Source organism: Pseudotabrizicola sp. L79 (assembly GCF_036553525.1).
Taxonomy (GTDB): Bacteria; Pseudomonadota; Alphaproteobacteria; order Rhodobacterales; family Rhodobacteraceae; genus Pseudotabrizicola.
Genome location: NZ_JAZHDA010000036.1, coordinates 1 through 53,338 on the forward strand (window position 1 = coordinate 1; position 53,338 = coordinate 53,338).

63 protein-coding genes and 1 riboswitch are annotated in these 53,338 nt (G+C 62.1%); of the genes, 37 read left to right on the forward strand and 26 right to left on the reverse strand.

Annotated features, from left to right (window positions below; translation table 11 throughout):
- The first annotated feature begins 133 nt into the window (after nt 1–133).
- Complete coding sequence (locus tag V3C85_RS00470; protein ID WP_331793059.1) at nt 134–1,120, forward strand: hypothetical protein; 987 nt, start codon at nt 134–136, stop codon at nt 1,118–1,120.
- 135 nt (nt 1,121–1,255) lie between these two features.
- On the opposite strand, the gene V3C85_RS00475 is transcribed toward V3C85_RS00470, so the two are convergent.
- The 4 genes from V3C85_RS00475 to V3C85_RS00490 form a co-directional block, all read right to left on the reverse strand.
- On the reverse strand, nt 1,256–2,011 hold the full coding sequence (locus V3C85_RS00475; protein ID WP_331793060.1) for a CbtA family protein: 756 nt from the start codon (nt 2,009–2,011) through the stop codon (nt 1,256–1,258).
- A gap of 18 nt (nt 2,012–2,029) precedes the next feature.
- Nucleotides 2,030–2,206 carry a CbtB domain-containing protein gene (locus V3C85_RS00480; RefSeq protein ID WP_126976236.1) on the reverse strand — a complete coding sequence of 59 codons (177 nt, stop codon included), beginning with the start codon at nt 2,204–2,206 and terminating at the stop codon, nt 2,030–2,032.
- Between the two features lie 35 nt (nt 2,207–2,241).
- Nucleotides 2,242–2,457: riboswitch (cobalamin riboswitch) on the reverse strand.
- 17 nt (nt 2,458–2,474) lie between these two features.
- Nucleotides 2,475–2,945, reverse strand: coding sequence for a Cu(I)-responsive transcriptional regulator (cueR, locus tag V3C85_RS00485; protein ID WP_136905958.1), 471 nt, complete (start codon nt 2,943–2,945; stop codon nt 2,475–2,477).
- Between the two features lie 12 nt (nt 2,946–2,957).
- Nucleotides 2,958–5,435, reverse strand: a complete 2,478-nt coding sequence (locus V3C85_RS00490) for a heavy metal translocating P-type ATPase (protein ID WP_331793067.1) — start codon at nt 5,433–5,435, stop codon at nt 2,958–2,960.
- A 170-nt stretch (nt 5,436–5,605) separates the two neighbouring features.
- Between V3C85_RS00490 and V3C85_RS00495 the strand changes: the two genes are divergently transcribed.
- The 3 genes from V3C85_RS00495 to V3C85_RS00505 all read left to right on the forward strand — a co-directional run bounded on the left by V3C85_RS00495 (nt 5,606) and on the right by V3C85_RS00505 (nt 8,426).
- Nucleotides 5,606–5,794 carry a heavy-metal-associated domain-containing protein gene (locus V3C85_RS00495; RefSeq protein ID WP_331793068.1) on the forward strand — a complete coding sequence of 63 codons (189 nt, stop codon included), beginning with the start codon at nt 5,606–5,608 and terminating at the stop codon, nt 5,792–5,794.
- A 29-nt stretch (nt 5,795–5,823) separates the two neighbouring features.
- The gene (gene copM, locus V3C85_RS00500) at nt 5,824–6,249 is read left to right on the forward strand and encodes a CopM family metallochaperone (protein WP_125327782.1); all 426 of its coding nucleotides are present in this window, start codon (nt 5,824–5,826) and stop codon (nt 6,247–6,249) included.
- Nucleotides 6,250–6,326: 77 nt separating this feature from the next.
- Nucleotides 6,327–8,426 (forward strand): copper-translocating P-type ATPase, encoded by a 2,100-nt coding sequence (locus V3C85_RS00505; protein WP_331793070.1) that lies wholly within the window; start codon nt 6,327–6,329, stop codon nt 8,424–8,426.
- Nucleotides 8,427–8,554: 128 nt separating this feature from the next.
- Here V3C85_RS00505 and V3C85_RS00510 read toward each other — a convergent pair whose 3' ends face one another.
- The 3 genes from V3C85_RS00510 to V3C85_RS00520 are packed head-to-tail and all read right to left on the reverse strand — an operon-like array spanning nt 8,555 to nt 10,474.
- Complete coding sequence (locus V3C85_RS00510; RefSeq protein WP_126976240.1) at nt 8,555–9,142, reverse strand: cobalamin biosynthesis protein CobQ; 588 nt, start codon at nt 9,140–9,142, stop codon at nt 8,555–8,557.
- A gap of 4 nt (nt 9,143–9,146) precedes the next feature.
- Nucleotides 9,147–9,914, reverse strand: coding sequence for a DsbA family protein (locus tag V3C85_RS00515; protein WP_331793071.1), 768 nt, complete (start codon nt 9,912–9,914; stop codon nt 9,147–9,149).
- Nucleotides 9,911–10,474 carry a L,D-transpeptidase gene (locus V3C85_RS00520; protein WP_331793072.1) on the reverse strand — a complete coding sequence of 188 codons (564 nt, stop codon included), beginning with the start codon at nt 10,472–10,474 and terminating at the stop codon, nt 9,911–9,913. The genes V3C85_RS00515 and V3C85_RS00520 overlap by 4 nt, the downstream gene beginning before the upstream one ends.
- A 523-nt stretch (nt 10,475–10,997) precedes the next feature.
- Here V3C85_RS00520 and V3C85_RS00525 point away from each other — a divergent pair.
- From V3C85_RS00525 to V3C85_RS00575, 11 genes are all read left to right on the forward strand, one after another.
- Entirely contained in the window at nt 10,998–11,558 is a 561-nt protein-coding gene (locus V3C85_RS00525; protein ID WP_331793172.1) for a L,D-transpeptidase, read from the forward strand.
- Nucleotides 11,559–11,562: 4 nt separating this feature from the next.
- Entirely contained in the window at nt 11,563–11,937 is a 375-nt protein-coding gene (locus V3C85_RS00530) for a hypothetical protein (RefSeq protein WP_331793073.1), read from the forward strand.
- Between the two features lie 131 nt (nt 11,938–12,068).
- Nucleotides 12,069–12,749: a cytochrome c gene (locus tag V3C85_RS00535; protein WP_331793074.1), complete on the forward strand. Its 681-nt coding sequence runs from the start codon at nt 12,069–12,071 to the stop codon at nt 12,747–12,749.
- A 2-nt stretch (nt 12,750–12,751) separates the two neighbouring features.
- Nucleotides 12,752–13,735 (forward strand): c-type cytochrome, encoded by a 984-nt coding sequence (locus V3C85_RS00540; protein WP_331793075.1) that lies wholly within the window; start codon nt 12,752–12,754, stop codon nt 13,733–13,735.
- Nucleotides 13,725–14,153, forward strand: a complete 429-nt coding sequence (locus tag V3C85_RS00545; protein WP_331793077.1) for a hypothetical protein — start codon at nt 13,725–13,727, stop codon at nt 14,151–14,153. The genes V3C85_RS00540 and V3C85_RS00545 overlap by 11 nt, the downstream gene beginning before the upstream one ends.
- On the forward strand, nt 14,143–14,634 hold the full coding sequence (locus tag V3C85_RS00550) for a hypothetical protein (RefSeq protein WP_331793079.1): 492 nt from the start codon (nt 14,143–14,145) through the stop codon (nt 14,632–14,634). Before V3C85_RS00545 ends, V3C85_RS00550 begins: the two co-directional genes overlap by 11 nt.
- A gap of 23 nt (nt 14,635–14,657) precedes the next feature.
- A complete protein-coding gene (locus tag V3C85_RS00555) occupies nt 14,658–15,374 on the forward strand; it encodes a hypothetical protein (RefSeq protein ID WP_331793081.1) in 717 nt (238 codons plus the stop codon).
- Nucleotides 15,361–17,316 (forward strand): penicillin-binding protein 2, encoded by a 1,956-nt coding sequence (gene mrdA / locus V3C85_RS00560; RefSeq protein ID WP_331793083.1) that lies wholly within the window; start codon nt 15,361–15,363, stop codon nt 17,314–17,316. Before V3C85_RS00555 ends, mrdA begins: the two co-directional genes overlap by 14 nt.
- Nucleotides 17,313–17,789, forward strand: coding sequence for a c-type cytochrome (locus V3C85_RS00565; protein WP_301456750.1), 477 nt, complete (start codon nt 17,313–17,315; stop codon nt 17,787–17,789). Before mrdA ends, V3C85_RS00565 begins: the two co-directional genes overlap by 4 nt.
- A 111-nt stretch (nt 17,790–17,900) precedes the next feature.
- Nucleotides 17,901–18,623, forward strand: coding sequence for a DsbA family protein (locus tag V3C85_RS00570; RefSeq protein ID WP_331793086.1), 723 nt, complete (start codon nt 17,901–17,903; stop codon nt 18,621–18,623).
- Nucleotides 18,624–18,715: 92 nt separating this feature from the next.
- Nucleotides 18,716–19,267 (forward strand): hypothetical protein, encoded by a 552-nt coding sequence (locus V3C85_RS00575; protein WP_331793087.1) that lies wholly within the window; start codon nt 18,716–18,718, stop codon nt 19,265–19,267.
- Nucleotides 19,268–19,306: 39 nt separating this feature from the next.
- Here V3C85_RS00575 and V3C85_RS00580 read toward each other — a convergent pair whose 3' ends face one another.
- Together V3C85_RS00580 and V3C85_RS00585 are read right to left on the reverse strand one after the other, a co-directional pair.
- On the reverse strand, nt 19,307–19,774 hold the full coding sequence (locus V3C85_RS00580) for a DUF411 domain-containing protein (RefSeq protein ID WP_331793088.1): 468 nt from the start codon (nt 19,772–19,774) through the stop codon (nt 19,307–19,309).
- Between the two features lie 94 nt (nt 19,775–19,868).
- A complete protein-coding gene (locus V3C85_RS00585; RefSeq protein WP_331793090.1) occupies nt 19,869–20,480 on the reverse strand; it encodes a hypothetical protein in 612 nt (203 codons plus the stop codon).
- Nucleotides 20,481–20,662: 182 nt separating this feature from the next.
- Here V3C85_RS00585 and V3C85_RS00590 point away from each other — a divergent pair, with 182 nt between their 5' ends.
- The 3 genes from V3C85_RS00590 (at nt 20,663) to V3C85_RS00600 (ending at nt 23,152) form a co-directional block, all read left to right on the forward strand.
- Nucleotides 20,663–21,019 (forward strand): hypothetical protein, encoded by a 357-nt coding sequence (locus tag V3C85_RS00590; RefSeq protein ID WP_331793091.1) that lies wholly within the window; start codon nt 20,663–20,665, stop codon nt 21,017–21,019.
- A gap of 62 nt (nt 21,020–21,081) precedes the next feature.
- Nucleotides 21,082–22,572 (forward strand): multicopper oxidase family protein, encoded by a 1,491-nt coding sequence (locus tag V3C85_RS00595; protein ID WP_331793092.1) that lies wholly within the window; start codon nt 21,082–21,084, stop codon nt 22,570–22,572.
- Between the two features lie 58 nt (nt 22,573–22,630).
- Nucleotides 22,631–23,152, forward strand: coding sequence for a TlpA family protein disulfide reductase (locus V3C85_RS00600; RefSeq protein ID WP_331793093.1), 522 nt, complete (start codon nt 22,631–22,633; stop codon nt 23,150–23,152).
- 60 nt (nt 23,153–23,212) lie between these two features.
- On the opposite strand, the gene V3C85_RS00605 is transcribed toward V3C85_RS00600, so the two are convergent.
- The 7 genes from V3C85_RS00605 to lnt all read right to left on the reverse strand — a co-directional run bounded on the left by V3C85_RS00605 (nt 23,213) and on the right by lnt (nt 28,347).
- Nucleotides 23,213–23,683 (reverse strand): DUF411 domain-containing protein, encoded by a 471-nt coding sequence (locus V3C85_RS00605; RefSeq protein ID WP_331793094.1) that lies wholly within the window; start codon nt 23,681–23,683, stop codon nt 23,213–23,215.
- Nucleotides 23,680–24,843, reverse strand: a complete 1,164-nt coding sequence (locus V3C85_RS00610) for a M23 family metallopeptidase (protein WP_331793095.1) — start codon at nt 24,841–24,843, stop codon at nt 23,680–23,682. Before V3C85_RS00610 ends, V3C85_RS00605 begins: the two co-directional genes overlap by 4 nt.
- 16 nt (nt 24,844–24,859) lie before the next feature.
- Entirely contained in the window at nt 24,860–25,462 is a 603-nt protein-coding gene (locus V3C85_RS00615) for an SCO family protein (RefSeq protein WP_331793096.1), read from the reverse strand.
- Nucleotides 25,441–25,914, reverse strand: coding sequence for a copper chaperone PCu(A)C (locus V3C85_RS00620; RefSeq protein ID WP_331793097.1), 474 nt, complete (start codon nt 25,912–25,914; stop codon nt 25,441–25,443). Before V3C85_RS00620 ends, V3C85_RS00615 begins: the two co-directional genes overlap by 22 nt.
- Before the next feature lie 3 nt (nt 25,915–25,917).
- Complete coding sequence (locus tag V3C85_RS00625; protein WP_331793098.1) at nt 25,918–26,511, reverse strand: SCO family protein; 594 nt, start codon at nt 26,509–26,511, stop codon at nt 25,918–25,920.
- Between the two features lie 104 nt (nt 26,512–26,615).
- Complete coding sequence (locus V3C85_RS00630; protein ID WP_331793099.1) at nt 26,616–26,789, reverse strand: hypothetical protein; 174 nt, start codon at nt 26,787–26,789, stop codon at nt 26,616–26,618.
- A 187-nt stretch (nt 26,790–26,976) separates the two neighbouring features.
- Nucleotides 26,977–28,347, reverse strand: coding sequence for an apolipoprotein N-acyltransferase (gene lnt, locus V3C85_RS00635; protein ID WP_331793100.1), 1,371 nt, complete (start codon nt 28,345–28,347; stop codon nt 26,977–26,979).
- 267 nt (nt 28,348–28,614) lie between these two features.
- Here lnt and V3C85_RS00640 point away from each other — a divergent pair, with 267 nt between their 5' ends.
- From V3C85_RS00640 to V3C85_RS00655, 4 genes are all read left to right on the forward strand, one after another.
- The gene (locus V3C85_RS00640; RefSeq protein ID WP_108437555.1) at nt 28,615–29,208 is read left to right on the forward strand and encodes a L,D-transpeptidase; all 594 of its coding nucleotides are present in this window, start codon (nt 28,615–28,617) and stop codon (nt 29,206–29,208) included.
- A 347-nt stretch (nt 29,209–29,555) separates the two neighbouring features.
- Nucleotides 29,556–30,209, forward strand: a complete 654-nt coding sequence (locus V3C85_RS00645) for a L,D-transpeptidase (RefSeq protein ID WP_108437556.1) — start codon at nt 29,556–29,558, stop codon at nt 30,207–30,209.
- The gene (locus tag V3C85_RS00650) at nt 30,206–30,523 is read left to right on the forward strand and encodes a hypothetical protein (protein ID WP_216824710.1); all 318 of its coding nucleotides are present in this window, start codon (nt 30,206–30,208) and stop codon (nt 30,521–30,523) included. Before V3C85_RS00645 ends, V3C85_RS00650 begins: the two co-directional genes overlap by 4 nt.
- Before the next feature lie 396 nt (nt 30,524–30,919).
- Complete coding sequence (locus V3C85_RS00655) at nt 30,920–31,693, forward strand: cytochrome c biogenesis CcdA family protein (protein ID WP_108437668.1); 774 nt, start codon at nt 30,920–30,922, stop codon at nt 31,691–31,693.
- Between the two features lie 3 nt (nt 31,694–31,696).
- On the opposite strand, the gene V3C85_RS00660 is transcribed toward V3C85_RS00655, so the two are convergent.
- Complete coding sequence (locus tag V3C85_RS00660) at nt 31,697–33,022, reverse strand: Nramp family divalent metal transporter (protein ID WP_331793102.1); 1,326 nt, start codon at nt 33,020–33,022, stop codon at nt 31,697–31,699.
- 118 nt (nt 33,023–33,140) lie between these two features.
- On the opposite strand from V3C85_RS00660, the gene mntR reads away from it, so the two are divergent.
- Nucleotides 33,141–33,593, forward strand: coding sequence for a manganese-binding transcriptional regulator MntR (gene mntR / locus V3C85_RS00665; protein WP_108437559.1), 453 nt, complete (start codon nt 33,141–33,143; stop codon nt 33,591–33,593).
- Nucleotides 33,594–33,599: 6 nt separating this feature from the next.
- On the opposite strand, the gene V3C85_RS00670 is transcribed toward mntR, so the two are convergent.
- Genes V3C85_RS00670 through V3C85_RS00690 form a run of 5 tightly spaced genes read right to left on the reverse strand, consistent with a single transcriptional unit; the run spans nt 33,600 to nt 38,081 of the window.
- On the reverse strand, nt 33,600–34,259 hold the full coding sequence (locus V3C85_RS00670) for a DsbA family protein (RefSeq protein ID WP_108437560.1): 660 nt from the start codon (nt 34,257–34,259) through the stop codon (nt 33,600–33,602).
- Complete coding sequence (locus V3C85_RS00675) at nt 34,256–34,693, reverse strand: disulfide bond formation protein B (RefSeq protein ID WP_108437561.1); 438 nt, start codon at nt 34,691–34,693, stop codon at nt 34,256–34,258. Before V3C85_RS00675 ends, V3C85_RS00670 begins: the two co-directional genes overlap by 4 nt.
- Nucleotides 34,680–35,165, reverse strand: coding sequence for a signal peptidase II (lspA, locus tag V3C85_RS00680; protein WP_108437562.1), 486 nt, complete (start codon nt 35,163–35,165; stop codon nt 34,680–34,682). Before lspA ends, V3C85_RS00675 begins: the two co-directional genes overlap by 14 nt.
- Complete coding sequence (locus tag V3C85_RS00685) at nt 35,162–35,785, reverse strand: methyltransferase family protein (RefSeq protein WP_108437563.1); 624 nt, start codon at nt 35,783–35,785, stop codon at nt 35,162–35,164. The genes lspA and V3C85_RS00685 overlap by 4 nt, the downstream gene beginning before the upstream one ends.
- A 4-nt stretch (nt 35,786–35,789) precedes the next feature.
- The gene (locus V3C85_RS00690) at nt 35,790–38,081 is read right to left on the reverse strand and encodes a heavy metal translocating P-type ATPase (protein WP_331793105.1); all 2,292 of its coding nucleotides are present in this window, start codon (nt 38,079–38,081) and stop codon (nt 35,790–35,792) included.
- Between the two features lie 83 nt (nt 38,082–38,164).
- Between V3C85_RS00690 and V3C85_RS00695 the strand changes: the two genes are divergently transcribed.
- The 5 genes from V3C85_RS00695 to V3C85_RS00715 all read left to right on the forward strand — a co-directional run bounded on the left by V3C85_RS00695 (nt 38,165) and on the right by V3C85_RS00715 (nt 44,462).
- The gene (locus V3C85_RS00695; RefSeq protein ID WP_331793106.1) at nt 38,165–38,605 is read left to right on the forward strand and encodes a MerR family transcriptional regulator; all 441 of its coding nucleotides are present in this window, start codon (nt 38,165–38,167) and stop codon (nt 38,603–38,605) included.
- On the forward strand, nt 38,602–38,937 hold the full coding sequence (locus V3C85_RS00700; RefSeq protein ID WP_331793108.1) for a YnfA family protein: 336 nt from the start codon (nt 38,602–38,604) through the stop codon (nt 38,935–38,937). Before V3C85_RS00695 ends, V3C85_RS00700 begins: the two co-directional genes overlap by 4 nt.
- Nucleotides 38,938–39,424: 487 nt before the next feature.
- Complete coding sequence (locus tag V3C85_RS00705; RefSeq protein ID WP_331793110.1) at nt 39,425–39,820, forward strand: FixH family protein; 396 nt, start codon at nt 39,425–39,427, stop codon at nt 39,818–39,820.
- Nucleotides 39,817–41,286: an efflux RND transporter periplasmic adaptor subunit gene (locus V3C85_RS00710; protein WP_331793112.1), complete on the forward strand. Its 1,470-nt coding sequence runs from the start codon at nt 39,817–39,819 to the stop codon at nt 41,284–41,286. Before V3C85_RS00705 ends, V3C85_RS00710 begins: the two co-directional genes overlap by 4 nt.
- Nucleotides 41,283–44,462: an efflux RND transporter permease subunit gene (locus tag V3C85_RS00715; protein WP_331793113.1), complete on the forward strand. Its 3,180-nt coding sequence runs from the start codon at nt 41,283–41,285 to the stop codon at nt 44,460–44,462. The genes V3C85_RS00710 and V3C85_RS00715 overlap by 4 nt, the downstream gene beginning before the upstream one ends.
- Nucleotides 44,463–44,578: 116 nt before the next feature.
- Here the strand turns inward: V3C85_RS00715 and V3C85_RS00720 are convergent, their stop codons facing one another.
- Nucleotides 44,579–44,893, reverse strand: a complete 315-nt coding sequence (locus V3C85_RS00720) for a hypothetical protein (protein ID WP_331793114.1) — start codon at nt 44,891–44,893, stop codon at nt 44,579–44,581.
- Between the two features lie 238 nt (nt 44,894–45,131).
- On the opposite strand from V3C85_RS00720, the gene V3C85_RS00725 reads away from it, so the two are divergent.
- Entirely contained in the window at nt 45,132–45,887 is a 756-nt protein-coding gene (locus tag V3C85_RS00725) for a hypothetical protein (protein WP_331793115.1), read from the forward strand.
- 107 nt (nt 45,888–45,994) lie between these two features.
- Here the strand turns inward: V3C85_RS00725 and V3C85_RS00730 are convergent, their stop codons facing one another.
- The 3 genes from V3C85_RS00730 to V3C85_RS00740 form a co-directional block, all read right to left on the reverse strand.
- Nucleotides 45,995–46,207 carry a hypothetical protein gene (locus V3C85_RS00730; protein WP_331793116.1) on the reverse strand — a complete coding sequence of 71 codons (213 nt, stop codon included), beginning with the start codon at nt 46,205–46,207 and terminating at the stop codon, nt 45,995–45,997.
- 183 nt (nt 46,208–46,390) lie between these two features.
- A complete protein-coding gene (locus tag V3C85_RS00735; RefSeq protein WP_035714657.1) occupies nt 46,391–46,648 on the reverse strand; it encodes a helix-turn-helix domain-containing protein in 258 nt (85 codons plus the stop codon).
- A gap of 124 nt (nt 46,649–46,772) precedes the next feature.
- Nucleotides 46,773–47,024 carry a hypothetical protein gene (locus tag V3C85_RS00740; RefSeq protein ID WP_331793120.1) on the reverse strand — a complete coding sequence of 84 codons (252 nt, stop codon included), beginning with the start codon at nt 47,022–47,024 and terminating at the stop codon, nt 46,773–46,775.
- Nucleotides 47,025–47,233: 209 nt separating this feature from the next.
- Between V3C85_RS00740 and V3C85_RS00745 the strand changes: the two genes are divergently transcribed.
- From V3C85_RS00745 to V3C85_RS00780, 8 genes are read left to right on the forward strand one after another with little or no spacing between them, the layout of a single operon-like run.
- Nucleotides 47,234–47,617 (forward strand): hypothetical protein, encoded by a 384-nt coding sequence (locus V3C85_RS00745; protein WP_331793122.1) that lies wholly within the window; start codon nt 47,234–47,236, stop codon nt 47,615–47,617.
- Between the two features lie 43 nt (nt 47,618–47,660).
- Entirely contained in the window at nt 47,661–48,281 is a 621-nt protein-coding gene (locus V3C85_RS00750) for a lytic transglycosylase domain-containing protein (RefSeq protein ID WP_331793123.1), read from the forward strand.
- A complete protein-coding gene (locus tag V3C85_RS00755) occupies nt 48,278–48,571 on the forward strand; it encodes a TrbC/VirB2 family protein (protein WP_035714621.1) in 294 nt (97 codons plus the stop codon). Before V3C85_RS00750 ends, V3C85_RS00755 begins: the two co-directional genes overlap by 4 nt.
- Nucleotides 48,564–48,842, forward strand: coding sequence for a type IV secretion system protein VirB3 (locus V3C85_RS00760; protein ID WP_131389993.1), 279 nt, complete (start codon nt 48,564–48,566; stop codon nt 48,840–48,842). Before V3C85_RS00755 ends, V3C85_RS00760 begins: the two co-directional genes overlap by 8 nt.
- Entirely contained in the window at nt 48,832–51,207 is a 2,376-nt protein-coding gene (locus tag V3C85_RS00765; protein WP_331793125.1) for a VirB4 family type IV secretion/conjugal transfer ATPase, read from the forward strand. Before V3C85_RS00760 ends, V3C85_RS00765 begins: the two co-directional genes overlap by 11 nt.
- Nucleotides 51,204–51,380, forward strand: a complete 177-nt coding sequence (locus tag V3C85_RS00770; protein WP_331793126.1) for a hypothetical protein — start codon at nt 51,204–51,206, stop codon at nt 51,378–51,380. The genes V3C85_RS00765 and V3C85_RS00770 overlap by 4 nt, the downstream gene beginning before the upstream one ends.
- A 28-nt stretch (nt 51,381–51,408) precedes the next feature.
- A complete protein-coding gene (locus tag V3C85_RS00775) occupies nt 51,409–52,524 on the forward strand; it encodes a lytic transglycosylase domain-containing protein (RefSeq protein WP_331793127.1) in 1,116 nt (371 codons plus the stop codon).
- Nucleotides 52,524–53,333 carry a type IV secretion system protein gene (locus tag V3C85_RS00780; RefSeq protein WP_331793128.1) on the forward strand — a complete coding sequence of 270 codons (810 nt, stop codon included), beginning with the start codon at nt 52,524–52,526 and terminating at the stop codon, nt 53,331–53,333. Before V3C85_RS00775 ends, V3C85_RS00780 begins: the two co-directional genes overlap by 1 nt.
- Nucleotides 53,334–53,338: the final 5 nt, after the last annotated feature.

The following is a 53,338-nucleotide window of genomic DNA, read 5'->3' on the forward strand; positions in this document are numbered from 1 at the left end:
GCCGTGCGCCAACAGGGCGGCCACTTGCTGAAATACGTAGTCAAAATTGAAACCTTAAGCTGAAAAATGATGTGCAATATCGCGGTATCTTCCAGAAATCACGTAATGAACATGTGCTGAAATGGTGAATAAAATGCGACAGTGGTTCCTGCCCGGTCCAATCGAAGACGTGCCAGACGATCCGCCGCCAGGCCCCAGGGCCGAACACCGCGAGACAGCGATCGTTTATGACTGGCGCAAAGCCGAGGCGGACAATGCCGCGGGGCTCGCCCGTGTCGCAGGTCGGCTCGGTGGGCTGGACGAGCGATTGCGGAGGGGGCCGGAGGGCTGGCGCCACAGGCTCGCCCTGATCGAAGCGGCCGACCTAAGCTGGTTCGCAGGCGACCGCATCGGGCCGGATCGACTGGCGCTCTGGATCGCCCTGCGCCTGTCTGGAGTTCAAGACGACACGGCCGCATTGGCACGCGTCGGATGGGCGGTGCGACGCCTGACGGGAGGGCCAAGGCCGGAGGTGGACCTGGCCGCTTTTGTGGATCGCCGTGACCCTGAAAACTTGGCGAATGAGGCGGAGTCCTTCGCGGATCGTGCGGGGGGTTGGCTGGACGTGATGGCGCAAGCTGCTGATCTCCACCCGATCAGCCGCGCCTGCATGGGGTTCCACCTTTGGAGTTTGGCGGGTCTCGGGCAGCACGGAGACCGTGTGGAAGCGGCTGTAACGGCCGCGCGGATTGCGACCAGCGAGGGCAGGGGAGCGATATTTGTCCCTCTCGCCATGGGCGGGGCAGGGGGGCTGCGCGCCGGTGGTACAGCCGCTGACCGACTGGTGCGATGGCTCGACGGGATGGAGTCGGCAAGCCGGACCGCGATGCGGCACCTCGACGACATCGAGGCTTGGTCAGCGCGGTCCGAAACCGAGATGGCCACGCTGTCGGGCAGAACACCCCCAGCCTTGCGCGCCGTGCTGACCGAATGGCCTCTTGTATCCGCCCCAATGGCTGAGGTGCTGACCGGCGCCAGCCGCGCCGCCGTCCAGCGCAACCTCGCCTGGATGGAGAAGCGGGGTCTAATCCGCGAGGTGACGGGGCAGGGGCGGTATCGGATGTGGCGCGCTGCGAATTGACAGCCCTTCACAGGCGTGGGGTGTCAGCCGTCCGGAAAAAAGTTCTCCTCGACATGCATCGTGCGGTTCAGGATGTGAAGGACGATGATCGGATCACCGCAAGAATGGAGCGCATGCGTCGTTCCGACTGCTCTGTCAACGGGTATCAACAGCTTCTGCGACAGCAGTAGGTTGCTCCCGCCCGTCTTCCGGCATCAATCTGAAGAGAAGGGATGCGAGAGCAAGCCAACCGATCAGGCTCAGGCCGAGTACCCGGGCACTGTAGAGCGCGGCCAAATCCGGAGGAATGACCGGGACGGAAGCAGGTGGCTGCGGTGCCCCGAGAAGGTGGGGGGCCACCATCAAGGCAAGCCCTGCGAGACGCCCAGGCCAGGACTTGACCCCACTGGCGAGGAAAAGCCCCGCCACCGTCGCCGCCGCCGACATGACCCACCACATTTGCCTGTCCGACAGATCAGCGGCCAGCATGCCTGGCAACTCCGGTGGCAGTCCCAAGCTGGGTGACAGGGCGAAAGCAGCGAAGCCGGAAAGGGCGAGCGCGGGTGCAGAAATGCTGTGTGGACCCCACAGGGCACGGTGTGTCGCAAGAGCAGCTGCCGCAACAAGGCCAAAGCCTGACCAGGTCAAGACCAAAGTCAGAACCGTCAAGCCGCTTCGCACGACAACAGCAAACTCGTCATTGGCGTCGTGGGCATCGTGCGCAGGCAGGACCTTATCGCCACTCGATCCCGAGGGGTCATCTTGCGCCACCCCCATCAGGACAAGTTCGCCGGTCTCGTATCGCTCGGCTTCGATGATGAGTGGCTGGATCAGAAAAAACTGCAGAAAGGCAACCGCGAGACCTGTAATAGCACCCGCAATCACCCCGCCGGACAGCAGGGACCTCGTCATGTCAGCGAACTCGATCTGTCAGTGGCAGGGAAAGCCAGTGGCGTGGCGGGTATCATGTGTTGCGGCATGCAGCGCATCTGAAGAGGCAAAACCTGCCGCAAAGATGAGAAACGTACCAAGGACAGCACTGGTCAGGATGGGCCGAACCAGTCCTGCGTGCTGTACGGACGCGGTGGAAAGAGTGGTGGCAGACATGATGTTTCTCCGCCCGTCACACCCGACGGGATTGGGGTTAAGCCTCCTGTCTGGCCGGTCTCCTGGCTCACGGTCACTGCAACCCTTCGCCTTCCCGGGCAGTTGCCCAGTGGCGTGTCGAAGGGCCACTACCGCATACAGTCGCGGGGGCGGCTGAGGCGTCGGGTGCCGCTATTGGGTCCACCCTTCCTCATTCCCGATTGAGTTCGGGGACTCTGCATCCCATGAACACCAAACAAGATCACGATCATGCGCAGGCCGTAGAAAGTCAATGCGCTTGAAGCCCGGCAGCCTTTTCGGAGCGGGACGCGGGAGTTCGTTCATCCTGGCCCCCATTACTGCCTTGATCGGGGCCATTCACGAGGTCTGCTAGGATCGGACAGTCCGGGCGGTGATCGCCGCAGCACGCATCCGCCAGATGGCGAAGCGTGTCCATCATTGCCTGCATTTCACGAATTCGAACTTCAAGACCGGCGATCTGCTCAAGCGCAATCTGTTTCACATCAGCGCTTTGCCGTGCACGATCCTGCCAGAGCGCCAGCAACTCCTCGATCTTCTCGACGGAGAAGCCCAGATCCCGCGCCCTTCGGATGAAGCGCAGAAGCTGAACATCGGTCATCGTATAGACGCGATATCCTGCAACCGTCCTTCCTGCTGCCGGAATGAGTCCGATTGACTCATAGTAGCGGATCATTTTGGCAGAAACGCCCGAAGATTTTGAAGCTTCACCGATGTTCATCTCAGGGCCTCCTTACACGGCGCTTGAAGGTGCAAAGCGCCGCAGCCGTAGCGCATTGCCAAGAACGAAGACTGACGACAGCGCCATCGCAGCGGCGGCGAAGATCGGCGACAGCAGAAGACCGAAGGCGGGCCACAGCGCGCCTGCCGCAACCGGGATCAGCAGGGCATTGTAGATGAAGGCCCAGAACAGGTTCTGGCGAATGTTTCGCATCGTGGCCTTGGACAGCGCGATGGCATCCGAGACCGCAGTCAGCCTGCCCGACATCAGTACGACGTCCGCCGCCTCGATGGCGATGTCGGTGCCGGTGCCGACGGCAAGGCCCACATCCGCTTCAGCCAGGGCGGGCGCATCGTTGATCCCGTCGCCAACATAGGCAAGCAGGCCTTGCGCCTTCAGACGTTTCACAGCAGCGACCTTGCCGTCGGGCAGCACCTCGGCCACAACTTCGTCGATGCCAAGCTGGCGGGCGATGGCGTTCGCCGTGCGGCTATTGTCGCCGGTGATCATGGCAACCTTCAGCCCCAGCAGGTGCAATGCCTGGATCGCCTGCGGCGTGGTTTCCTTGATCGGATCCGCAACGGCGATGATTGCAGCAAGCTTGCCGTCGATGGCGGCATAGAGCGGTGACTTGCCCTCGTCGCCGAGCCGGGTCGCGGTATCGCCGAAGCCCGAGACATCGAGGCCGAGCTTGACCATGTAGCGGTCGGCGCCGACGTCGACTCGTTGTCCGCCCGCCGCCGCCGTCACACCGAAACCGGTGACGGAATCGAAGGCAGTGACCTCGGGAAGGATCAGGCCCTCGGCTTCGGCCGCGGCGACGATGGCGCGGGCGATCGGATGCTCGGACTTCGCTTCGACAGCCGCCACCACTGCCAGCACTGCGGCCCGGTCGAAGCCCGGCGCCAGCGCCATGTCGGTCAGGCGCGGCTTGCCCTCGGTCAGGGTACCGGTCTTGTCGAACGCGACCACCTTGACGCTCTGCAAGGCTTGGAGGGCCTCGCCCTTGCGGAAGAGCACGCCCATTTCGGCACCACGCCCGGTGCCGACCATGATCGACGTTGGTGTGGCCAAACCCATGGCGCAGGGGCAGGCAATAATGAGGACGGCGACGGCGTTGACCAGGCCAAAGGTCAGGGCCGGATCAGGCCCGAAGATCAGCCAGACGGCGAAAGTCAGGACGGCAAGCGCCATGACGACGGGAACGAACCACATCGTCACGCGGTCGACCAACGCCTGGATCGGCAGCTTGCCGCCTTGCGCGGCTTCGACCATGCGGATGATCTGAGCCAACATCGTAGCCTCGCCCACCGCCGTCGCCCGGAAACTGAAGGCGCCGGTCTGGTTTACTGTGCCGCCGGTCACGGTGCTGCCCGGTGCCTTCTCGACCGGCACGGGCTCGCCAGAGATCATGCTTTCGTCGATCCAGCTTGCGCCCGTCGTGACCTCTCCGTCGACCAGCACCCGCTCGCCGGGGCGGACCTCGACGACATCGCCCGGGCGGACTTCGGCGACCGGCACTTCGACCAAGCCGCCATTGCGAAGGACACGCGCAGTCTTGGCCTGAAGTCCGACCAGCCGCTTGATCGCCTCTGAGGTCCGGCCTTTTGCGCGAGCTTCAAGCAGACGACCAAGGAGGATCAATGTGACGATGACTGCCGCCGCCTCGAAATAGACATTCTGGGTGCCTGGGGGAAGGATTCCGGGGGCAAAGGTTGCCACCAGGGAATAGCCGAAGGCAGCCAACGTTCCGACCGCGACTAGGCTGTTCATATCAGGCGCCAGACGCGCCAAGGCCGGAAACCCCTTGCGGTAAAACCTGAGGCCAGGGCCAAGGAGGACCACGGTCGTCAAGGCGAACTGAATGTACCAGCTGTTCTGCATGCCAATGCTGTTCATCACCGCCATGTGGACCCACATGAACAGATGCGATCCCATCTCGAGGACAAAAACCGGCAGAGTCAGAGCCGCAGCAAAAAGCACATCGCGCCTCAATGCGGCTTCCTCGGCCGTTTTCTTCGCGGCGGACTCTTCTGACATGATGGCGGTTTCGGCTGCTGCCCGTGCCTCGTAACCCGCATCCGCGATTGCGCCGATGAGGGAGGCAAGGTCCGCCGTTCCGGTGACCGTTGCGCGTTCCGTGGCCAGATTGACATTGGCTGCGGTCACACCGGGTACCGTTTTCAAGGCCCGCTCTACCCGCGCGACGCAGGAGGCGCAGGTCATACCCTCAATGACGATATCAATCGGACGCGTTGGAACATCATATCCCGCGTCCTCGATTGCCTTGACAAGCGCCGACCGGTCGAGGTCTGGCCCGATGATTTCTGCCCGTTCCGTCGCGAGGTTGACGGCTGCGGTTTTTACCCCGGAGACCGCCTGCAGTGCGCGCTCAACGCGCCCGACACATGATGCGCAGGTCATGCCCTCGACGTCGATCACGATCCGGCCGAGGTCTGCCGTGGCGTTCTGAGGGACTTGTATGTTCATCGCGGCACTCCAGTGGCGAGTTACTCCGCTGACTGAGATAAGGCTTCCCATGATGGTAAGGTCAAGCCCTGATTTCAATTTGTCTGTTCACGGATTTGTTCCCTTGACCTTACAACGGTGGGAAGGCCCATATCGAGTTGCATGAGGCGATTGTCCAAAAGGAGACACTCATGCAGTTCCATATCGAGAACATGACCTGCGGCGGCTGCGCACGCAGTGTGACCAAGGCGATCCAGGCGGTGGACCCCACCGCTGAGGTGAGCGCAGATCCGGCCTCGCACAAGGTCGAAGTGAAATCAGCGGCTTCTCGCGACCGATTGGTCGCTGCGCTGACTGAGGTCGGCTACGCGCCTGCCTGACAAAACATAACCATCGAAGGAAAATCTGAATGAACAAACGTACTCTAGCGCTGTCTATTGCGGCTGTTGCTGTTGTCGGCGGGATCGCATTTGCCCAGCAAACCATGGAGGGCATGGACCACTCCAACATGGGCGGCATGGGCATGGGGGATATGGGCATGATGAGCCATGCGACCCTGATACCCCCGGAACTCGCCAATGACCCGGCTACCGTCGCCAGCGCTGCCGCGATGGACAAGATGATGGCCGACATGATGGTCCCCTATACCGGCGACCCGGATATCGATTTCGCCCGGGGCATGATCCCGCACCACCAGGCCGCCATCGACATGGCGAAGATTCAGCTTGAATTCGGCAAGGACCCCGAAATGCGCAAGCTGGCCGAAGCGATCATTGCGGCGCAAGAATCCGAGATCGCCACGCTCAAGGCCTTTCTCGCCACCAAGGGCATGTAAGCCCGGGATGACCTTGGGCGGCGCGGTCGGGATCGGCCGCGCCGCGTGCAATCCGGGACGCAAAGGAGTTCGGTTTGATGGCCAGCAACGCGCAGAAACCGGACACCCACCCGCCGGTGGCCGGAATGGACCATTCCGGGATGGGCCATGGTGCTAGGCCCGCCGTTGATCACACCGCGATGGGGCATGCGCCACAGGGGGGTAGTGACCACGCAGGACACGGCGACATGGTGGCCGATTTCCGCCGCCGGTTCTGGGTATGCCTCATCTTGACCGTCCCAGTCTTGGTGCTGTCGCCGATGGTGCGGGACTTTACGGGGCAAGGGATGGCACCCCTGTTTGCTGGCGAAGAGTGGGTCGCGCTGGCCCTGTCTTCGATCATCTATTTCTGGGGCGGCTGGCCCTTCCTGAAAGGGGCACTTCCGGAAATTCGCAGTGGTCGTCCGGGCATGATGACGCTGGTCGCGCTTGCCATTTCTACAGCCTATTTCTACTCGGCTGCCGTCACGCTGGGACTGCCCGGCGGAGAGCCGTTCTATTGGGAACTGGCCACGCTCGTCACGATCATGCTTTTGGGCCATTGGCTTGAAATGCGGTCCGTCCTCGGCGCTTCTCGCGCTTTGGAGGAACTGGTCCGCCTGCTGCCCGATACCGCACTGCGCGTTACTGCGGACGGTGGAACGGAGGACGTGCCCGTCGCGGCCTTGATTGCCGGCGACCGGGTCGTGATCCGCCCCGGCGCCAAAGTGCCGGTCGATGGAACGATCATCGAAGGCACATCATCCTTCAACGAGGCCATGCTGACCGGGGAATCGAAACCTGTCACGCGGTCTGCGGGCGAGGTTGTCATCGGCGGTGCGGTAAATGGCGAAGGTGCTGTTACCATCGAGGTGAAGGCGACGGGCGAGGCGACCTACCTGTCACAGGTCATCGCCATGGTGAAAGTGGCGCAGGACAGCCGCTCGCGCACACAGGATCTGGCTTCGCGCGCAGCGACTGTCCTGACTTGGATTGCCATCACCGTCGGCCTCGGATCGTTCGGCTACTGGTATGCGGTCGGGGCGGGGGCCACTTTTGCGCTTGAGCGGATGGTGACGGTCATGGTCATCGCCTGCCCGCATGCGCTTGGCCTTGCCGTGCCGCTCGTCGTGGCCGTCTCGACATCGCTGGCAGCGCGCAACGGACTGCTGATTCGCGACCGTGCGGCCTTCGAGCGTGCGCGGGATCTGAATGCCGTGGTCTTTGACAAGACAGGCACACTGACCGAGGGCAGGTTCGGCGTCAGCGATCTGGTTTTGCTGCAAGATGGCGACGAGACAACCGCCTTGCGCCTTGCGGCATCGGTTGAAAGCCAGTCGCAGCATCCGATCGCCATGGGAGTCGTCGCCGCCGCGAAAACCCGTGGCATCGGATTTCCGGCCCCGGAAGGATTGCAGAGCATCACTGGTGCTGGCGTAACGGCGCGCGTTGAAGGGCAGGAAATCGCGATTGTCAGCCCCAGTCATCTCCTGCGGCAGGACAGACCTGTAACCGACCCCCGACTCGCCCTGCTGGAGGCGGCCGGCAAGACCGTCGTGGTGCTGGAGGTCGGCGGCCAGCCCTATGCGTTGCTTGCTTTGGCAGACATCGTGCGCACGGAATCGCGTGATGTCGTAGCGCGTCTCAAGGCAAAGGGCGTCAGGTCAATCATGATGACAGGAGACGCAGAGGGTGTCGCGAAGTCGGTCGCCGCAGAACTCGGCCTCGATGAATATTTCGCACAGGTGCTCCCGGATCAGAAAGCGGCCCGCGTGAAAGAACTTCGCGCCCGGGGTTTGAAAGTCGCCATGGTCGGAGACGGGGTGAACGACGCGCCAGCGCTCGTCGAAGCCGATCTTGGGATTGCAATTGGTGCGGGAACGGATGTCGCCGTGGAATCCGCTGACGTGGTCTTGGTGCGTTCTGACCCAAGGGACGTCGAGGCCATTCTTGGTTTGTCACGAGCGACCTATTCGAAGATGGTTCAGAACCTGATCTGGGCGACAGGATACAACGCCGTTGCCATTCCAATGGCGGCTGGCATCACTTTCGGCACCGGCTTCCTGATGACGCCTGCAGTCGGTGCCGTATTCATGTCGGCCTCCACGATCATTGTTGCCATCAACGCGCAACTGTTGCGGCGATACAGATCGAGCTAAGGAAACATTGAGCGCTTAGGACGACCAAGCGGGCTTTTCGGTAAGCTGCGAGGGGCGGCGCGATCAATCCAGAATGGCCATTCAAGCCATGCCGAGCGGGAACCTGGAGCAGGTTGCGTTGCGCTCTTTCAGCCCATGCCGTGAAGTCCGTGGAAGCCACCTGTGACAATCACGGGTACGACGAACACAGCAGCCAAAATGACGATCACGACGCGCTGCCAGAGTTTTTGGTGCCGCCAGCAGAGAAAGACAGTGGCGAACAGAACCAGCCCAAGTTCCACCACGCCGATGATACCGCCGTAATAGTTCGGGTCCCAGTAGCTGACCGGACTGCGGAATACCCAGTCCGACACGGGCCAGAATTGGCGGCGGGCATCGTCATGATGGGTGACGAAGTCGGTGGCCGCATGCAAAAGGCCGGCTCCTGCAAAGGCGGTAAGAATGAGGTGACGTCGCCAGTGTCCAAGAGCAAGAAGCAGGCCCCAGACGAAAAAACTGTGATCAACGGCAAAGATGGCCTGCCATGAGTCCGAGTAGAAGAGGTCTCCGAAGACTTCATGCTGCGGAATTCCGACCAGGCGTGTCGAAAATAGGACCAATGCAAACATCGGGACATCAGGGGCGAGGCCGCCCAGCATGGCCGCTACCAGAGTGGCCGGCACGATGGGACGCGCAAAGACGGCAGCCCCGATCAGCATATGGGTTGGTGTGTTCATCGTATCAACAGACCGGAACTGGTTCGGCCTTCTCCTCTTGCGCAATCTCTCGGAGGAGGGAGAGGGGAACCGCACCGGTGAGCACGGTCCGGCCGATCACCAGACCTGGGGTGCCGATGAACCCGAAGAGATCGGCAAGTGCGCGTGTTCGTTCGAGCTCGACCTGAACCGCAGCGGAGGACATGTCAATCAAGAGCCGCTCGACATCCAGATCAAGGGTTTCCGCCACACGCCGCACCGAGGCCTCTTCGGCAACCATCGGTGTCCGCATGAAGCGGCGGCGAAGCTCCTGTTGCTTGCCCTGACGTGCGGCGGCAACAGATGCCCGGGCGGCCAGTTCAGACGGCGGCCCGAAGATTGGAAGTTCGTGTTGCACGAGCCGGTACGCAGCCGGATCTTCGGCCAGCAGGGTCTCAAGATCCCGCTCGAGTGCACGGCAGAAGGGGCAACGAAACTCACTGAAGTAGGCGATCGGAACCACAGCATCCGGGGAGTTATTTCCGAACAGGGCTGGGCATGGGTCAGTGCGCAGGGTCTCCATGCGCGCCCTGCGTGCTCCCGCATCAGGTAGTGGCCCATCGAGACCGGCAAGGGCGATGTTTGCCGTGGAGGTATGACCGGCCAGCTCCAGTCGACGAAATGGCGGCACATCCTCTATGTCGACATAGGACAGCCCGCGTCCTCCAAGGCGATCCCAAGGCAAGGCCCGCACTCCATAGATCAAGGCTATGATTCCCCCCACTACAAAGAGATCACGACGGCGGATCGTCACAGGACTGTCACTGGTGTTCCGACGGGTACGTGCTCGTAGAGTTGGATCACATGGTCGTTCAGCATCCTGATGCAGCCGTTCGACACTGATTGTCCAATCGACCAGGGCTCTGTCGTGCCGTGAATCCGGTAGTAGGTGTCGCGCCCGTCGCGGTAAAGGTAGAGGGCTCGAGCGCCTAGAGGGTTTCCAGGTCCGCCCGGCACCCCATCAGCAAATTGGGCATACCGATCGGGATTCCGGCGGATCATGTCGTTTGTCGGGCGCCATGACGGCCATTCGGCCTTACGTTCGATGATTGCCGATCCCTTGAATGCCAGACCGGCCTTCCCGACGCCGACACCGTACCTGACGGCCCGCTCGGAATCGAAAACATAATAGAGAAAGAAACTTCGCGGGAAGACGAGGATCTGACCGGGGGCATGTTGCTCTCGGACTCGGACCTCGCGAGGTTGAAATTCGTCGGCCAGGACAAAGGTTTCTTCGGTATGGGCACGAAGGACGGTTGGCATCGACAGGGCTGCGGCGGCTGCGCCAGTGAGAAAGGATCGACGGAAAATCATGCGAACTCCTGAGGGGAACGTGAAGGACGAGGGTTTGCTCAGAAGAAGGTTCGCGGAGGAGGACGTTGGGGGGCAAAGGCTCGGCTCGAAGCCGAGACCGGCGTGATCACGAACTGCGCTGACTTGGCAGACGGTGCCACCTCGAAAAATGACAAGGTGGCAGTTGCAACAAGCTGGCAGGAGGCATGGCCTGAGCCGTCGCTGCAAAGGGCCTCCTGGTCCACAGCTGCGGTTTGAGCATGATCGACATGCGCACCGTGGGATGCGTGATCAGGAAGCGCCGCCCAGAGAAGGGCGACGAGCAAGCACATACCACACAGAATGTTCGCGAGCTTACGCATGGACACAGAATAGCGCTCTTGGTGTATGGGAGAGGTGTTCACATCGAAGTGAGCAGAGAATTTCCCAGCAAAATCGGCGAAAGCGCCACGGCTTCACCTCTTTGTGACCCCAGTGCGACGCAAAGTGATTAGACCTTCCCACGTTGGAAGCCGGCAAAGGTTACAAAAAAGAGGAGCAGACCATGCGATTCAGTCGACGACTTTTCGTTGCCGGAGCCCTTGCCGCGCCTTTCTTGACGGGCCGGGCAGCCTTCGCAACCGAGGATAACCAAGGGCCCGTCCGAAACAACATCTCGGCGTTCCGTACCCATGAGTGGCAGGACCACTTCGACTCGCTTGGGGTCGGGGTCATCATCTCTGACACCACAGCCAAGGTTCTCCAGCACTGGACGAACGATGGTCAGATGATTCTCTACCCCACTTCGGTTCCGCTATCGGATGAATTGACCCGTCGGGGATATACCGAGGTCGTCGAGAAGCGGGAAAACCCGAGCTGGGCTCCGACGCCCTCGATGCGGGAGCGCAACCCGGAATGGCCAGCCTTTGTGCCAGGAGGCGATCCAACCAATCCGCTTGGCACCCGCGCCCTGTATCTATCGTGGCAGTACTACCGGATTCATGGTACCCACGACACGCGCAAGATCGGTCGTCGCTCGTCGAACGGCTGCATCGGGCTTTACAATGAGCACATCGAAGAGGTGTTCGATCGCACGCCGGTCGGAACGAAAGTCAAGCTGATCTGAACTGATGAAATCGACAGCAACCCCTTTGGCCCTCCCGCAAAACCTGCTTGTACGCAGGTTGTCGCGCTTCGTGTCGATGTGGCTTCTGACTGTTGCTCTAGTCCTGGGCTTGGAGTTGGCACAATCTGCAGAAGCAGCGTCTGGCAACGAGCATCATTCCGACCTCACCGTCGAGGCTGCCGATACCCCCGAACAGCAATCTTCCGCAACGCCTGCCTGCCACCCCGGCGTGATTTGCACGGCGTTCGTTTTGCCAGATGCTCTGTCATCGATACAGCCCACGGTCGTTCCGGCTGTGCTTCAGCCCGGCGCTGAGCAGTCGCAACGCCGTTTTGGCGGTCCGGCCATCACACTCCCTCCCCCGCGAATCCTGACCTGACAGTCGGGCCGAACGATTGTTCGATGACCAGACGAGCCGGTTTGAAAGACTGGCTCAGGTTCGACCCTTTCTCAGCCTGACTCGAGAATGCGTCCCAAGGTGCGACCCGCCTGACCGGCAGGGCGCAGCCAATGATCAACAACAAGAAACCAAGGGCAGTCAGGCAGATGAAATCTCAATGGACGGGCGCGATCGCGCTTGCCGCTTCCGCCGTCGCGGCAGTGGCGCTGGCACATACGGGGGCGACGGGCGTCGTCCTGGACCGAATGAACGGAATGACGGCAATGCGCGACACCATCGCGGAACTGGCACCGATGATGCAGGGCACCGTGCCCTATGACACCTTCATTGTGTCTGAAGGCGCCAGCGTCATTGCAAGTCATGCGGGCGGGACGATGCTGTCGCTCTTCCCTGAAAACAGCCTTGAAGGCGTCACCTATGCCAAGCCGGAAATCTGGTCCGATTGGCAGGAGTTCGCGGCCCTCTCCGAAGAGCTGAAGGCCTATGCTGATGCCTTGGCTGAAGCTGCCCCGAACGGCCTCGAGCCCGCGAGTTCGCCAAATGGCGAGATGGCTGGCATGGATCACTCGGGCATGGACATGACCGGAACACCGCAACCGGCGCAGGGCTTCACGGTCGCGGAATTGATGGGATACGGAACGACTCCGGAAAAGATCGCGGTGACACGAGGGACATCGGACCCGACAATTTTGGAGCTTGATCTGACGACACTGGCGGCGGACGACCTCTTCAACCGGATCAGCGCGACATGCTCTTCCTGTCATGCGCAGTTTCGTGCGGGCCGGAACTGACCATGCGAGGTTTGATCCGGCTTTCCTTTGTCTTCCCAGCCATCGTGGCAGGTATAGGTGCCGGAGTGTTGGCACTGTGGCCGATCGGGGAGGTCGAGCCCGCGAGCTTCCCTTCCGGCGATGCCGAACGTGGGGCCTATCTCGCGCGCGCAAGTGGCTGCGTGTCCTGTCATACCAACTCGGCCGCCAAAGGATTGGCGCTTGCGGGAGGTGCGCCTCTTGACACACCCTTCGGCACCTTCGTGCCTCCGAACATTACACCGCATCCGGAGGCCGGGATCGGGCGCTGGACCGTCCAGGATTTCGCCAAGGCGGTGCGTCAAGGGGTGTCGCCTGACGGCGACCCCTACTACCCCGTCTTCACCTACTCTTTCTACGCCGGTTTTACCGATCAGGACATTGCCGACCTCTGGGAGGCGTTCCGCACCGTCCCGGCTGTTGGCGATGCAGCCCCTCCCCACGACGTCTGCCTGCCCTTCAATTTCAGATCGGGACTGAAGCTCTGGCGCGCGGCCTACCTTGATACGCCCAAGACGGACGCACTTATGGGCACGTCCTCCCCATGGAACCGCGGACGGCAACTGGTCGAGGGGGCTGCACATTGCGCCGCCTGCCACACGGGCCGGACCCTGGCAGGGGGCCTTGATGACGGCGCCCGCTTTGCCGGGAACGACAGCCTTCCAGGGGGCAGCAAAGCACCACCAATTCTGAGTGACGTTCTCCTCTCAAAAGGTTGGGGCGTTGCGAACCTGGCTTACGCGCTTCAGTCCGGGATTCTGCCCAACGGGGATGCTTTCGGCGGCAGCATGGCCGAGGTCGTGGCAGAGGGTACGTCGTTTCTGAGCGATGCCGACCGCGAGGCCATTGCCACCTACCTCCTCGACCCCGAGGGCACAGGCGACATTCCAGCGCCCGCACCGACGCCAGTCGAGACCCCGATGGCCGGAATGGATCATTCACAGATGGATATGGGAAATGGGAAATAGAGCGCTTGCCGTCATTCTGGCTTTGGGCGTTGCCGTCTTCGTCGGTGTCTTCATCTGGACGACCGTCTGGCCCCTCGATCCGCGCGACACGACCTCCGCTGATCCATCGGTGACAGCCAAAGTGTCCGAAGCGCTTTCGGACGGACGGATGGACGTCCAGGTCTACGCGCTCGGTGGTCGTGACGTTCGGGTCGAAATCCAGTTCATGCCCGATACCGACGCCGGCGCAGCTGCCGGCATGCGGCCAGACGTGAACTTTGCGATGGTCGACATGCACATGGACGGCGTAGCGCCGCCGCTTCAGCTGGTCGAGGCAGGCGTCTGGCGCGCCGACGTGAAGCTGCCGATGGTCGGTCGTTGGGTCGTCAGTGTGGGCTTTGGTGAAGAGTTTGCAGAGGTCGAGTTTGATGCGCGATAACCCAGGTCCGGCAACTTTTCTGAATGATGACAGCCTTCGCCGCAACCTGCGCGGCCTGGCTGTTGGCATCACCCTGTTTGTGGTCCTCGGCACTGTCACTGCCGTATGGGCGAACCCGCTTTTTGTCCGGATGACTCCAGTCGGGCCTTGGGAGTTCGTCGCGACCGTTCTGACGGCCTTCCTTGGAGGTGTGACAGCGGCGATGTGGGTCCCTCAGTGTAACTTGCGCGCTTCCGGGACGGGTGGACTTGCCAGCTTTCTCGGAATCGCCTGCCCAACCTGCAACAAGGTGCTCATGCTGGTCTTCGGTGGACCCGCGCTTCTTGCCTGGTTTGATCCGCTCCGGCCGTGGCTTGCGACTGCCGGGCTCGTCATCATGGGCATCGCTGCGTTGACAACGTGGCGCCGGTTTCGCGCTGTCCGCTCTGGCAACAGGGAGGTGCAGGGACTGCGGGGCCTTGATCGGGGTGACGTGAAATGAAGGCAGGCACGGTCCATGACCCCATGTTCCGACGGCTGAGCCGGAATGTACTTTTGCGGCACGGGCTGATGGCCCTCCTCTCTGCTGCCTTCGTTCTGATCTTTGCGGCTATCCATGGCGAGTGGAGTCCGATGCACCGCTGGAACCGGGCACTTGCCGACGCCTCGCTGGTGCTGGTTGCGCTTTCGATGGGTCTGGGTCCTCTGGCCCGGCTCCTCAGACCCGCAGTGTTGGTGCTGCCCTACCGCCGCGAGTCGGGCATCTACGGCTGCCTTCTGGCGCTTGCGCATGCTGCAATCATCCTTGTTGGCTGGGTCGAATGGGACCTGATGCGGCTCTTCGGCTTCGAATGGCATCCCGAACTCCTCAGCTATGTGATGTTTCAGCATGGCTTTGGTCTGGCCAATGCGATCGGGATCGCCGCCTTGCTCCTCGCGGTCCTCTTGGCCACAACCTCAAGCGATGTCGCGATGCGCCGCCTGGGCGTTTCCGGCTGGAAGTTCCTGCAGATGGGTGTCCTGCCGCTCTGGTGGCTGTCTGTAGCGCATGTCGCCTACTTTCTGTTCATGCACTTCCTCAGCTTTCACCGGGCGACGCCCGAGCCGAACCCCCTGCAGTATTGGTTCGTCGGGCTGGTGGTCTTGGTCCTGGGACTGCGACTTGCCGCTTACCTGAAAACCATCGGCGGCAGACGCATGCCGGAGTCTCAGGACGAGGGGGCCAAGCATGCGCCGATCTGAACGAGATCTCGCTCGGGCCGCACGGGTAACGACACGTCGGTCGCTGTTGCTTGGCGGTGTGATGACCTCGGTGGTCGGCGTGCTTGGTTTCCGGATGTGGCAACTGGGTGTACGCGATGCTGAGGAGTATTACCTCCTGGCCGAGGAAAACCGAATCAATTTGCGGCTGGTGCGCCCCGACCGGGGCCGCATCTTCGACCGCGCGGGCAAGATCGTCGCGGACAACGAACACACCTACCGGATCACGCTCGTGAAGGAGGAGGCCAGGGACGTCGATGACGTCCTTGCGAAACTGCAGCGGCTTCTTGGTCTGACGGGTGAGGACATCGACCGGATTCGGGAGCAACTTGACCGCGTTCGGGGCTTTGTCCCGGTGACCGTGAAGGACAGGGTCACTTGGGAAGAGTTGTCAATCATCGCCTTGAACACCCCGGCTCTTCCGGGTGTCCACCCAGAGATGGTCCTGTCTCGGGTCTACCCCTTCGGGCCGGACTTTGCCCATCAGGTCGGCTATGTGGGACCCGTCAGCGACAGCGATCTCACAGCCAAGGACGGGGAACCAGATCCGCTTTTGCGCTCGCCGGACTACCAGATCGGCAAGACCGCGATCGAGCGGATTCACGAGCGCGCGCTGCGCGGTGAGCCGGGAGCCCAGCGGGTGGAGGTCAACGCCGGCGGCAGGACCATGCGCGAGCTGGCACTTGATCCGCCGACCCCCGGCTCGGACATGCAGATCACACTGGATCATCATTTGCAGAACTTCATGCGTGTGCGCCTCGAAGGACAAAGCGCGGCGGCTATCGTAATGGATGTCACGAACGGTGATCTCCTTGGCTGCACGTCTGCCCCGGCATTTGACCCGAACCTCTTCGTGCGGGGGATCTCGAGCAAGGACTACAGCGGACTGCGCGACAGCGAGTTTCGCCCGCTTGCCGACAAGACCGTTCAAGGGGCCTATCCGCCGGGGTCCACGATCAAGATGGCGAATGCGCTCGCGGCTCTGGAAAGCGGGGTCATGGATCCAGCAGAAACCGTGACCTGCAACGGGTACGTGGAAATCTCTGGTCGCAGGTTCCATTGCTGGAAAAGCGGCGGCCATGGGCGGGTCGACATGGTCGGTGCGTTACGGCAGTCCTGCGACGTCTACTTCTACGAAGTTGCGCAACGGATCGGGATCGATGGCATCTTTGCGATGAATGACCGTCTCGGACTGGGCCAGAAATACGACCTTCCGCTGTCGGGAATGGTTCACGGCAACAATCCCTCGCGCGCTTGGAAGCAAGAGCGGTACGGTCAGGATTGGTTGATTGGCGACACGATCAACGCGTCCATTGGCCAGGGCTTCACGTTGACCTCGCCAATTCAGCTTGCCACGATGACCGCGCGCTTGGCCTCAGGAACGGCAGTCCTCCCGCGTCTCGTGCGCCCGCTCGGTGGGGCCGGTCCGGGTGAGCCTGTTCCTGCTTCACTTGGTCTGTCGGCGGAGGCGCTTGGGATCGTGCGCCAGGGGATGTTCGAGGTTTCGAACCATGAGCGTGGGACGGCCTATGCGTCGAGGATCGCGGATGTGAACAAAGCCATGGCTGGGAAGACGGGCTCGAGCCAGGTGTTTTCGATCACGGCGGCCGAGCGCGCTGCAGGTGTCCGGTCGCAGGACGAACTCCCATGGAACAGGCGGGACCATGCGCTGTTCGTGGCCTTCGCCCCCTTTGATGCGCCTCGATATGCCGTGACAGTGGTTGTGGAACATGGCGGCGGAGGGTCAACGGCTGCGGCCCCGATCGCGCGTGACATCATGCTTTTTGCCCAACACGGCGGCCTGCCGCCCGAAGATGCCTATCCCACTGCGCAGCGGGCCCGAATTCGGGAGGACCTGGCTCAACTGTCCGAACGAATTCTCCCGCCGGATGGGGTGACACCCATCACCGTGAGCCGGACATGAAGGCCACCAAGCCAAGAAATGGCAAGTTCCGAGGCGCTGCGATTGTTGCGCGCGCGGCAATCTTTCTGCTGTTTGCACCGCAAGCAAACGCGTTCTTCCACAATAGCCCCGATCTCGAACAAGGTCGCGCCATCTATGAGGCGGAATGCGCGTCGTGCCACGGCGCCGATCTGGAAGGACATCCCGACTGGCGGTCGGCGAATGAGGACGGGACCTATCCCGCCCCGCCGCATGACGCGAGCGGCCACACTTGGCATCACGGCGACATCATGCTGCGCGACTACATCAAACGCGGCGGGCAGGCGGTCCTTGACGAAATGGGCGTTGCCTTCACCTCCGGCATGCCGGCTTTCGGCGACCGTCTGACAGACAAGGATATCGAAGCTGTTCTGGATTACATCAAATCGACTTGGCCCGACGGCATCCGCGCCACGCAAGCAGAGCGCAGCGCCACCGAGGCCCTCGCCCCGTGATGCCTGGCCGAACGATAGGCTATCGGTCCAAGTTTGAACTTGCCCCTCGTGTTACTTGAGTAAGCATCAACCCTCAAAGAATTTACGAAATGAAAGGTCCGCCCGATGCGAATGAAATCCCTGCTGCTTGCCAGTGTCTTCAGTTTCCAAGTTGCTTTACCGTCCTTCGCGCAGGAGGTTTCGGATGAACGCATCAAGGCTCTCGTGGCCCAGGCCCTGCGCGAAAACCCCGAACTGATCCTCGAGGCGATTCAAGCCCTCGAAGAAAGGCAGGCGGAAGCACAGGCAGCCGCCGCAACCGCAGCATTGGCCAATGAGCGCGACACATTGGAACGTGACCCCAACGCACCGGTCCTGGGCAATCCGGAGGGCGACATCACGGTGGTCGAGTTCTTTGACTACAACTGCCCCTACTGCAAGCGCGCCATGCCGGAAGTCGACGCGCTTCTGGCCGAAGACGGCAACATCCGGTTGGTTATGCGCGAGTGGCCAATCCTCAGCGACGGATCAGCCTTCGCCGCCCGCGCTGCGCTCGCATCCCGGAAGCAGGGCAAGTATTCCGAGCTGCACAATGCCCTGATGGGCATGCGTGGCAAGGTAGAGGCCGACACGGTGCTGCGTGTCGCCGGCGAAATCGGCCTGGACTTGGACAGACTCAAGGCAGACATGCAGGCGCCAGAGATCGACGAGCACATTGCAACCTCGATGCGTCTGGCCGAGGCGCTCGGTTTCAACGGGACGCCATCCTTTGTCGTAGGCGATCAGCTGGTCCCGGGCTTTGTTGAAAAGGCGCAGCTTTCCGAAATCGTGGCTTCTGTTCGGGCATCAGAATGAGTGGTTCGAAACGATTCGCTTCAGAATGCTCCCGTTGCACCGTCTTCCCTGCTCACAGGACGATCCCGGGCGTCCCGGCCCTAGCGGCGGTAATGTGGATCGCTCTGTCTGGAATTGCGGCACCGCATTCGTTCACCGCAGCAATTCTCGTCGTCGGAGAGAATGTTGAGCAAGATCTTGCCGAGGCTGTCCGAGGATTCGTGCTGGCTGCCGACGAGCGGGACGGGCACCCAAACGAAACCTCCGACGGGCATCTGGGCGGCGTTGACGTGCATGTTCTTCCGCTTCCGGCCGAAGCCACCAGACTGGTCCAGGAGTTGACTGGCTCACCAGACGAACCGGCTGATGTCGTCATCGTCCTTGGACCGAAGCCTGCCGCCGACGACGAGGCGAGCAAGTACAGCCGTTCGAGCACCGTTCTGGTGCAAGCACTCATTGCGGAGGGCTGGAATGGTGATGACCGCATGGATGGTTTCATCGCGCGCTTCCGGCTCGCTCACGGCAAAGAACCTGGTCCTTTGGCCGCCTCAGGCTACCACGCGGCGCGCAGGTTGGATGTCGCGATCAGACCGCTTGACGGGGCGGAGCCGCGGGATGAGCTTCTGAAAGCCTGGCAAGCATCAGAGTTCGGCTTGCCAAGATGATCCTGTGGTGTCTGGCGCGGCGCGCACCGAGAGAGGATCTCAGGCCGCCGGATAGCTCGCGAAGACCGTACTGCTTCCGTCCTGACCGACCAGGACCACGTCATAAGCCTGACGCTCTATCTCTGGTCCCATTCCCGGTGAGCCGAATGGCATGCCCGGAACGGAAAGTCCCACTGCCAAGGGGCGTTCGGCCATCAGCCTGCGGATATCCGGTGCTGGAACGTGCCCTTCGATGGTGTAGTCGCCGATGGTCGCCGTGTGGCAGGACGACAGGTTCTCCGGGATGCCGCGCTCCCGCTTGTAGGTCGCGAGGTCTTCGACACTGCGCTCTTCAAAGCTAACGTTGAAGCCGTTTTCGCGCAGGTGACCGATCCACGCGTTGCAACAGGGGCAGCCTGGATCCTTCACAACATGGATCCGCTCGTCCCCTTCGGCCAGCAAAGGCATAGCGCTCATGGCAAGGATGGCCGGTCCGGCAAAGAGAAGGGTGCGGCGCGCAAGGATCATCAAAAACCTCGTTCTGTGTATCAGTTCTAACTACTGCCAAAGGCCCGGCATGGCGAGCACAGTATGGCTCCCAATAGGCCTGATCACCAAGAAACTACTGAAGACGCGCGTCCCCGGCCTGCACCAGAAGGACGCCGTGATTCTCATCTGCGTCATCGTCCGTAACCCGACGGGTCTGAACGCCCGGCAGATCGGCGAAACCTTCCATCATCCGTTTCGGAAACCAGGTCATTGGCAGGATTTCGAAGCCGGGAACGCCGTCCAATACGCGCGATATTGCAATCGTGCAGTTAGCCTTGGGCACCGCGCCGTATGCTTTGGCACGCGCCATGATCAGGTCCGCAACTTCTGGCGAAACCATGATGGTCTGCTCGACAACGTCATAAGTTTCGCGGGCATGGTAGTCGATGTAGAAGTCGACCATCTTCGGCGAGATCCCGAAATGGACGTCGTTGCGCTCTGGAAGCTTCGGATGTCGCCACGTTCCCGCCGGGTCAAAGAGAACACGCTCTGAGCCATTGATCAAGAGCCCGGCATGCGCACCGGCACCGCTGCGGGTCGAAAGGACAGTATAGAGCGTGACCGAGGTCGGGCCGACATGCTCATAGCGCGCTTTAGCCACGGCTTCATCTGGCGCCCAGATCGGTTCGGCACCGCAAGCGGACAGCAACAGGGTTGCGAAAAGGGCGAAGAACAATCGTTTCATGGCGTGTCCCGTCAGGTCATTAAAGTTTTCGCGACCTTCGTTCGGCTGCCAGTAAACTCTGCGCTATCAAGTCAAGACCAGGGAAAACGCGGCAATTCTGCTGCAGTCGACGCTATGGCCATGTGGTCCAGACACCAAACTGTCAGATGACGGGACCAGACCACGCTGATACAAGCGAGAGCATGACCCGTTCGTCGTTTCCTATGCGCGCATTGATCCTCGCCGCCTATCTTCTGGCTGCGATCCTGCCGATGCTTGCCTTCGCCGATGGCCGGCAACAGTCTCAGGCCGACCATGAGCAAATGATGGCGATGGCTGGCCATGTCGCGCATATGTCATCCGCAGGCAGCCCGATTGACGATGCACAACGTCTGCTTTGCCAGCAACATTGTCTTTTTGCATCCGCGGCTCTTCCCGCACTAAGCCCGGGCGTCGTCGCCATCGCGCGTTCGGTTGAAATCAAGCTGAACAATGACCTAGTTGCCGCATCGCTGGCGTTCCCGCCGCCCGGCCGACCTCCGAAACGCATGCTGATCTGACCCCATGGTTCCGCTTTGCCGGGGCCTTCAGTCTTTTCACGTTGCGATACAGGAGAATTCGCATGACTTCGCTTTCCCGCCGCGGCTTTCTGGCCGCTACTGCGGCCACGACCGCATCCCTGATCCTGCCCGCCCGCGTCCGCGCCCAGTCCGCCCGGATGTCGCTGACGGCGACGACCCGGACGATCGACGTCCGGGGCAAGGCGGCAACCGTCTGGGGGTTAATGGACGGCAATGGCCGGTCCGGCCTAGTGCTCGACCCTGGTCAGGCTTTCGCGGTTGACCTGACCAACACGCTGGCCGAGCCGACCATAATTCACTGGCACGGCCAGATCCCGCCGAACGTGCAAGATGGCGTCCCGGACCTGCCTATGCTTAAGCTGCAACCCGGCGAAAGACGCGCCTATGACTTTGCAGCCCGCGCGGGCACCCATTGGATGCATGCCCATGTCCCTGAGCACGAGATGCTGCTGCTGGCAGCCCCTCTGGTCGTGCGGAGACCTGAGGACGTAGCGGCTGATCGGCAGGACGTGACGCTGTTCCTGCATGACTTTTCGTTCAGGCCACCTGCCGAGGTTCTGGCCGAGATCACCGGCGGCGCGTCAATGGCCGGAATGGATCACAGCCAGATGGAGCAGGGCAGCACAGGTATGGGCGGCATGGACCATTCCGGGATGGACATGGGTGCAACGAACCAAGGGGACATGATGGCGATGCCGGGCATGGACGGCATGGAGATGGACCTGAACGACTACAACTTTGACGCCTACCTTGCCAATGACCGGACGCTGGACGACCCCGAAGTCGTGCAGGTGGACAAGGGTGGCACGGTCCTTGTTCGGGTGATCAACGCGGCCGCCGCGACGGTGTTCTGGATCGACACCGGCGCGCTACCCGGGCGGCTGGTCGCCGTGGACGGCGAGCTGGTGCAGCCCCTGCCCGGCAGCCGCTTCGGTCTGGCGATGGGCCAGCGGCTGGACATCGAGCTGGATGTGCCGGCCGAGGGCGGGGCCTTCCCGGTCCTCGCCCTGCGCGAGGGTGCGAAAGAGCGGACGGGCCTGATTCTCGCCACGCCGGGGGCCACGGTGACGAAGGTCGCCGACATGTCCGACGCCGATCATCCTGCCTTCAGCGCTGATCTGACGCAGGAAGCGGCGCTTCGCGCCGTCACCCCGCTGCCGGAACGCGCGGCATCGTCGCAGACAATGCTGATGCTGGGCGGTTCCATGATGCCCTATGTCTGGACCATCAACGGGCAGACCTGGGGCAGACATTCGCCTGTTACCGCGAAATCCGGCGAGCGTGTCGAGATCATGTTCCACAACATGTCGATGATGGGCCATCCCATGCATTTGCATGGCCACGCGTTCCAGGTGGTCGGCGTGGGCCAGAACCGGATCGCGGGCGCGGTGCGCGATACCGTGCATGTGCCGCCGATGGGCATGGTGACGATCGCGGTGGATGCGGGCGAAGCGGCGCGCTGGATGCTGCATTGCCACCACATGCCGCATCTCTCGACAGGCATGATGACCGAGTTCGCGGTTTCGGTCTGACGACGATCCGGACCCGCAGATTGCCTGCGGGTCCGGGCTTCCGCGAAGGGAGAAGCCAATGTCTGTTCAGATGGGTCGTCGACCTCTCCTTGCCGGTCTTGCAGCGAGCTTCATTGCTGGGCCCGCCGAGGCGCGACCGCCTTTCCGGCTGCGTAAGGACCCGCAGCCTCTGCTTTCCCCGCCTATCCTGGATGAAGAAGGAACCACCAGGGTTCTAGGGGACTTTGCCGGGCGTGTGATCCTTCTGAACATCTGGGCGACCTGGTGCCCGCCCTGCCGGGAAGAGATGCCAGCACTCGACCGTTTGGAAGGGCTGCTGGGAGGCCCGGATTTTGTCGTGCTACCCCTTTGCATCGACGACGGGGGGATCGAAAGGGGCCGACGTTTCTATGACGAGATTGGACTTGTAAACCTGCCGCTTTACTGGGCGGAACCGCTGCGGGTTCAACTGGCACTCGCCTTTATCGGACTGCCGACGACGCTTCTGATCGACCGCGAGACGCGTGAAATCGGGCGGCTTCAGGGCCCTTTCGACTGGGGAAGCGCCGAGGCTGTCCGTCAGATATCGGGTCTGCTTTGATCGGTCGCCATTCCCTTGGTTAAATCCCTGCCTAGCCCGTTGGGTTCGGAAATGGACAGATCAGGCGGCCTGATAGCTGGTGAAGATCTCGAGACTTCCATCGCGGCGAACCAGCAGGACGTCATAGGCGTCTCGACTGTCCTCTGATCCCATGCCGGGAGAGCCGTAGGGCATGCCGGGTACTGCGAGGCCGACTGCGTCGGGACGCTCGTCGAGCAGCCTGCGGATATCTGCAGCCGGGACATGGCCTTCGAGCGCATAGCCGTCAACGGTGCCCGTGTGGCAGGAAAACGCCTTTGCCGGAATGCCCTGATCCATCTTGAAGCGGATCAGCAACGTTCCCATCGACACCTCATCCGTTACTGTAAACCCCTGTTCGCGCAAGTAATCCACCCATGCCTCGCAGCACTCGCAACCGCGCCCTTTGACGACATGGATCGGTGGTTCTTCCTCTGCCTTGGCGGCAGGGGCTAGGGCGAAGGCTGCCGATGCAAGCATGAGTTCACGGCGACCGATAGAATACCTTTTCATCCACGTTCCCCGTCAGTGGTTGGCATGAAGCCGGTTTCGCTGCGCCAGGTGGCGAGTGCATCAAGGTCAGCAGCGGTAGCAATCTCTTGCTCCGGCAGGGCGTCCTGGTCTTTCGGGTCGACCGGTCGGCCATCGACACGAACTTCGTAGTGGAGGTTCGGGCCGCTCACGAGTCCTGTCGCGCCGACCGCGCCAATCTCGTCTCCCGCCTTGACCCGTGACCCCACGCGAACGTCTTCGGCGATCTCTGAAAGATGCGCATATCGCGTCACGACCCCACCGCCGTGATCGATGTCGATCGTGGTGCCATAGCCGCGGATCGAGCCCGTAAAGATCACCCTACCGGCGCCGGTCGCCGAGACTTCGGTGCCCACGGGTGCCGCGTAATCAATTCCGGTATGCATGCGCACCCCACCCAACACGGGATGGTTCCGGCGGCCGAAGACAGACGATAAGCGTGCACCGAGGATGGGTGCCGCGGAACGTTGAACGGCTTCGCCATCTTCAAAGACGATGACCGGGCCGGCGGCTTCGGTCGCAACGAGTTCGAGGACGCGATCTTTAAGCTCCAGCCGCGCGTACCTCAGGCGCGGCTCGCCCGCGATGCTGCCATCGGGAAGCTGGTCTTCCTGCCAGACCAGCGCGAAGGTCTCTCCGCCCTTCAGGTCGCGCCTGAAATCGACCTGGCCCGCAAGAAGTGCGGTTAGGTCAACCGCAAAGCGTTCTGGCGCATTTCGGGCCGTCAAGGCGTCGTAAAGGGTTCCGTCGAGGGTCAAGGTCTCCCGCCGGTCCGTCTCACGAACCGGTGGGTCGATGCGCTGTGCGGCTACTGGCCCATCGAAGCGAAGAGCAATCTCCACACCATCTTCCACGAAGAGTGACAGGCGTGTCAGCGATGCTGAATCCCTGGACGCTGCCGTCCATTCGATCCGGTGACCGGGTCGCAGATCGGTCAAGTCGTAAACACCTGACAGCGCGAGGGCAGCTTCTGCCCGGATCGTCGCGGGGATTCCTGCGTGACCAAGGACGCTGTCCAATGTGTCACCGGGTTCGATTGTGGCTTCGAATGCCATCGGCAAATGCGCCGTCGGAGGATCTGCCACTGCCTGGAGCGGAGCGAGAGATGCGACAGCAAGGATCAAAAACGCGGCGCGGATCATCTGGCAGAATGACCTTTCAACTGAGGGTTCGGCGGATTTTGGGAACGGCGAAGCGCCGGTCTTCATGGAAGTCGATGATGCTGGCAAAGCGCCCATCGGGGTGGAACAGGAACACACCGGCGGTGTGGTCCATCGTATAGTCGCCGCCATCCTTGTCGACACGGCGATAGGTTACCCGGAAATCTGCGGCGGCCTGCGCGACCTCGTCGGCCGGACCCGTCAACCCGATGATGCGCGGATCGAAATTGCTGACGTAATCCGCAAGGACGTCGGGCGTGTCTCGTTTCTGATCGACGGAAATCAGCGCCACGATCAAGCGGTCCGCGTCGGCTCCCAGTTCTTCGAGCCAGAGCGATATGGCGCTTAACGTTGTCGGGCAGACGTCCGGGCACCAGGTGAAGCCGAAGAACACCATGACCGGGCGACCGGCCCAGTCTTTCGGTCGGACTGAGCGGCCTTGGTGGTCGGTCAATGCCCAGGACATCTCGCCGATTGGCAAGGGCAGGACCTCGCTGAGAGCTGGCCCGTTGCGCGTGCGATAGGCCCCGACGCCCAGCATGAAGGCGACGGCTCCGATGGCCCCTCCAGCGCCGAGGATTATTGCCCTGCGTCGGCGCAATCCGGGCCCTCCGCGCGTAACGAAAGGACATCGACATTCACCGTGACCTCTCCGGCCTTTTCAAAGGTAAGGGTGACCGGAAAGCTGTCGCCTTCCTTCAGGGCTGTCGTCAGCCCCATCAGCATGCCGTGATACCCGCCAGGCGAAAGCTGCACGCTCTGGCCGGCCGGCACAGGGATGGACGTCGCATGCGGCATTGATGCGATGCCGTCTTGAACGACAGTCTCGTGCAGCATCGGCATACCAGCTGCAGGCGTTGCGATGCCAACCAGCGCGTCGTCGGTCGATCCGGTGTTCGTGATCTCCACATAGAAGACGCCGGGACGCCCCGCGCCGATGGTCGCCTTGGACCAGGCGTGCTCAACGGTCAGATCGCCGATCGTTGCGGTTTCGCAGGCCATCGCGGCAGGTGCAGAGAGGATCAGAGCTGCGGCAAGAAGGAAGTGTTTCATGGGTCAAAGTCTCGATTGAAGGTCGGAGAGGATTTCGGCCGCAGGTGTGCCGTAGGTGAATTGACGCAGCCACGCGCCATCCGGGCCGATCAGATAGAGGCCGGGGCTGTGCGCCATCGTGTAGCCGTCCGGCGAAGAGGTGTCGTCCTCACGCTCGTAGAAAATCTTGAAGCTTGCGGCCGCAACTTGTGTTTCGGCCTCGCTGCCGGCCAGACCGATGATCGCTGGGTGGAACGCCTTGGTGTAGTCAGACAGCCCAAGCCGTCTATCCCGTTCGGGATCGATCGAGATGAAGATCGGCTGCACCGATCCCGCGTCAGATCCGAGGTCATCCATGACCTGTGCAACTTCGGAGAGTGTTGTGGGGCAGACATCCGGGCAGCTTGTGAAGCCGAAGAACACCAACAGGAATTTTCCGCGGAATTCGTCCGTCGTACGTATACGACCTTCGCCGTCTGCAAGTGCGAAGGTGGGCGTGAAAGCAGATGCTGCAGCTGCGCTGTCCTCCGTTGCAGGCCACAACCGCACCGCCGCAAAAGCGACGACCGCCGCAGTCGCGGCGACCCAAAGGATGATCTGAAGAGAACGAAGACGCATGAACAGTCCAGGCGATGAGAACAGCGTGCGGTCTAGAACCTCGAGCAACTAGAGGTTCAACCGACAAAAAGGTGAGGAGTGCAGCACCGGCGAGGTTTCGCCGATCAGGCCGCCCCAAGAAACCGGGCAAGGGCAATGCCAAGGAGGGTGTCAAACAGCCCGAAAGCGATGGCGAAGCCTACGCCATATTGCAGGCGGTCCAGCGTCTTGCCGCCGCGTTTTCGGGCGAGATAGTAGCCCCACAGGAATCCGACGATCCTGAAAACTGGTCCGATCATTTCTGGCTTCCTTTCAAGACCGTTTTTCCCGCCAAACCCAGAAGACGAAAACTCCCCAAGAGCCAAGGATAAGGAGAAGCGCGGACCAGTCGCCAAGACGGGCGTAGAGGGTCGGTGGCAGGGATCTCGGTAAGCGCATGTCGATTACGCCAGAAGTCTCGATGTCCAGCATCGCCAGTGTCTCGCCTTAGGCATCGACCACCGCCGAGATTCCCGTATTTGCGGCCCGCACGAGTGGAAGCCCCTCTTCGATGGCCCGCATCCGGGCTGAAGCCAGATGTTGCTTTGGACCAATCGAGCTGCCGAACCAGGCGTCGTTGGTTGCATTGAATATCCAGTCCGGTCGGATGGCATCATCGACCACATGCCCGGGAAAGATGATCTCGTAGCAGATAGCGATGCCCGCATAGGGATGTGGGCCGAATGCAAGGGTGCGGGGACCCGGACCGGGGAGGAAATCACCTAAAGATTCGACCAATCGCTGGAACGGCAGGACTCTCCGCCACGGCACGTATTCACCAAAGGGCACAAGGTGATGCTTGGCGTAGCGCGTCAGGACGGAGCCATCCGGCGCGATGGCGAGCACAGAGTTTCGGTACACTGTTTCGTTAGAGGTAACCTCCCGCTCAGGACTGCCCGCCAACAATACGGCGGTCTTCGGCAAGAGCCACCCAAGCATGATACGGGCCCCAGTGTCTTCGGCGAGAAACCCCGGCCATGCGGTTTCGGGCCAAAGCAGGATATCGTAGTCGCCCGGGCGCGCAGAAAGAGCCAGAAGCCGAAGGATGTTGGCTTTCCGGGATCCTTCATCCCACTTGGCGCTTTGCGCGATGTTCGGTTGCACGACGCGGATTTGAGTGCCGCGCTCCGACGGGGGATCGGACAAGGTCAGGCGCGCAAAACCGAAACCAGCGACGGTGACCGCAATTGCGGTGGCGCTGGCGAAACGGATGACTTGCAACCTGCGAGCGGGCGCGCGGAAAGCCAGCCCGACCAGTGCTGTACAAAGCACCAAGAGGAACCCCAGCCCATAGCTGCCGACCAGGGAGGCCATCTGCGCGAGAGGCAACCAATCGGCCAGCGTGTAGGCAGCAAGGTTCCAAGGAAACCCCGTCAGAACATGCCCCCGCAGCCATTCAAGGCCGGTCCAGCCTGTCGCAAGCGAAAGCGAGAGCGGCAATCCGGCGCGCGCCATGCGGGCGGCAAGGGCACAGGCAAAAGCCGGAAACACTGCCAGCAGAGCTGCAAGGCCGAACACGGCTGGCAAAGCCAACCATCCGAACCGATCTGCCTCGACCTGAAAACTTTCGGTGATCCAGAAAAGCCCGGGCACGAACTGGCCTAAGCCAAACAGATATCCGATTCGAAACGCGACAGGCCACGGCGTGCCATGCAACATAATTGCCAGCACAGCGAAGGCGATCAGCGCAAAGGGCAGGATCGAATATGGCGGCAAGGCGAGGACAAGTGCGGCACCAGCGGCCAGGGCCACGCCCAAACCGGGCAGACCTTGAAGCAGCTTTCCGCCGGAAAAGGGATGAGCGTCTGAAGTGATCAATCCTGCGAAAGCCCCCGTCTTGAGTGGCGAGGGCTAATTGCTCTAGCTACTTGAGATGCAAGGCATGCGTTGCCGGATCACGGCAATGTCAGAGTGTCGAGACCTGTTGGTCGACTTCCATGGGCCCATCAGAAACCTCGCAAGAAGAACGGCGCAGTGATTGTAGCGCTTTCGGCCCAAACCGTGCTCTGTTGACGGCTCTTTGATTTGTCCCGGAGGCAAGAGGACGATACTGCCCATTCCGAAACGTAGGTGAAGGAGTGATCCATGGCCGAGGAACGGATCGGGCGACGGGCTTTGATGGGCGGAGCAGTCGGGATGGCGGGTCTTGCGGCCCTACCAGCCTTGGCGCAGGACGGCACGACCGAGTTTCAGGCTCCTGTATCCGGCAGCGTACGGAACAACGTGTCCAGCTTCCGGATGCCTCAGTGGCGGGACTATTTTGAGAATACTAAGGGTGGTGCAATTCTGGCGGACACAAAATCACGCGCACTGCATTACTGGTCAGAGGATCAGTCGATCTACCGGCTCTATCCCTCGTCCGTCCCCCTGTCCGAGGAACTGACGCGGCTCGGGCGGACCGAGATTGTCCGCAAGGCTGTGAACCCGCCGTGGCGTCCGACGGCATCCATGCTCGAGCGCAACCCGGACTGGCCGAAGATGGTCGAAGGCGGATCCAAGGACAACCCGCTTGGTGTCCGCGGATTGTATCTGTCCTGGCCTGCCTATTTGATCCACGGCACCCATGATACCCGGAAGATCGGTCGCAGATCATCGAACGGGTGCATCGGCCTCTACAACGAGCATGTCATTGAACTTTACGAGCTTGCACAAGTCGGCACTCAGGTGCTGCTGATCTGACGATCAAGGGGCAAGCTGTCGGACCGCTTGGCAAAAGACCTTTTGCATCCGGCTCAGAGCTTACCGCCTTAGCCCACCGTTCTGCGTGAGAAAGTGAGAGCGTTTCGGCCGCATGAGATGCAAATGTATCGAGAAAAGCACAGGGCGGTGTTACATCGAAAGGCGCATTAGAGCTGGTGGTCTGTTCTGGGAAAAATTTGTGTCCGGCAGTAAGCGCGACAGTCTTCGTCTTGCTGTATTGCGGAGGTAACAGTGACTTGACTGGACTTGAGACCAGAAAGCGGTGCCGTTAACGACTAACCCTTCTGGTGTATTCGGGAGGCACTCATATTGTGAAAGCGAAGCGGATGGTCGATCGACGCGGATTTTTGGTAGGCGCCGCCGCGCTAGTTTCCTCTCCAGTGGTGGCGGGCTCGCATCTTCAAGACCAGTGGGACGCGTGGGACGCAGAGGTGACACCACTTGGCTATGAACCTACCACAACGAACCCTTGGGGACTTCATCCGCGCCTGTTGCCGACGCGCGTCCAAGCGCGCACTGGTCTGGTTCCCGGTGACATCCATGTTGATGCGATCGCCCGGTACTTATACCATATTCAACCAGATGGATCAGCTATGCGCTACGGTGTCGCCATCGGCCGCGACGGACTTTACGAACCTGGAACCTACACGATCAGGCGCAAGGCGAAGTGGCCCAACTGGACACCAACCGCGTCGATGATTGCGCGGGAACCAGAGATCTACGCCAAGTTCGCTGACGGGATGGCACCGGGTCCAGGCAATGCCTTGGGATCACGCGCACTTTATCTCTACCTGGGCGAAAGGGATACGTATTTGCGCATTCATGGAACCCCACTCCCGCGGTCTATCGGCAGCCGGGCAAGCTCAGGTTGCGTCCGCATGGTAATGCCACACATCAATGATCTTTACGATCAGGTCCAAACTGGTGTGACAGCCCACCTTTATCCAGCTGAAGAAGGCGATAGGGTCACCACCGCATGACCCTTCCGCTTGGCCGCGCGTTCCATGGTCAACACTACAACATGGACACGCTCGACCGAAAGTGGACGTTTGTTCGTATCGCGACTATTGGCTCAGCCCGTTACTTCGGATTGAACAGCAGCCTGTGTGCAGATTGGGCGCCCCGCGACGGTTCGCAGTGGCAGCATTGTCGTCTCGACCGGCCCGACGTAGCGGTACCAGTAGCAACCGTCCTCTGGCCTCAAAAGCACTTCCTGAAGATTCTGGTAAGGTGCGGCAATCGCCCCAACCCCTTCCGGCAATTCTTTGAGAAACCCTGTTTCCTTGTCGATTGACTGACTGGCCGGAACTGAGCAGGCACCCACAATTAAGCAGCACCCAAGTCGCACAAGAATTAGCGTCGATCTGCCTAACATAAAAATTCCCCTTGCTCGGGCTGAACGCCACCTCAGACCGTGCGGAAGTAAACAAGCCAGCGATGGAGCGCTAAAGTCGTCCCATGCTTGCCCCAGAGAGCAGTTCGGACGACAATCTCTGACGGCACGGATACACCCACTTATGGATCGAGGTTCAAGTCTTGTCGGCGAACTGCGCGCGCGGTTCACTCAAATGTGTACCATGATCGTCTTGATTCCTGCCCTGCATGGAAGCGGGAGGCAAGAACCTGCTTGCTGCTCAGGTTGCTTGAGGTGTTAGCGAACTCTCAGGCTTATCGCGTCGAATGTCGGGCGATGGTGTCAATTTCATTTGTCGAAAAGAGAGCAGGACCCGTGTTTGAAATTTCTGGCGTTGGAGTCCTCGCGGCCTTTTTGGGAGGGGCTCTGTCTTTCCTGTCCCCGTGCGTGCTGCCGCTGGCGCCCGGTTATGTGTCCTACATAGCAGGGCAACCGGGCCAGAGTGCGCACGGTGTCGTGCAGATGAAAACTCGCCTGAATCGCCTGCTCTTGAGCCTTTATTTCGTTATGGGTTTCTCGACAGTATTTATTTCCTTGGGCGCTGGTGCCAGCCTTCTCGGTGGCTTGCTTTTGCAATGGAAATACGAGCTCGGCATTGTCGGCGGTGCGCTTATCATCGTGTTTGGATTGGTCATGACCGGGCTTATACGGCCGGGCATCCTGCTCCGTGACACGCGATTCACATTTGATGCAAAAGGCGGAAACCCTCTTGGCGCCTATTTGCTTGGGCTCGCGTTTGCTTTTGGCTGGACGCCTTGCATTGGGCCAGTTTTAGGGTCGATCTTGACGGTGAGTGCGGCTTCGGGGGCAGATGGCGTGGCCCTTTTGACAGTGTACTCGGTCGGCCTTGGTGTTCCGTTCCTGTTGCTCGCCGCATTTACGAATGAACTGGCCGCACGCATCAGGCGACTTGGTCGTGCAAGCCTCTGGCTTCATCGGGTAGCGGGCGTTGTCATGATCGCTATGGGTATCGCTGTAATGACCGGGCAGATCACGGATATTGCTTTCTGGTTGCTAGAGACATTTCCTGTTTTGGGAACGATCGGCTGAGGGTCAGCCCAAAAGCACGGTCGACAGCAGGTTCACGTTCAGCACGATAATCACGGCCGCAATCAACCAACAGAGGCCGGTCAGCCAGCGGGGTGCGACCAGTTCGCCCATCTTGGCGCGGCTGGCTGTGAACATCACCAAGGGCACTATGGCGAAGGGAAGCTGGAATGACAGCACCACCTGACTCAGGATCAAAAGCTCACCCACACCACCGCTGCCGTAGAGCAGGATCACGAAGATCGCTGGGATGATGGCAAGGCCCCGGGTAATCAGCCGCCGCGCCCAAGGGGCGATGCGCAGGTTGATGAAACCTTCCATCACGATCTGTCCGGCCATGGTGGCGGTGACAGTAGAGTTCAGCCCCGCGCAGAGGAGTGCCACACCGAACAGGACCGGCGCGAGCGACGAGCCGAGCAAGGGCTCCAGCAACAGATGCGCCTTGTCAATTTCGGCTACGTCGTGTTGCCCCACGGTGTAGAAAGCAGCAGCGGCCAGGATCAGGATCGATGCATTGATCGTCAGCGCGAACATCAGTGCGATGGTGCTGTCCCAAGTCGCCAACCTCAGCGCCTCGCGCTTCGAGGGCAGATCAAGCCCGAAGGCGCGAGTCTGCACGATCCCCGAATGCAGGTATAGGTTATGCGGCATTACCGTCGCCCCGATAATGCCAAGAGCGAGGTAGAGCATCGTCGGGTTGTTGAAAATCTCGCGGCTTGGGGCAAAGCCTGCGATGACCTCGCCCCAGACTGGGTCGGCCTGAGCAATCAACACGACAAAACAGGCCGCGATCAGCGCCATCAGCGAGATGATCAGCGCCTCGATCCAGCGGAACCCCTTGTTCTGCAGCCACAGGATCAGGAACACGTCGGCGGCTGTGATGAAGATGCCGATCTCGAGCGGGATGCCGAAGAGCAGGTTGAGGCCGATGGCCGTGCCGATCACCTCGGCCAGGTCTGTGGCGATGATGGCCAGTTCGGCAAAGATCCAGAGCGGGACGGACATCCATTTCGGGAAAGCATCGCGGCAGGCCTGCGCCAGATCGCGGCCCGAGGCGACAGCCAGCCGCGCGCAGAGAGACTGCAGGAGGATCGCCATGATGTTCGACAGAAGCGCGACGAACAAGAGCGTGTAACCGAACGCCGCGCCACCGGCGAGCGAGGTCGCCCAGTTGCCGGGGTCCATATAGCCCACTGCCACCAGATAACCGGGACCGATGAAGGCGAGGAACCGGCGGAACCGGCTGGTGCCACCGTTCCCGACCGCGATGGTGCGGAAGACTTCGGAAAGGGAGGGAGTCTCGCTTTCCTGCCGCCAGGCATTGGTCGTCATGGCTCTTGGCACTCCTGGCTTGATCGCGCCCGACAAGACGCGGCGCATAAAGTTAGACAATGCTAACATTCTGCCCCGCGCCTTTACTTGTCAATCCATCCCGTGCGAGACTATTCACATGACAGAGTTCGATCCTGCACCCCAAGCCACAACGGATGACCGGCCCGCGGACCTGCGCGCCGGGGCGTTTCAGGGTGTTCGCGAAGCCCGGCGCAATGAACTAGCCGAGGACTATGTCGAACTGATCGCCGAACTGATCCACCAACACGGCGAAGCGCGCCCCGTAGACATCGCCGCCCGGCTTGGTGTGAAGGTGCCGACAGTGAGCAAGACGCTCGACCGTCTGGCGCGGGAGGGACTGATCACCCGCGCGAAGTATCGCTCGGTGTTTTTGACGGACACAGGCCGTGCGCTCGCGAAGGAATGTCGGCGGCGGCACGAGATCGTGCTACGCTTTCTCATCAGTCTGGGCCTTGATCCCGAGACAGCGGAACGCGATGCCGAAGGCATCGAGCACCATGTCAGCGAGCGAACGCTGGCCCTGTTTTCAGCCTTCGCCAACCGGTCCTGAAGGCCTTCAGCTATTCTCGACCGCAAACCGCACATCGGCGATGAGGCTGTCGGCGCTGAAATTCTCCAGCCGTTTGCCATTAAGGAAGAAGGTTGGCGTTTGGCGGATAGCCAAGGCTTCCACGTCGGCCGCATCCTGATTCAGGATACCAGTGATGCCCGGGAAGAACTGGTCCGTCTCGGCCTTTTCAAGATCGAGGCCTGCAGCCCCGGCAATCTCCCAGGCGACATCCATCTCGGGCGAGCCATGGACAGCCCAGCCTGGTTGCTGTTCCAGCAGCGCATCCAGCACCGGCTCGAACTTGTCTTGCATCCGCGCAGCCTCGAGGATGCGCACTGCCTCGTCCGAGCCTTCATGGAAAACGGTGTAGCGCAGCACCACCCGGACCTGCGTCGGGAACTGCCGCCGGATTTCCTGCACCACGGGGTGGTATGCACGGCAGGCCTCGCAGGAGGGATCGAAGAATTCAACCAGTGTGACGGCGGCATCGGCGGGGCCGAAGCTAGGGGAGTAGTCACGGACCAAGAGGGCCTGATCCTCGGTTGGCGTGGCGGCGGCCGCCGCTTCTGCCTCGGCGTCGCGGCGCTGTTTCAGCACGAAGGCGCCACCCGCGAAGGCAGCAACACCAAGTGCGGAGGCTCCAAGGATAAGGGTGCGGCGGTTCATGTGCGGTGTCCTTTCGGCAGGATGAGACAGGCAAGGATCGCCGCAAAGGCGACCGCTGAGAGATAGGGGATCGGCAGGCCAAGGATCATCTGCGCCTCACCGGTGCAGGAGGGGCCATTTTCAGTGCATGGCACGATCGGTGCGGGCAGGATCCCTGCGTACAGGCCCGAATGCCATGCCGCAAGTGCGAGCCCGGCGAAAGCCAACGGCAAGCCATAGGTGCGCGCCATCCCGTCTCCCCGCCAGAGCGACAGGCCAAGGATCGGCACCAAGGGGAACATGGCGATACGCTGATACCAGCAGAGCGTGCAGGGCATCTGACCAAGCACCTCTCCGATGAAGAGCGCACCAAGCGTGGCCGCCAGTGCGATCAGGAAAGCGACGGTCAAGGAAAGGTCGTCACGCGACAGGCTCTGCGGGTCAGCTTTGGTCAAGAACCGGCTCCTTGCGGCGACGAAGGGGAAGCGAGGCGGCAAGGATCAGGACCGTGCCGAGAGTGATCGCAATATCGGCGACGTTGAACGTGGGCCAGTGCCAGTCACGCCAATAGAAATCAAGGAAATCAGTCACGGCACCCTGCCGAAGCCGGTCGATGATGTTGCCAAGCGCCCCGCCCACGACCAGTGCAAAGCCTGCCCTTTCCAAAGCAGGTTGCGCCCGGAATGCCATGACGGCGAAGGCGATGGTCAGTGCGCCCGTCAGCGCAGCCATCAGAAGGGGCTTACCCGCCATGAACCCGCCCATCATGCCAAAGCTCGCGCCGGTATTGAACCCGAGGGAAAGATTGAGGCCCGGCAGGACCGGGACCGCAGTCCCCTGCGACAGCAGCGACAGCGCTGCGGTCTTGGTCAACTGGTCTGCCACCACTGCGGCAGCAATCAGCGAAGTCAGCATCACCCTGGTCATTCTACGGCCTTGCTCTTGATGCCGATCCAGCGTGGGACCGACGCGGCGTAACGATCATAGTCCGGCCCGATCGCCGCGCGCAGGGCGGCCTCTTCCGACCTGACTTGCGTGCTGGCCGACCAGAGGAACAGGAGCGGGGCCAGGACCGTAGGGATTGCCGGAACCGCCATCGCAACACCCACCAGCAGCGCCGCTTGACCCACAAAGGTTGGGTTGCGACTGAAACGGTAAAGCCCGCCCGAAACCAGATCGCCCGTCTCGCCGCCCACCAAGCCGACGCGCCAGGATGATCCCATCGACATCTGCGCGGCAAAGGCCACCATCGCGCCAAGCCCCGCGACAAAGACCCCGATCAGACCAAGGAGGACGCCGCGCCCCTCGGTCCAAAGCGGATCGATCTTGTGCAGGATAGGCACGGCGAGCCAGAGGAGCGGCCCGAAGAACGCCAAGGCAAAGGCCACGCGAAACCCGATTGCCGCCAGCCGATCGCGCCCCGTGGCGCGGGCGAACAGCCATACAGGCCGACCCGCCGCTTTCGCGGCCAGCGCGCTGCCCCAAAAGAACAGGGCCAGATAGCCGAAGAGAAGGGCCAGTGCGGCCCAGCCGAAACCGGAGATCATCGTCCTACGCCTCCCGTTCCGGATTGAACCGCAGCAGGCGCAGCGCGTTCAGCGTCACCAGCACAGTCGCTCCGGTGTCAGCCAGGATCGCGATCCAGAGACCGGTCAGACCGAATACCGAGGTCACGAGGAAGACGGCTTTCAGCCCGAGCGCGATGGTCACGTTCTGGCGGATGTTGGCCATCGCAGCGCGCGACAGACGGATCGTGGCGGGAATGTCGGTCACTCGGTCACGAAGAATGGCCGCATCGGCCGTTTCCAGCGCCACATCAGTTCCCGAGCCCATCGCCACGCCAACGCTTGCCTGTTTGAGCGCGGGGGCGTCGTTGATGCCGTCGCCGATCATCATCACGCTGCCTTGGGTACCGATCTCGCGGATATAGGCGAGCTTGTCCTCGGGCAGCATGTCGGCCTCGAACTTCAGCCCAAGACTTCCGGCAATCGCGGCGGCCGTGCGCGGGTTGTCCCCGGTCAGGATCACCGATGTCACTCCCATGGCCGTCAACTGGCGCACCGCGTCTTTGGCATCCGCACGCGGCTCGTCTCGCATGGCGATAAGGCCCAGCGGGGTCTTTTCGCGGAACACGGCGACGGCGGTCTTTCCGTCCTCCTCAAAAATCGTGGCCTGCCGAAGACCGATGCCATCGAGCCCGCCATGCTCCATCGCATAACGGGGCGAGGATACATAGGCCACCGCGCCGCCCACGGTTGCAACAACGCCTTTGCCCATCAGGGCCTTGGCATCCTGCGACGGCAGCGCGGAAACGCCCGCGTCCTTGGCCTTGTTCAGGATCGCAATCGCCAGCGGGTGGCTCGACCCTGTTTCGACGCCCGCAGCAACGGCAAGAAGCTCGGCCTCGGTCGTTGCCCCGAACGGCACCACATCCGTCACCTGCGGGCGGCCATGCGTCAGCGTTCCGGTCTTGTCGAAGGTCACGACCTCCACCTTCGCCGCCGCCTCGATCACTGCGCCGCCCTTCATCAACAGCCCACGCCGCGCCCCGGTGGACATGGCGGAGGCAATGGAGGCGGGGACCGAAATGACCAGCGCGCAAGGGCAGCCGATCAGGAGCAAGGCAAGGCCGCGATACACCCAGGTGTCCCAGGGTTGACCGAATGCCAGCGGCGGTACCACCACGACCAGCGCCGCAACGGCGACGATTGCGGGCATATACCAGCGGCTGAAACGGTCTATGAAGCGTTCGGTCGGCGCGCGCGCCTCCTCGGCCTCTTCGACCAAGCGGATGATGCGGGCGATGGTGTTGTCTTCCGCGCCCTTGGTGACCTTCACCCGCAGCGCGGCCTCAGTGTTGATTGCGCCTGCAAAGACCGCATCCCCCGGCCCGCGCGTTTTGGGGACGCTTTCGCCGGTGACCGGGCTTTCGTCCACGCCCGAGGTGCCATCCAGGATCTCGCCATCGGCCGGAATCCGGTCGCCGGGGCGGACCAGCACGGTCTGACCGATGGTCAGGCTGGCGGCCGGCACCTCACGCGTGGTGTCGCCGGTGACGAGTTGCGCGGTCTTCGGGACAAGGTTCGCCAAAGCCCTGATGCCGTCGCGCGCCTTGCCTGCGGCCACGCCTTCCAAAACCTCGCCCACGGCGAAGAGAAAAACGACCAGTGCCGCCTCTTCCGCCGCGTTGATGAACAGCGCGCCGATGGCGGCGATGGTCATCAGGCTTTCGATGGTAAAGGGCTGACCCATTCGCAGCGCGGCAAAGGCGCGCTTTGCCACTGGAGCAACCCCGACCAGACAGGCGGCCACAAAGGCCCATTTGCCGATCTCGGGCGCAAGATACTCGATAACCCAGGCGGCACCGAGCAACAACGCGGTGAAGATGACCAGCTTGCCCTTGGCCGTCTGATACCAGCGCTTGCCCCGGTCAGCGGGGTCATCATGGACATGGCCGGGGCTGCCGTGGCCACTGTCATCGCGATTTGCGCTGGTGACCTTGGGGCCGTGGTCGTGCCCGGCGTGATCGTGGCCCTCATGTGTCGCATGGTCATCGTCATGCCCATCGTGGGCATCAGGCAGCACAAAATCCTTCTTCGCACCGGCAGCGCGCGGCGCAATCTGGTAGCCAAGTGCCCGGACGGTCTTTTCGATCTTGTCCCGCCCGGTCTGCGCCTCATCCAGCGTCACCCGCAGGCGTTCCGTCATGATCCCGACCTCGACGCCGCTCACCCCCGGCAGGCGAGCCACCGCATCCTTGATTTTGGTCGCGCAGGATCCGCAGTCCATGCCCGTCACAGTCCAGTCGCAGGACGTTTCGCGTGCAGCTTCCGACATCGTCATTCCTCCTGCCGCAGTGCGGGCAGTTGCTTTCATCGAATCAGGAACCTAATGTCTCTAGCAACTATAGCTTCAAGGGGAATCTGATGCTGACCATCGGAAAACTGGGCGAGTCCGCGGGGGTGAAGGTTCCGACCATCCGCTACTACGAGCAGATCGGCCTCTTGCCCGAAGCCGAGCGCAGCGCGGGCAACCAGCGGCTCTATGGCCGCAAGTCGCAGGAACGGCTGGCTTTCATCCGCCACGCCCGCGACCTGGGTTTCACGCTGGAGGCGATCCGCGACCTGCTCAGCCTGTCCGACAGACCTGACCAATCCTGCGCTGCCGCCGATGCCATCGCCAAGGCGCAACTGGCCGAGGTCGAAAGCCGCCTCGCGCGCCTGACCGCCCTCAAGGCCGAACTGGAACGCATGGTCGTGCAATGTGCAGGTGGGAGCATTGCCGATTGCCGGGTGATCGAAGTGCTGAGCGACCATTCCCTCTGCGCAACCGATCACCGTCATCCGGAAAGCGAGGTGCCGTCATGACAGCGCCGGGCACACTCGCCATCTACATCGGTGCCGCTTTGGCCGAGATTGCGGGCTGCTTTGCCGTCTGGGCCTGGATGCGGCAAGGGGCGAGCCCGCTTTGGTTGGTCCCGGGCCTCCTCTGCCTCGCCGTCTTCGCTTGGCTCCTTACCTTTGCGCCATCCGATTTCGCGGGGCGCGCTTATGCGGCCTACGGTGGGGTCTATGTCGCGGCGTCGCTAGTCTGGCTCTGGATTGTCGAGAAGCAACGCCCGGATGCCTGGGACATGACCGGTGCCACGATTTGTCTGCTTGGCGCGGCAGTGATCCTCTTTGCGCCCCGGGCGGCATGAGCTTCAACTGCACTCCGTTCAACCGGATGTGCGTTGCCGATTTTTTCTCCTCATGTCATGCATCTCGAATGTCGTGGATAGTCCGTCCCTTTTTTGCAGTGCTTTTGGCTGTGTCCCTTTTCGGGGCCACAGTCAGTGAGGTATCGGCCGGACTTGCGGCAGAGATCGCGGCAGCTGCCGATCCGTGCTGCGAAGGCGATTGCTCTGATGATCAGGCATGCGGCGTCGCCTGCGAAATGATGGCGCGTGGCGGAATGACAATGCTCGCGCTGGTACAAGTCCCCGGGCCTTCTGTTTCCGACGAGGTATCTGCTGCAGTATTGATGCTCCCTGACTTGCATCCACCCTCCGGGCTCCCACCGGATGGCTTGAGGCGACCTCCCCGCATTTGACCCTGCCGCGTGCGTCAGCGCGCGGATGATGCCGTTTGCACCTGCGCCAATTGGCTTTGCGGGTGCGCGATCGCTGCAATCAAAGGGTCTTCCTCATGACAAACATGTTCCGCCGCGTTTGCGGCTCCGTTCTGGTACTTCTCATTGGCGTGTCTGCCCTCTGGGCAGGTGCCGACGACTACCGTTTCGAGATCGTCTCGACCGACCATCTTGTCGGATCTGGGGTGACGATTGAACTTCGTCTGATCGATCTTCGCACCGGCCAGCCGGTCGAGGGCGCGGTTATCTATGCCACTCGCATGGACATGGCCCCCGACGGGATGGAGATGATGACCTCACCCGTCACCGCATTGCCGGCCGATGCTCCGGGCACTTACCTGTTCAGCACGGATCTCACCATGGCGGGAGGGTGGCGGTTTTCGGTGGCGGCCAAGGTGCAGGGTGAACCTGAAACCGTGAAGGCAGAACTGGAATTGCGAGCCGAGCCATGAGCGCGGTTGGCAAGCTGACTGCCGCAGTCCTTGTCGCGGGCACTGCCGGATGGATCGGGCTGACCGCTGGCGAGAAGGGGATCACCGTGGCCAGCCTGATGGGCATGGCTGAGATGCAGATTGCCGTGTTGATGGGCAATGATGCAGTCGCCATGTCGGGTGCTGACGCCCCTGAAGCAGAGCCGACCGGCCCAGTGATCTACTGGAGGCATCCAGATGGGTTGCCCGAATGGTCGGTATCCGAGCAGCAAACGGCGGATGGGCGCGCCTTCCTGCCTGTCCTCGCCAGCGAGGATCTCTCGCTGGGCCCTGCTCCCGAGCCCAGTTCAGAAATGGCGATGGCGATGGCCGAAACAGGTGAGCGGACCATCCTCTACTACCGCAACCCGATGGGCCTGCCCGACACCTCGCCAGTGCCGAAGCAGGATTCAATGGGGATGGACTACATCGCCGTTTATGAGGGTGGCGACAGCGACGACGGGTCGGTTACCGTCTCGCCTGGCAAGCTGCAACGTACCGGGGTTCGGACCAGTGAGGCCGTTCTGGCCCCGCTGGCCGCGTCCCTGCGTGCGCCCGGGATCGTGATGCTGGATGAGCGCAAGATCAGCGTCCTTTCGCTGCGCGCCGACGCCTTCATCGAAACCGTGTCAGATGTAACCACCGGCAGCACTGTTGCCGAAGGCGCGCCGCTGGTGACGCTCTATTCGCCGGAAATCGCAGCGGCACTTGCACAGTTTGTTTCCGATGTGCGGTCGGAGGGGAGTCAACGCGAAGGGGCACGGCAGAGGCTGGAAAACCTTGGCGTGCCGGGCGGCGTGATCGACAAGATCGCGACCGAGGGTCTGGCAACTGTCAGCATCCCGATCATGGCCCCGCGCAGCGGTGTGGTTCTGGAACGTATGGCGGTCGAGGGCATGATGTCCGAGGCGGGCGAGACGCTGTTCCGCATCGCTGATATGTCCACCGTCTGGGTCATCGCCGAGGTGCCGGAATCCGCGTTGATGGACATCGCAACAGGTGCGGAAGTGCGCGTCAGCTTTCAGGGCTTTGCCGGGGAGCCGATGACAGGGCGGATCGACACGATCTACCCAGAACTCGACATGATGACCCGCACGGCCAAGCTGCGGATCGAACTTCCCAACCCTGACGGCCTGCTTCGCCCCAACATGTTCGCCGAGGTCGAAATCATGCTGGGCCAAGCCCCTGTGGTGCAGGTGCCCGAAGGCGCGGTAATCGACACTGGCGACCGGCAGGTCGTGATCCTTGATCTGGGCGAGGGGCGGTTCCGGCCCGAACCGGTGACCGTGGGCCGCCGGGGCGGTGGCATGATCGAAATCATCACCGGCGTGGATGCGGGTGACATCGTGGTCAGCTCTGCCACCTTCCTGATTGACGCTGAAAGCAACCTCAACGCGGCTTTGGCTGCCCTGGGAGCGCCCGAAGCTACCCCGGAGGCCAACCCATGATCACCCGCATCATCGAATGGTCGGCCCGCAACGTGCTTCTGGTCCTCTTCGCTACCGTCTTCACCGTGGCGGCGGGCCTGTGGTCGCTGCGCACATTGCCGATCGACGCCATCCCCGACCTGTCGGATGTGCAGGTTATCGTGCTGACCGAATATCCCGGCCAGGCGCCGCAGGTGGTCGAGGATCAGGTGACCTATCCCCTGACCTCGGCCATGCTGACCGTGCCACAGTCACGCGTGGTGCGGGGGTTTTCGTTCTTCGGCATCTCGTTTGTCTACATCATCTTCGAGGACGGCGTTGACCCCTATTGGGCGCGCTCGCGCGTTCTGGAATACCTCAACGCCGCCGCCGCGCGCCTGCCCGAAGGCGTGACGCCTGCGCTCGGCCCCGATGCCACGGGCGTCGGCTGGGTCTATCAATACGCGCTCAAGGGCGAGAACCTGAGCCTTGCCGAGCTGCGGTCCTTGCAAGACTGGGTGATGCGCTTTGGCATCAGCCGCGCCGATGGGGTTTCCGAGGTCGCCAGCGTCGGTGGCTTCGTCAAGCAATATTCGATCACCGTCGATCCGGTGCGAATGCGGGCGCTCGGCATCACCCTGTCAGACATCGGCAGCGCGGTTGCGGCAAGCAACATGGATACCGGCGGCCGCACGGTCGAGCTGTCGGAATTCGAGTTCATGGTGCGCGGTCGAGGTTATCTGGACGGCATCGCCGATCTGGAAATGGTGCCGATCCGTGCCGAGGGGGGCGTGCCGGTTCTGTTGCGCGACGTCGCGCGGGTCGAGATCGTGCCCGACGAACGCAGGGGCATCGCTGAACTGGACGGCGAGGGTGAGGTCGCCAGCGGCATCGTGCTTCAGCGCGTGGGTGCCAATGCTCTCGACGTGATCAACAACGCCAAGGCCGAGATCGAGACCATCGCGCAAAGCCTGCCCGAGGGGGTGGAGATTGTCACCGTCTATGACCGGTCCGACCTGATCCTGTCGGCCATCGAGACCCTGCGCACCACATTGCTGGAGGAAAGCATCGTCGTGGCACTGGTCACATTTGTCTTCCTGCTACATGTCCGCTCGTCGCTGGTGGCCATCATCATGCTGCCCGTTGGCCTTCTCATGGCGTTCACCGCGATGCGCGCGCTTGGGATTGGGGCCAACATCATGAGCCTTGGTGGTATCGCTATCGCCATTGGCGCGATGATCGACGCCGCCATTGTGATGATCGAAAACGCCCATAAGCACCTGGAACGGGCCGAGCCGGGCAAGCCACGGGTCGAGGTGCTGATCGAGGCTGCGTCCGAGGTCGGCCCGGCACTCTTCTTCAGCCTCCTCATCATCACCGTGTCTTTCCTGCCGATCTTCGCGCTGGAGGGGCAAGAGGGCCGGCTCTTCGGTCCCTTGGCTGCAACCAAGACCTTCGCCATGGCGGCGGCGGCGCTGTTGTCGGTGACGCTGGTGCCCGCGCTGATGGTGATCTTCGTGCGCGGGCGGATTGTGCCCGAACACAAGAACCCGGTGAACCGGGTCCTGATCGCGCTTTACCGCCCCGTCATCCAATGGGTGCTGCGGGCGCGGGTATTTACTATCACGCTCGCGCTGGTGGCACTGGTCGCCACAATCTGGCCCGCGCGGCAGTTAGGGTCCGAGTTCATGCCTGCGCTGGACGAGGGCACGATGATGTACATGCCCACCACCCTGCCGGGCCTCTCGGTCACCAAGGCGGCGGAACTGATGCAGATGCAGGACCGCATCATCCGCAGCTTCCCGGAAGTCGAGACCGTCTTCGGCAAGGCGGGCCGGGCCCTGACGGCAACCGACCCGGCCCCTACCGAAATGTTCGAGACGATCATTCAACTGAAGCCGAAGGATGAATGGCGCGAGGGCGTCACGATGGAGAGCTTGCGGCTGGAAATGGACGCCGCATTGCAATTCCCCGGCGTCTCGAACGCCTGGACCCAGCCGATCCGGGCACGCATTGACATGCTGGCGACCGGCATCCGTACGCCGGTGGGGGTAAAGGTGTTCGGCACCGACCTGACAGAAATGGAGGCCGTCGCGCGGCAGGTCGAAGCAGTCTTGCGCAACGTCCCCGGCACCACCAGCGCCTATGCCGAACGGGTGATCGGCGGCTATTACCTCGATATCGTGCCTGACCGCGAACGGCTGGCGCGTTACGGCCTGTCGATCGCGGATGTGCAGGAGGTGATCGCCATGGCGCTTGGCGCGCAGGCCATTACCCAGACCGTCGAGGGGCGCGAACGCTACAACGTCGCACTGCGCTATCCGGCTGCCCTGCGCCAAGACCCCGATGCCATTGCACGCGAGGTGCAGGTTGCGCTGCCGGGTGGCGGCACAGTGCCCCTCGGCGAGGTGGCAAAGGTGGAACGGACACGGGGCGCTACGTCCATCCGCACGGAAAATGGCCAACTCGCGGTCTACATCTTCGTCGATATCGCAGGCCGCGATCTGGGCGGCTATGTCGCCGAGGCGCAGGCGGCAGTGGCGGGCGAAGTGACCCTGCCGCCCGGCTATTCGCTGGGGTGGAGCGGGCAGTTCGAATATCTGGAACGGGCTAAGGCTCGTCTTGCCATCGTCGTGCCGATCACACTGGCGGTGATCTTCCTGTTGCTGTTTCTAAACTTCCGCCGCCTGACCGAAACCCTGATCGTCATGCTGTCGCTGCCCTTCGCGCTGGTTGGCGGCGTCTGGCTGATGTGGTGGATGGGCTTTAACACGTCGGTGGCTGTCGCGGTCGGGTTCATCGCGTTGGCCGGTGTCGCCGCAGAAACCGGGGTGATCATGCTGATCTACCTCGACCATGCATTGGCGGAACGCAGGGCCGAGGTCGCCCGCGCTGGACGCCCATTCACCCGCGCCGATCTGGATGCCGCGATCATGGTCGGCGCTGTCGAACGGGTGCGGCCCAAGATGATGACCGTGGTGGCCATCATGGCGGGCCTGATGCCGATCCTTTGGGCGCATGGCACCGGATCCGAGGTGATGAGCCGCATAGCCGTACCGATGATCGGCGGCATGGTGTCGTCGACGATCCTGACGCTGGTCGTCATCCCCGCGGTCTATGCGCTCATCAACGGACGCAGGCTGGAGAAGGCAGGAAGCGAAGAGACCGAGCGTGTTCTTACGCTGTCGGGCAGCATATCCGCATCCTTAAGAAATTGAGGATGTCTGGGCAGAACGGAGGCGCCAAGCGAGCTTGAGGTACAGTTTCCGGTTGGGGCCATCGTCAATGTGATATTTCCCATCGAGAACCGCACGACCACGGATCGTCAGAGTCGCTATGAACCTTGACGTTCTCGCGCGCCTTCGACGAGCGGTATGCTTGCCGTCGCGCAGCCCATGTCGGCAAGGAAGCTCACAAGGCCGACAATGGTCTTGAAGTCACGCAGCTTGAGGAGGCTCCGGCTAGTGACAAGCATCTTGTCGGGCCGCCCATCGGGTGCCACGGCCCTGATAACCCAAGCGCCGCACCAGCTGTTGTGGCGCTTCTCTGCGCCCTCCTTGCAGACAACTTCGATGAGGTAGCCCTCGGTCAAGAGGCCACGTAGCCCGTCTTCTGTGACCACATTCGGTGTTTCGTCGATCGTGGCCATGCGGTGTAAGTCCTTCTTCTGCCTGACGTAGGGATTAGGGCGGACAAGATCACAAGCCAGACAGCGGTACAACATAAATGAATGCAAAACGACACCTGAGACCCTACGTCCCCAGTGCCACGGATGACGCTGTCACCAAGCGCTATGTCCAGTCACCGAGCGGGACGAAGGTGTAATCAGCGTTGCAATAGTATATTATCGTATGTATGTTAGTTGAAGATCGACGAGGGTCTTTGCCATGCGTGTCCAAGTCAAAAACCTCCTGAAGGTCACTTTGCCGGCTCTTGCCTTGGCCTGTCCGATAGCTCCGACGCAAGCAAGCGCCCAGACCTACCCGATCGACTGCGCCATCCTGCTGTGCTTGTCCGGTGGGTGGCCAGCGTCCGTGCCGTGCGCCCGGGCGCGGGCCGAGTTCATCCGACGCATTACGCCCTGGCCGGTGGAACCGCCGCTGCAGATCTGGCGCTGTCCGATGGGCGCCTCTTTTGATGGACCTGCCAAGTCGCGCCCGACGGACAGGATCATCGATACTCTGTTCCACGGCGCTGATACGCCACCGAAGTATTCATCCCCAGTCCTTGACCATGCCGCTCTTGGTGATGACAGGCTTGATGTCGAGGGCCTGAACGCCACCTCGGGCAACTTGGTGATGGCCGATTATGCCCTTCATCTCGCCCAAGACCGCGCCGACATCGACATAAGCGGGCCCGAGTTCAATTTCGTGCGCTCCATTCGTGTTTTCGATGTCCGTCACGCATGGCAACGGGAATCCGGCCAGGACGGAGACTGCAACCGGAGCGCGACGGTCGTGCTCGGCTCCTACGGCACACAGGGCGACTTTTCGTGGAGCGCATCTTCACCCGCAGCGCTCCCTGCTGCCCATGTCGGTCTCGAGGGGTGGGGCGAGCATTGCCCGGGGATCTGGCACAGATCCGTCTTCGTGGAGTGGCGCGATTACAGCGGGACTTACGGCTTCGAGCAGGTCAATTACTGACGCTGCGCCGCTGCGAGGCAGGGCGGGCTCACGAACGAATTGACCCGGCACCACAGGCACCTGCGGTGGCACATGGTCTGAGCCCGTGAAGCCCGTTGTCGTCCATATCAGTCGCCGCGGCAGGGCAGTTGCGTGAGAGACGCGAAGTCGATCTCGGCCTTGTCGGCGTCGCAAAGATCCGGGCAAAGCTTCGAAACGCGCTGTGGCCCGTGCGCGTCCCAACGGACTGCAAGCGCGCCTGTGTTCCAGCGATAAACCCAACCGACAATGCTTTTCTGATCGGCTGCAATCAAATTGGCGATTGCAACGGCTTCGACCATATCTTCCTTCACTGGCTACCGACCTTCTAGAATTGGGCTGTGCGGATTGCAGCCCCGGCTTCCTTGGGCACGTGCTGCAGCGGCATGCTGGGTTTCCTGGAAATGGGTTGGGTGTTCGGCTTTGCGGCACCGGCACTCACGCCGAGAGGCGTCATATGCTTTGCGCGCGATGCACGGACCGGCTCAAATCCGATGGTCGGACTCCGTGGCGCCTTCAACGATCGCCAAAACCTCGAATGGGTCAAAGCCAATGGCGCGGGCGAGGACGACCAGTTCGACGACGTCGATCCGGCGCTGGCCGCTTTCGATACGCGCCACGAGGGATTGATGGCACTTGAGCTTTGCCGCCAGCTCTTCCTGACCGAGACCTGCCTTGATGCGGGCCTCGACAAGAGCCTTGCAGAGGGCAACCTGTCCCGTGCTTCTGATTGTTCTCGCCACGCGCCACATACCTTTTGTGACGTCGCTAGCGGAGGAAATCTGTTATCTAAAAAGTAGATAAGTGAGGGTGTTATCGGCGTCGGGTTTCCATGGGGTGCGAGTCTGATGCTCCCCTCGCAGCCCATCAATCCCCTACCAGTTCCAGAAACCGACCGTACTCCTCGCTGACCTCCCGCGCTTCCTCGAAAGCGCGGGCGCGCTCGCCATCGAGACATCGGAAGTAGCTCTGGATGTCCTGAATGTAGGTTTCGAAATCGGTGCGGATCAAATCCGCATAGTCACGGGCCGCTTCCGAATCGCTGGGCACGAAGGGACGGGGCGGCGCGAGGCAGGACGCCGCCACACCAGCTCCCGGGAGGCAGGCAAGGATGACCATAGCTTGCAAGCCGATTGGGCCTGTCAACCTTGGGTTTCTCAAACCTGTTATCTCCTTGAACGCGGAGGTGGACCGTGGCTACTGTTTGCGTGCCAAGCTACAGCAAGGGCATGATATTATATCTTGCCGCTGATAATATAGTATCGTAACTCTGGGCTTCAAGTGGGAATGCCTTGGGTTGCGCCATCGAAGAAAGCGTGAGCCGGGCCATGAGCTGGGACATCGAAGCACCAAATGTGGTTACGGAAGCGCGCTTCCGCGAGCTCGTGGAGCGCGGCTACAGCGCAGAAATCCTGTGCCAGGAGACGGCACATCAGAAAGGCCCCAGCTATTACGGGGTCTGGATCATGCGCGTTGTCTCCGACGAGGGTGTGGAAAAGCTTCTCGTCACGGCCCGCACCCGAACGACCTACAACGACATCAAGATCCGCGAGTTCAAGACGGTCTCCGGCGTGGTGTCCTTCTTCCTGGGCCTCGGCTTTGCGCATGTCGACCTGCCGCTCGTGGCAGGCACAAGCCGGAGCCACAAGCTCGCCCCACCAGACAAGACCACGTCCGACAAAGCCCCTGCCGACAAGGGCGCTGACAGCTAACCTCCTCTGCCTCTGGCTGCTGGCCACACCGGCCACGGCGCAGATGGTCCTGGTGATGGAGAGCGACGGCTCTCTCACTCCCTCCCGCTCACAAGACAGCTTCGCGCGCCATTACCAGGATGGAATTGCCGTTGGCCCGGGGAACCGGGGCTTGACGATCCTTGGGACGGCAGATGCTTCGGTAGATCCCGACACCGATCCTTCTGCAGGTGTTGAACGGCCCCGCGCTTTGCCAAGCCCCGAGGTGCTGGCGGCGATCGAAGCGACGGGGCTGCGCTATGCCAGCCATCCGGGGCTGCGCCGCGCCGCGCTCTCCGTGACCGACTGGCTCCTGCTCTACCGGGCCAATATCGAGGTCGAAAGCGCCTACCGGCAGGAGGCGATCTCGACCGCCGGTGCGATCGGTCTGGGGCAGCTCATGCCCGAGACGGCCGAAGAGCTCGGCGTCGACCCGACCGACCCCTTCGAGAACCTCGACGGCTCGGCCCGTTACCTCGCCTTGATGCTGCGGGAATTCGGCAACCCGCAGCTGGCGCTGGCCGCCTACAACGCCGGACCCGCCGCGGTGCACCGCTATGGCGGCATCCCCCCCTACCCGGAAACCCAGAACCACGTGGCCCGTGTCCTGGCCGTCGTGGCCCGATTGGAAGGATCAGATTCATGAGACGGAATTCGACGCTCCTGACCGTTACCCTTGCCCTCATCTTGGTTGCGGCAGGGCCTGCTCTCGCCCAGAGCATCGACCTCTCCCCGATCCAGAGCCTGTTGCAGGGCATCGTCGACGCGCTGACCGGCCCGCTTGGCGTTGTCATCGCGACGCTGGCCGTGCTCGGGGTCTTCCTCAGCTGGTTCTTCAACATCATCGACCTGCGCCAGGCGCTCTGGGTGCTGGTCGGCATCGCCGGCGTCGCAGCCGCTCCCACGATTGTCGCGGCGGTCTTTGCCGGTGGCTGAACGCTCGCCCCTCTTTCTAGGCCTCGTGCGGCCGCCGAAGCTTCTGGGCCTGCCAATCATGTATGCGATGGTCTGGCTCTTCGGCTCGGTGCTTCTCTTCGTCTGGGTCCAGCATATTGCGGTGCTGGGTGTGGCCGGCCTGCTCTATCCGGTGCTTTGGAAGGCCGCCGATTGGGACCCGCGCTTCATCGACGTGATGATGACGTCGCTGCAGGAGACACCGCCCACGCGCAACAGGTCCATTCATGGCGGGGACAGCTATGCCCCGTGATGACGCCCATGATGCAGCGCTCGATCCCCGCACGATGACGCCGGACTGGTACGCGCGCGAGACCCGCCTCGCGCATATGCTGCCCTATGTGAGCCTCGTCGACGACCAGACCGTGCGCACCCGGGTCAACGAGCTCTTCCGCTGCATCCGGCTCGAGGGGATCAACAGCTACACGACGGACGATGCCTATCTCGACAAGGTGACGGCGCTCTTTGCCCGCATCGTCGCGCAGCTTGGGCCGGAGTTCAGCTATTACGTCCACAAGGTCTCCAAGGCCATCACACCGGATCTCGACCCGATCCGTGAGGACAGCTTCGCGGGAGAAGTTGACCGGCGCTGGCGTGCGAAACTCGCGACCAGCGGGCTGCGCGACAAGACGCTGACGCTCACCGTCATTCACCGTCCTCCCCCGAAAAGCCTCCTGCCCTTCCTCAGCCGCAGCGCACCGGACCGCTTGAAGGAAGAAACCCGAAAGCGCCTGCAGCGCCTCGGCGAGGCGGTGAATGTCTTCCTCTCGGGCCTCACCGACCTCAAGCCGCGGCTTCTCTCTGCCGCATCGGGGGAGTTGGTGGGGTTTCTGGGGGCGCTCAACACCGGAACCGAGCTGCCGCTCTACCCGGCAAACACCTTTGGCTTTCTGTCCTTCAACGTCGCCAATACCCGCGTGACGTTTCACGGCGACCATTTCGAGCTTTCCGAGGGCGTCGTGGGCCACCGCTACGGCAAGAGTTTCACCATCGGAGAATATTCCGAGGGCACCTCCTGCACCATGTTCGACATGCTGAACCTGCCGATCGACATGATCGTCACGCAGTCCTTCACGCCGATCAATTCGAACCTCATGGCGGGCCGCATCAAGCGGCAAAAGAGGCAGATGCAGGCGAGCCAGGACGCGGCCCTCTCGCTCATGGAAGCCCTCGACATCGCCGCCGACGATCTCGAAGCCAAGCGCCAGAGCTTCGGCGAGCACCATATGGTCGTGACGCTCTTCTGCGACACGCTCGAAGAGCTGCAGACCCTCAGCGCCGAGATCGTGAACGCCGCCGCGACCGAAGGCGTGAAGATGATCGGCGAGCGGGTCGCGGCCAAGGCGCATTACCTGAGCCAGCATCCCGGGAACCAGCCCAAGCGCGTCCGCGCCAGCGCTGTGACCAATCGCAACTTTGCGGATTTTGCGGCCTTTCACCGGACGCAGCTTGGCAAACCAGCAGCGCTTACCCCCTGGGGCCGGGTCATCACCTATCTGCCCACGCCCGAGCAGAGCGCCTACCGGTTCTCCTATCACGAGCAGGGCTCGCCCGACAAAGAACCGACCAGCGGCCACACCCTGATCATGGGGCGCCCCGGGTCGGGCAAGTCGGTGCTGTCGGCCTTCCTGATGACCCAGGCGCGTCGCGCGGGCGCCCGGATCTTCGTCTTCGACTACCGCCTCGGCATGGAGATGGCCGTCCGCGCCAATGGCGGTCGCTACGCCTCCCTGAAAGCCGGCCAACCCACGGGCCTCAACCCGCTCTGGACTGAGACCGATGCGCGCGGCACGGCCTGGCTCTCGGATTGGCTCACAACGCTGCTCTACCGCGCCGACAAACCCCTGACCCCGGCGCAGACCAACCGCATCCAGGAGGTCGTGCGCCAAAACGCGCAGGCCACCAACCCCGCCTTGCGGAACTGGCGGGATTTCGCATCGCTGTTCGTCTCCACCGATGATGGCGGCGATCTGCACCAGCGCCTGCTCGAATGGACCGAGGACGGCCGCTATGGCTGGATCTTCGGGCAGAGCCTCGAAGACACCTTCTCGCTTAAAGGCGATGTGGTGGGCTTCGATCTGACCGGCATTCTCGACAGCGAGGCCGATAAGGAGCGGATGGCGGTTCTTTCCTATCTTTTCCGCCGGGTCGAGCGCGAGATCGAGGATCGCCGCCCCACCATCATCGTGATCGACGAGGCCTGGAAGGCGCTCGACAACGCATACTTCGCCGAGCGGCTCTCGAACTGGCTGGTGACCGCGCGCAAGCAGAACACCGTCGCGGTGATGATGACACAATACGCCAGCCAGCTCGAGCGCACCCGGACCGGCAAGACCATCGTCGAGGCCGTGCCGACGCAGATCCTGCTGCCCAACATCCGCGCCAGTGCCTCGGATTACGCCATGCTGAACCTCACGGAGAAGGAACTCGACGTCCTTCTCAACACGGGCAGCAACAGCCGCCTGGCGCTGATCCGCGACGATCAGGGCTCGATCGTCGTCGATGCCGATCTGAGTGCGCTTGGTCCCACGCTCACCATCCTCGGCGGCATGGAGAAAGGCGAGGCACTCGTCGGCGCCGATTACCGCGACCGCCCGGACTTCTGGAGGCTTTCATGATCCGTATTCTCTTGTCCCTTGCCGCCCTCGGCCTGCTCGCCTCCTGTGCGCAGTATCGCGCGCCGCAGGCCAACTGCTTTTCCTTTCTCGCCCAGACAAGTGCTGCGGGCGCGACAGCCCCGGATTGCACCTTCGTGCCGCTTGGGGCGCCGGAGGGCGCTATTGACGTCTAGGCTCCCCCACCTCCTCGCGTTTTGTCTGTTGCCGGGTCTCGTTGCCGCCCAAGGCGTGCCGACCGATGACAGCGGGCTGACCGCGCGCGACATCGTCCAGACGGGCGACCGCGAGGCCGATCTGGCCTTGCAGGCGGACAAGCTTGCCGTGCGCGAACTCATCGCCGAGATCGAACGGGAGCAGCTCGCCACCCTGCAACGCATCCTCGACGCCCAGACAAGCTTCGGAGGTCAGGGCTTGCCCGCCATGGTCTCGGGGCTGGAAGGCGGCAGCGGTGATCCCGACCGCTCCGTCGAGGCGGTCTATGGCACGGGCGAGATCGACCCCAACCCGGGCGGCGCGCAGATGTTCGGCGACGCCGCGGAGAACGTCGAAGAACTCATCATCCGCGTGGCCCAGGAGACCAGTGGCATTGCCGGTGTGACCCGCGCAGGCCTCTCCCCCGTCCAATGGCGCGCGCTCCTGCAAGCCCTGATCTGGCAGGAAAGCCGCTTCACCATCGATGCCCGCTCCCCCGTTGGCGCCTATGGTCTCACACAGATCATGCCGGGCACAGCCAGCGATCTCGGCATCAACCCGGAATACTTCTCGAGCCCCTATCTGCAGGTGCATGGCGGCGCGCGCTACCTCGCGGCCCAGCTCGACACCTTCGACGGCAACATCATCTTCGCGCTCGCCGCCTATAACGCCGGGCCCGGCCGGGTCTTCGAATATGGGGGCGTGCCTCCGTTCCGGGAGACCCAGCATTACGTCCAGGTCATCCCGGAGCGCTACAATCTCTATCTGAGCCGTATCGGCGGGATCGATGCGCTCGGCACGATCGATCCAGCCGATCTCGCCAATGCCAATCTCTCGCTCACGGGTCATGGGGCCGCTTTCTACGGCAGCAGTTCCTCTGACGCGATCCGCCAGGCCGCCCTGCGCATCGCCGACATCGTCGAGCAGATTTCTGAAACCGAGGATGTGCAGGAGAGCATAGCGCTCAACACCTATGCCCGCGCCGAGCTTGTGCGGCTCGTTGCCGCCCGCATCCGGCTTCAGGCCGCCCGCACCCGCGTGCTCTCCGCCGAAGAACTGGCCCAAGCCAGCGCCCGGATCGCGGAAAGCACCTTCATGGATTTTACGATCAGGGAGATTGAGTGATGAGACCTGTCCTCTGGAACACGGGCCTGGCCGCGGCGCTCGGGATTGCGCTGCAGATCGCACCCATGACCCCGGCCGCAGCGCAGGGCGTGCCCGTCGTCGACACCCAGAACATCGCGCAAAGCATCCAGCAGCTCCGGCAGATGATCGAAGACGAGATCTTGCAGAACGAGCAGCTGGTCCAGCTTCGCGAACAACTGGCCACCCTCACGCAACAACTCGCCGAATTGCAGCGCACCTACGAGGCGCTGACCCGTCTCGCCGAGCTTCCCGAAATCATCCGCACCGAAATGGAAGAGGAGCTGAACGGCCTCCTCGACCAGGAGTTCGGCGACATTCTCGCCACCATCGAGGCCATCAAGACCGGGGATTTCTCCGGCCTCTCGGGCTCTGGCGCCACCGAGATCGAAACCCAGATGGACCGGGTGCTGGCCGATCTCGGTTTCGACGAAGACACGCTCGCGGAAATGGCCCGCAGCGACAATGCGAGTGCCAACCGCGTGGCGACGCAAGCCACGACCGGCGCGCTCGTCTCGGCCGCCGCCCAGAACAGCTATGATGATGCAGGCCAGTCGCTCGAGCGGGTCGACCGTCTCGTCGGGCTCATCGACGACATGGACGAGCTCAAGGAAAGCATCGATCTCAACACCCGCGTAACGGCGGAGCTAGCCATTGCGCTGGTCGCCATGTGGCAGCTCGAAGCCATCCAGACCGTGGGCGACGGCACCGGCGGCGTGATCGACGCCGCCACCATCGCCGAAGAGCAGCGCTTCATGGATTTCACCCTGCCCGAGCTGCGGGCCGAGTGAGTGCG

What these genes read in the sequence shown, in the direction of transcription:
- V3C85_RS00470 (WP_331793059.1), top strand. Translation starts at nt 134, where the DNA reads ATGCGACAGTGGTTCCTGCCCGGTCCAATCGAAGACGTGCCAGACGAT.
- V3C85_RS00475 (WP_331793060.1), bottom strand. Translation starts at nt 2,011, where the DNA reads ATGACGAGGTCCCTGCTGTCCGGCGGGGTGATTGCGGGTGCTATTACA.
- V3C85_RS00480 (WP_126976236.1), bottom strand. Translation starts at nt 2,206, where the DNA reads ATGTCTGCCACCACTCTTTCCACCGCGTCCGTACAGCACGCAGGACTG.
- cueR (WP_136905958.1), bottom strand. Translation starts at nt 2,945, where the DNA reads ATGAACATCGGTGAAGCTTCAAAATCTTCGGGCGTTTCTGCCAAAATG.
- V3C85_RS00490 (WP_331793067.1), bottom strand. Translation starts at nt 5,435, where the DNA reads ATGAACATACAAGTCCCTCAGAACGCCACGGCAGACCTCGGCCGGATC.
- V3C85_RS00495 (WP_331793068.1), top strand. Translation starts at nt 5,606, where the DNA reads ATGCAGTTCCATATCGAGAACATGACCTGCGGCGGCTGCGCACGCAGT.
- copM (WP_125327782.1), top strand. Translation starts at nt 5,824, where the DNA reads ATGAACAAACGTACTCTAGCGCTGTCTATTGCGGCTGTTGCTGTTGTC.
- V3C85_RS00505 (WP_331793070.1), top strand. Translation starts at nt 6,327, where the DNA reads ATGGCCAGCAACGCGCAGAAACCGGACACCCACCCGCCGGTGGCCGGA.
- V3C85_RS00510 (WP_126976240.1), bottom strand. Translation starts at nt 9,142, where the DNA reads ATGAACACACCAACCCATATGCTGATCGGGGCTGCCGTCTTTGCGCGT.
- V3C85_RS00520 (WP_331793072.1), bottom strand. Translation starts at nt 10,474, where the DNA reads ATGATTTTCCGTCGATCCTTTCTCACTGGCGCAGCCGCCGCAGCCCTG.
- V3C85_RS00525 (WP_331793172.1), top strand. Translation starts at nt 10,998, where the DNA reads ATGCGATTCAGTCGACGACTTTTCGTTGCCGGAGCCCTTGCCGCGCCT.
- V3C85_RS00530 (WP_331793073.1), top strand. Translation starts at nt 11,563, where the DNA reads ATGAAATCGACAGCAACCCCTTTGGCCCTCCCGCAAAACCTGCTTGTA.
- V3C85_RS00535 (WP_331793074.1), top strand. Translation starts at nt 12,069, where the DNA reads ATGATCAACAACAAGAAACCAAGGGCAGTCAGGCAGATGAAATCTCAA.
- V3C85_RS00540 (WP_331793075.1), top strand. Translation starts at nt 12,752, where the DNA reads ATGCGAGGTTTGATCCGGCTTTCCTTTGTCTTCCCAGCCATCGTGGCA.
- V3C85_RS00545 (WP_331793077.1), top strand. Translation starts at nt 13,725, where the DNA reads ATGGGAAATAGAGCGCTTGCCGTCATTCTGGCTTTGGGCGTTGCCGTC.
- V3C85_RS00550 (WP_331793079.1), top strand. Translation starts at nt 14,143, where the DNA reads ATGCGCGATAACCCAGGTCCGGCAACTTTTCTGAATGATGACAGCCTT.
- V3C85_RS00555 (WP_331793081.1), top strand. Translation starts at nt 14,658, where the DNA reads ATGTTCCGACGGCTGAGCCGGAATGTACTTTTGCGGCACGGGCTGATG.
- mrdA (WP_331793083.1), top strand. Translation starts at nt 15,361, where the DNA reads ATGCGCCGATCTGAACGAGATCTCGCTCGGGCCGCACGGGTAACGACA.
- V3C85_RS00565 (WP_301456750.1), top strand. Translation starts at nt 17,313, where the DNA reads ATGAAGGCCACCAAGCCAAGAAATGGCAAGTTCCGAGGCGCTGCGATT.
- V3C85_RS00570 (WP_331793086.1), top strand. Translation starts at nt 17,901, where the DNA reads ATGAAATCCCTGCTGCTTGCCAGTGTCTTCAGTTTCCAAGTTGCTTTA.
- V3C85_RS00575 (WP_331793087.1), top strand. Translation starts at nt 18,716, where the DNA reads ATGTGGATCGCTCTGTCTGGAATTGCGGCACCGCATTCGTTCACCGCA.
- V3C85_RS00580 (WP_331793088.1), bottom strand. Translation starts at nt 19,774, where the DNA reads ATGATCCTTGCGCGCCGCACCCTTCTCTTTGCCGGACCGGCCATCCTT.
- V3C85_RS00585 (WP_331793090.1), bottom strand. Translation starts at nt 20,480, where the DNA reads ATGAAACGATTGTTCTTCGCCCTTTTCGCAACCCTGTTGCTGTCCGCT.
- V3C85_RS00590 (WP_331793091.1), top strand. Translation starts at nt 20,663, where the DNA reads ATGACCCGTTCGTCGTTTCCTATGCGCGCATTGATCCTCGCCGCCTAT.
- V3C85_RS00595 (WP_331793092.1), top strand. Translation starts at nt 21,082, where the DNA reads ATGACTTCGCTTTCCCGCCGCGGCTTTCTGGCCGCTACTGCGGCCACG.
- V3C85_RS00600 (WP_331793093.1), top strand. Translation starts at nt 22,631, where the DNA reads ATGTCTGTTCAGATGGGTCGTCGACCTCTCCTTGCCGGTCTTGCAGCG.
- V3C85_RS00605 (WP_331793094.1), bottom strand. Translation starts at nt 23,683, where the DNA reads ATGAAAAGGTATTCTATCGGTCGCCGTGAACTCATGCTTGCATCGGCA.
- V3C85_RS00610 (WP_331793095.1), bottom strand. Translation starts at nt 24,843, where the DNA reads ATGATCCGCGCCGCGTTTTTGATCCTTGCTGTCGCATCTCTCGCTCCG.
- V3C85_RS00620 (WP_331793097.1), bottom strand. Translation starts at nt 25,914, where the DNA reads ATGAAACACTTCCTTCTTGCCGCAGCTCTGATCCTCTCTGCACCTGCC.
- V3C85_RS00625 (WP_331793098.1), bottom strand. Translation starts at nt 26,511, where the DNA reads ATGCGTCTTCGTTCTCTTCAGATCATCCTTTGGGTCGCCGCGACTGCG.
- V3C85_RS00630 (WP_331793099.1), bottom strand. Translation starts at nt 26,789, where the DNA reads ATGATCGGACCAGTTTTCAGGATCGTCGGATTCCTGTGGGGCTACTAT.
- V3C85_RS00640 (WP_108437555.1), top strand. Translation starts at nt 28,615, where the DNA reads ATGGCCGAGGAACGGATCGGGCGACGGGCTTTGATGGGCGGAGCAGTC.
- V3C85_RS00645 (WP_108437556.1), top strand. Translation starts at nt 29,556, where the DNA reads ATGGTCGATCGACGCGGATTTTTGGTAGGCGCCGCCGCGCTAGTTTCC.
- V3C85_RS00650 (WP_216824710.1), top strand. Translation starts at nt 30,206, where the DNA reads ATGACCCTTCCGCTTGGCCGCGCGTTCCATGGTCAACACTACAACATG.
- V3C85_RS00655 (WP_108437668.1), top strand. Translation starts at nt 30,920, where the DNA reads ATGGTGTCAATTTCATTTGTCGAAAAGAGAGCAGGACCCGTGTTTGAA.
- V3C85_RS00660 (WP_331793102.1), bottom strand. Translation starts at nt 33,022, where the DNA reads ATGACGACCAATGCCTGGCGGCAGGAAAGCGAGACTCCCTCCCTTTCC.
- mntR (WP_108437559.1), top strand. Translation starts at nt 33,141, where the DNA reads ATGACAGAGTTCGATCCTGCACCCCAAGCCACAACGGATGACCGGCCC.
- V3C85_RS00670 (WP_108437560.1), bottom strand. Translation starts at nt 34,259, where the DNA reads ATGAACCGCCGCACCCTTATCCTTGGAGCCTCCGCACTTGGTGTTGCT.
- lspA (WP_108437562.1), bottom strand. Translation starts at nt 35,165, where the DNA reads ATGACCAGGGTGATGCTGACTTCGCTGATTGCTGCCGCAGTGGTGGCA.
- V3C85_RS00685 (WP_108437563.1), bottom strand. Translation starts at nt 35,785, where the DNA reads ATGATCTCCGGTTTCGGCTGGGCCGCACTGGCCCTTCTCTTCGGCTAT.
- V3C85_RS00690 (WP_331793105.1), bottom strand. Translation starts at nt 38,081, where the DNA reads ATGACGATGTCGGAAGCTGCACGCGAAACGTCCTGCGACTGGACTGTG.
- V3C85_RS00695 (WP_331793106.1), top strand. Translation starts at nt 38,165, where the DNA reads ATGCTGACCATCGGAAAACTGGGCGAGTCCGCGGGGGTGAAGGTTCCG.
- V3C85_RS00700 (WP_331793108.1), top strand. Translation starts at nt 38,602, where the DNA reads ATGACAGCGCCGGGCACACTCGCCATCTACATCGGTGCCGCTTTGGCC.
- V3C85_RS00705 (WP_331793110.1), top strand. Translation starts at nt 39,425, where the DNA reads ATGACAAACATGTTCCGCCGCGTTTGCGGCTCCGTTCTGGTACTTCTC.
- V3C85_RS00710 (WP_331793112.1), top strand. Translation starts at nt 39,817, where the DNA reads ATGAGCGCGGTTGGCAAGCTGACTGCCGCAGTCCTTGTCGCGGGCACT.
- V3C85_RS00715 (WP_331793113.1), top strand. Translation starts at nt 41,283, where the DNA reads ATGATCACCCGCATCATCGAATGGTCGGCCCGCAACGTGCTTCTGGTC.
- V3C85_RS00720 (WP_331793114.1), bottom strand. Translation starts at nt 44,893, where the DNA reads ATGGCCACGATCGACGAAACACCGAATGTGGTCACAGAAGACGGGCTA.
- V3C85_RS00725 (WP_331793115.1), top strand. Translation starts at nt 45,132, where the DNA reads ATGCGTGTCCAAGTCAAAAACCTCCTGAAGGTCACTTTGCCGGCTCTT.
- V3C85_RS00730 (WP_331793116.1), bottom strand. Translation starts at nt 46,207, where the DNA reads ATGGTCGAAGCCGTTGCAATCGCCAATTTGATTGCAGCCGATCAGAAA.
- V3C85_RS00740 (WP_331793120.1), bottom strand. Translation starts at nt 47,024, where the DNA reads ATGGTCATCCTTGCCTGCCTCCCGGGAGCTGGTGTGGCGGCGTCCTGC.
- V3C85_RS00745 (WP_331793122.1), top strand. Translation starts at nt 47,234, where the DNA reads ATGAGCTGGGACATCGAAGCACCAAATGTGGTTACGGAAGCGCGCTTC.
- V3C85_RS00750 (WP_331793123.1), top strand. Translation starts at nt 47,661, where the DNA reads ATGGTCCTGGTGATGGAGAGCGACGGCTCTCTCACTCCCTCCCGCTCA.
- V3C85_RS00755 (WP_035714621.1), top strand. Translation starts at nt 48,278, where the DNA reads ATGAGACGGAATTCGACGCTCCTGACCGTTACCCTTGCCCTCATCTTG.
- V3C85_RS00765 (WP_331793125.1), top strand. Translation starts at nt 48,832, where the DNA reads ATGCCCCGTGATGACGCCCATGATGCAGCGCTCGATCCCCGCACGATG.
- V3C85_RS00770 (WP_331793126.1), top strand. Translation starts at nt 51,204, where the DNA reads ATGATCCGTATTCTCTTGTCCCTTGCCGCCCTCGGCCTGCTCGCCTCC.
- V3C85_RS00780 (WP_331793128.1), top strand. Translation starts at nt 52,524, where the DNA reads ATGAGACCTGTCCTCTGGAACACGGGCCTGGCCGCGGCGCTCGGGATT.